This window comes from Segatella copri (genome assembly GCF_026015625.1).
Classification (GTDB): domain Bacteria; phylum Bacteroidota; class Bacteroidia; order Bacteroidales; family Bacteroidaceae; genus Prevotella; species Prevotella copri_H.
This window is the reverse complement of record NZ_JAPDVG010000001.1, coordinates 1,730,148-1,787,818: the sequence shown is the minus strand read 5'-3', so window position 1 is coordinate 1,787,818 and position 57,671 is coordinate 1,730,148. Positions and strand designations below refer to the sequence as shown.

51 protein-coding genes (2 of these 51 cut by a window edge) are annotated in these 57,671 nt (G+C 47.0%); 23 read left to right on the top strand and 28 right to left on the bottom strand.

The window, feature by feature from the left end:
- Positions 1 to 296 carry the final stretch of a tRNA 2-thiouridine(34) synthase MnmA gene (gene mnmA, locus ONT19_RS07930; RefSeq protein ID WP_040552972.1) on the top strand. It extends 784 nt beyond the left edge of the window, so 296 of the gene's 1,080 nt are visible here — the last part of the coding sequence; its start codon lies off the left edge, out of view; it ends in the stop codon at positions 294 to 296.
- Between the two features lie 76 nt (positions 297 to 372).
- Here the strand turns inward: mnmA and ONT19_RS07925 are convergent, their stop codons facing one another.
- Positions 373 to 861 carry a low molecular weight protein-tyrosine-phosphatase gene (locus ONT19_RS07925; RefSeq protein ID WP_022121675.1) on the bottom strand — a complete coding sequence of 163 codons (489 nt, stop codon included), beginning with the start codon at positions 859 to 861 and terminating at the stop codon, positions 373 to 375.
- A 128-nt stretch (positions 862 to 989) separates the two neighbouring features.
- Between ONT19_RS07925 and ONT19_RS07920 the strand changes: the two genes are divergently transcribed.
- The gene (locus tag ONT19_RS07920; protein WP_264952778.1) at positions 990 to 2,852 is read left to right on the top strand and encodes an SLC13 family permease; all 1,863 of its coding nucleotides are present in this window, start codon (positions 990 to 992) and stop codon (positions 2,850 to 2,852) included.
- A gap of 1,141 nt (positions 2,853 to 3,993) precedes the next feature.
- Complete coding sequence (locus tag ONT19_RS07915; RefSeq protein WP_264952779.1) at positions 3,994 to 4,809, top strand: MBL fold metallo-hydrolase; 816 nt, start codon at positions 3,994 to 3,996, stop codon at positions 4,807 to 4,809.
- Positions 4,810 to 4,989: 180 nt separating this feature from the next.
- Here the strand turns inward: ONT19_RS07915 and cydB are convergent, their stop codons facing one another.
- The 3 genes from cydB to ONT19_RS07900 all read right to left on the bottom strand — a co-directional run bounded on the left by cydB (position 4,990) and on the right by ONT19_RS07900 (position 8,008).
- Complete coding sequence (gene cydB / locus ONT19_RS07910; protein ID WP_264952780.1) at positions 4,990 to 6,126, bottom strand: cytochrome d ubiquinol oxidase subunit II; 1,137 nt, start codon at positions 6,124 to 6,126, stop codon at positions 4,990 to 4,992.
- A gap of 53 nt (positions 6,127 to 6,179) precedes the next feature.
- Positions 6,180 to 7,715 (bottom strand): cytochrome ubiquinol oxidase subunit I, encoded by a 1,536-nt coding sequence (locus ONT19_RS07905; protein WP_117691762.1) that lies wholly within the window; start codon positions 7,713 to 7,715, stop codon positions 6,180 to 6,182.
- An 80-nt stretch (positions 7,716 to 7,795) separates the two neighbouring features.
- Complete coding sequence (locus ONT19_RS07900) at positions 7,796 to 8,008, bottom strand: DUF4492 domain-containing protein (protein ID WP_437183481.1); 213 nt, start codon at positions 8,006 to 8,008, stop codon at positions 7,796 to 7,798.
- Between the two features lie 376 nt (positions 8,009 to 8,384).
- Between ONT19_RS07900 and ONT19_RS07895 the strand changes: the two genes are divergently transcribed.
- The 3 genes from ONT19_RS07895 to ONT19_RS07885 all read left to right on the top strand — a co-directional run bounded on the left by ONT19_RS07895 (position 8,385) and on the right by ONT19_RS07885 (position 10,016).
- Positions 8,385 to 9,023, top strand: a complete 639-nt coding sequence (locus ONT19_RS07895) for a CatA-like O-acetyltransferase, family 2 (protein WP_117691651.1) — start codon at positions 8,385 to 8,387, stop codon at positions 9,021 to 9,023.
- 234 nt (positions 9,024 to 9,257) lie between these two features.
- A complete protein-coding gene (locus ONT19_RS07890) occupies positions 9,258 to 9,503 on the top strand; it encodes a hypothetical protein (protein ID WP_118140222.1) in 246 nt (81 codons plus the stop codon).
- A 141-nt stretch (positions 9,504 to 9,644) separates the two neighbouring features.
- Positions 9,645 to 10,016, top strand: coding sequence for an MmcQ/YjbR family DNA-binding protein (locus tag ONT19_RS07885; RefSeq protein WP_264952782.1), 372 nt, complete (start codon positions 9,645 to 9,647; stop codon positions 10,014 to 10,016).
- Between the two features lie 298 nt (positions 10,017 to 10,314).
- On the opposite strand, the gene ONT19_RS07880 is transcribed toward ONT19_RS07885, so the two are convergent.
- The 5 genes from ONT19_RS07880 to ONT19_RS07860 all read right to left on the bottom strand — a co-directional run bounded on the left by ONT19_RS07880 (position 10,315) and on the right by ONT19_RS07860 (position 13,297).
- On the bottom strand, positions 10,315 to 11,196 hold the full coding sequence (locus ONT19_RS07880) for a radical SAM mobile pair protein B (protein ID WP_264952783.1): 882 nt from the start codon (positions 11,194 to 11,196) through the stop codon (positions 10,315 to 10,317).
- The gene (locus ONT19_RS07875; protein ID WP_264953091.1) at positions 11,181 to 11,549 is read right to left on the bottom strand and encodes a DUF5131 family protein; all 369 of its coding nucleotides are present in this window, start codon (positions 11,547 to 11,549) and stop codon (positions 11,181 to 11,183) included. The genes ONT19_RS07880 and ONT19_RS07875 overlap by 16 nt, the downstream gene beginning before the upstream one ends.
- 13 nt (positions 11,550 to 11,562) lie before the next feature.
- Entirely contained in the window at positions 11,563 to 12,342 is a 780-nt protein-coding gene (locus tag ONT19_RS07870) for an MBL fold metallo-hydrolase (protein WP_118078705.1), read from the bottom strand.
- Between the two features lie 194 nt (positions 12,343 to 12,536).
- Entirely contained in the window at positions 12,537 to 12,854 is a 318-nt protein-coding gene (locus ONT19_RS07865; protein WP_118078704.1) for a hypothetical protein, read from the bottom strand.
- Positions 12,848 to 13,297, bottom strand: a complete 450-nt coding sequence (locus ONT19_RS07860) for a cupin domain-containing protein (RefSeq protein WP_264952784.1) — start codon at positions 13,295 to 13,297, stop codon at positions 12,848 to 12,850. The genes ONT19_RS07865 and ONT19_RS07860 overlap by 7 nt, the downstream gene beginning before the upstream one ends.
- A 331-nt stretch (positions 13,298 to 13,628) precedes the next feature.
- Here ONT19_RS07860 and ONT19_RS07855 point away from each other — a divergent pair, with 331 nt between their 5' ends.
- Both ONT19_RS07855 and ONT19_RS07850 read left to right on the top strand, forming a co-directional pair.
- A complete protein-coding gene (locus tag ONT19_RS07855; protein ID WP_264952785.1) occupies positions 13,629 to 13,997 on the top strand; it encodes a winged helix-turn-helix transcriptional regulator in 369 nt (122 codons plus the stop codon).
- Between the two features lie 184 nt (positions 13,998 to 14,181).
- Complete coding sequence (locus ONT19_RS07850; RefSeq protein WP_264952786.1) at positions 14,182 to 15,972, top strand: 1-deoxy-D-xylulose-5-phosphate synthase; 1,791 nt, start codon at positions 14,182 to 14,184, stop codon at positions 15,970 to 15,972.
- A 134-nt stretch (positions 15,973 to 16,106) separates the two neighbouring features.
- On the opposite strand, the gene ONT19_RS07845 is transcribed toward ONT19_RS07850, so the two are convergent.
- Positions 16,107 to 16,661, bottom strand: coding sequence for a hypothetical protein (locus ONT19_RS07845; RefSeq protein ID WP_264952787.1), 555 nt, complete (start codon positions 16,659 to 16,661; stop codon positions 16,107 to 16,109).
- 287 nt (positions 16,662 to 16,948) lie between these two features.
- On the opposite strand from ONT19_RS07845, the gene ONT19_RS07840 reads away from it, so the two are divergent.
- The 3 genes from ONT19_RS07840 to ONT19_RS07830 are packed head-to-tail and all read left to right on the top strand — an operon-like array spanning position 16,949 to position 22,346.
- The gene (locus ONT19_RS07840) at positions 16,949 to 18,022 is read left to right on the top strand and encodes a metallophosphoesterase (protein ID WP_264952788.1); all 1,074 of its coding nucleotides are present in this window, start codon (positions 16,949 to 16,951) and stop codon (positions 18,020 to 18,022) included.
- Between the two features lie 59 nt (positions 18,023 to 18,081).
- Positions 18,082 to 20,904: a TonB-dependent receptor gene (locus ONT19_RS07835; protein WP_264952789.1), complete on the top strand. Its 2,823-nt coding sequence runs from the start codon at positions 18,082 to 18,084 to the stop codon at positions 20,902 to 20,904.
- A gap of 26 nt (positions 20,905 to 20,930) precedes the next feature.
- Positions 20,931 to 22,346 (top strand): hypothetical protein, encoded by a 1,416-nt coding sequence (locus tag ONT19_RS07830; RefSeq protein WP_264952790.1) that lies wholly within the window; start codon positions 20,931 to 20,933, stop codon positions 22,344 to 22,346.
- A gap of 298 nt (positions 22,347 to 22,644) precedes the next feature.
- On the opposite strand, the gene ONT19_RS07825 is transcribed toward ONT19_RS07830, so the two are convergent.
- The 7 genes from ONT19_RS07825 to lysS form a co-directional block, all read right to left on the bottom strand.
- On the bottom strand, positions 22,645 to 23,847 hold the full coding sequence (locus tag ONT19_RS07825) for a uracil-xanthine permease family protein (protein WP_117691623.1): 1,203 nt from the start codon (positions 23,845 to 23,847) through the stop codon (positions 22,645 to 22,647).
- Positions 23,848 to 23,862: 15 nt separating this feature from the next.
- Positions 23,863 to 25,068 (bottom strand): GDP-L-fucose synthase family protein, encoded by a 1,206-nt coding sequence (locus ONT19_RS07820; RefSeq protein WP_118065348.1) that lies wholly within the window; start codon positions 25,066 to 25,068, stop codon positions 23,863 to 23,865.
- Between the two features lie 5 nt (positions 25,069 to 25,073).
- On the bottom strand, positions 25,074 to 26,183 hold the full coding sequence (gene gmd, locus ONT19_RS07815; RefSeq protein ID WP_022121697.1) for a GDP-mannose 4,6-dehydratase: 1,110 nt from the start codon (positions 26,181 to 26,183) through the stop codon (positions 25,074 to 25,076).
- A gap of 65 nt (positions 26,184 to 26,248) precedes the next feature.
- Positions 26,249 to 26,974 carry an HAD family hydrolase gene (locus ONT19_RS07810; RefSeq protein WP_117691754.1) on the bottom strand — a complete coding sequence of 242 codons (726 nt, stop codon included), beginning with the start codon at positions 26,972 to 26,974 and terminating at the stop codon, positions 26,249 to 26,251.
- A gap of 3 nt (positions 26,975 to 26,977) precedes the next feature.
- Complete coding sequence (locus tag ONT19_RS07805; protein ID WP_264908931.1) at positions 26,978 to 28,333, bottom strand: glucose-6-phosphate isomerase; 1,356 nt, start codon at positions 28,331 to 28,333, stop codon at positions 26,978 to 26,980.
- An 84-nt stretch (positions 28,334 to 28,417) separates the two neighbouring features.
- Positions 28,418 to 29,416 carry an NAD(P)H-dependent glycerol-3-phosphate dehydrogenase gene (locus ONT19_RS07800; protein ID WP_117691619.1) on the bottom strand — a complete coding sequence of 333 codons (999 nt, stop codon included), beginning with the start codon at positions 29,414 to 29,416 and terminating at the stop codon, positions 28,418 to 28,420.
- Positions 29,417 to 29,554: 138 nt separating this feature from the next.
- Positions 29,555 to 31,285, bottom strand: coding sequence for a lysine--tRNA ligase (gene lysS, locus ONT19_RS07795; protein WP_264952791.1), 1,731 nt, complete (start codon positions 31,283 to 31,285; stop codon positions 29,555 to 29,557).
- A gap of 272 nt (positions 31,286 to 31,557) precedes the next feature.
- On the opposite strand from lysS, the gene ONT19_RS07790 reads away from it, so the two are divergent.
- From ONT19_RS07790 to menB, 4 genes are all read left to right on the top strand, one after another.
- Positions 31,558 to 32,004 carry a PaaI family thioesterase gene (locus ONT19_RS07790; RefSeq protein WP_119238091.1) on the top strand — a complete coding sequence of 149 codons (447 nt, stop codon included), beginning with the start codon at positions 31,558 to 31,560 and terminating at the stop codon, positions 32,002 to 32,004.
- Positions 32,001 to 33,179, top strand: a complete 1,179-nt coding sequence (locus ONT19_RS07785; protein WP_264952792.1) for a chorismate-binding protein — start codon at positions 32,001 to 32,003, stop codon at positions 33,177 to 33,179. The genes ONT19_RS07790 and ONT19_RS07785 overlap by 4 nt, the downstream gene beginning before the upstream one ends.
- 107 nt (positions 33,180 to 33,286) lie before the next feature.
- Positions 33,287 to 35,095, top strand: coding sequence for a 2-succinyl-5-enolpyruvyl-6-hydroxy-3-cyclohexene-1-carboxylic-acid synthase (gene menD / locus ONT19_RS07780; protein WP_264952793.1), 1,809 nt, complete (start codon positions 33,287 to 33,289; stop codon positions 35,093 to 35,095).
- A 93-nt stretch (positions 35,096 to 35,188) separates the two neighbouring features.
- Positions 35,189 to 36,010 carry a 1,4-dihydroxy-2-naphthoyl-CoA synthase gene (menB, locus tag ONT19_RS07775; RefSeq protein ID WP_022121706.1) on the top strand — a complete coding sequence of 274 codons (822 nt, stop codon included), beginning with the start codon at positions 35,189 to 35,191 and terminating at the stop codon, positions 36,008 to 36,010.
- Between the two features lie 71 nt (positions 36,011 to 36,081).
- Here the strand turns inward: menB and queF are convergent, their stop codons facing one another.
- The 3 genes from queF to ONT19_RS07760 all read right to left on the bottom strand — a co-directional run bounded on the left by queF (position 36,082) and on the right by ONT19_RS07760 (position 39,856).
- Positions 36,082 to 36,537, bottom strand: coding sequence for a preQ(1) synthase (queF, locus tag ONT19_RS07770; protein WP_006847219.1), 456 nt, complete (start codon positions 36,535 to 36,537; stop codon positions 36,082 to 36,084).
- Between the two features lie 40 nt (positions 36,538 to 36,577).
- Entirely contained in the window at positions 36,578 to 37,270 is a 693-nt protein-coding gene (locus ONT19_RS07765) for a queuosine precursor transporter (protein WP_264900711.1), read from the bottom strand.
- A gap of 339 nt (positions 37,271 to 37,609) precedes the next feature.
- Positions 37,610 to 39,856 carry an inorganic phosphate transporter gene (locus ONT19_RS07760; RefSeq protein WP_200758365.1) on the bottom strand — a complete coding sequence of 749 codons (2,247 nt, stop codon included), beginning with the start codon at positions 39,854 to 39,856 and terminating at the stop codon, positions 37,610 to 37,612.
- Positions 39,857 to 40,101: 245 nt separating this feature from the next.
- On the opposite strand from ONT19_RS07760, the gene ONT19_RS07755 reads away from it, so the two are divergent.
- Entirely contained in the window at positions 40,102 to 40,800 is a 699-nt protein-coding gene (locus tag ONT19_RS07755) for an HAD family hydrolase (protein ID WP_264952794.1), read from the top strand.
- A 54-nt stretch (positions 40,801 to 40,854) separates the two neighbouring features.
- Here the strand turns inward: ONT19_RS07755 and ONT19_RS07750 are convergent, their stop codons facing one another.
- Positions 40,855 to 40,995, bottom strand: a complete 141-nt coding sequence (locus ONT19_RS07750) for a hypothetical protein (RefSeq protein ID WP_264952795.1) — start codon at positions 40,993 to 40,995, stop codon at positions 40,855 to 40,857.
- 571 nt (positions 40,996 to 41,566) lie between these two features.
- On the opposite strand from ONT19_RS07750, the gene ONT19_RS07745 reads away from it, so the two are divergent.
- The 7 genes from ONT19_RS07745 to ONT19_RS07715 all read left to right on the top strand — a co-directional run bounded on the left by ONT19_RS07745 (position 41,567) and on the right by ONT19_RS07715 (position 51,037).
- Positions 41,567 to 41,731: a hypothetical protein gene (locus tag ONT19_RS07745; protein WP_264952796.1), complete on the top strand. Its 165-nt coding sequence runs from the start codon at positions 41,567 to 41,569 to the stop codon at positions 41,729 to 41,731.
- Between the two features lie 484 nt (positions 41,732 to 42,215).
- Complete coding sequence (locus ONT19_RS07740; RefSeq protein ID WP_264952797.1) at positions 42,216 to 43,664, top strand: sigma-54-dependent transcriptional regulator; 1,449 nt, start codon at positions 42,216 to 42,218, stop codon at positions 43,662 to 43,664.
- 25 nt (positions 43,665 to 43,689) lie between these two features.
- Positions 43,690 to 44,916 (top strand): sensor histidine kinase, encoded by a 1,227-nt coding sequence (locus ONT19_RS07735; RefSeq protein WP_264952798.1) that lies wholly within the window; start codon positions 43,690 to 43,692, stop codon positions 44,914 to 44,916.
- Between the two features lie 168 nt (positions 44,917 to 45,084).
- The gene (locus tag ONT19_RS07730; RefSeq protein WP_264952799.1) at positions 45,085 to 46,545 is read left to right on the top strand and encodes a TolC family protein; all 1,461 of its coding nucleotides are present in this window, start codon (positions 45,085 to 45,087) and stop codon (positions 46,543 to 46,545) included.
- A 23-nt stretch (positions 46,546 to 46,568) separates the two neighbouring features.
- Positions 46,569 to 47,819, top strand: coding sequence for an efflux RND transporter periplasmic adaptor subunit (locus tag ONT19_RS07725; protein ID WP_264952800.1), 1,251 nt, complete (start codon positions 46,569 to 46,571; stop codon positions 47,817 to 47,819).
- Positions 47,820 to 47,908: 89 nt separating this feature from the next.
- Positions 47,909 to 50,305, top strand: coding sequence for an ABC transporter permease (locus ONT19_RS07720; protein ID WP_264952801.1), 2,397 nt, complete (start codon positions 47,909 to 47,911; stop codon positions 50,303 to 50,305).
- 57 nt (positions 50,306 to 50,362) lie between these two features.
- Positions 50,363 to 51,037: an ABC transporter ATP-binding protein gene (locus ONT19_RS07715; RefSeq protein WP_264952802.1), complete on the top strand. Its 675-nt coding sequence runs from the start codon at positions 50,363 to 50,365 to the stop codon at positions 51,035 to 51,037.
- A gap of 61 nt (positions 51,038 to 51,098) precedes the next feature.
- Here the strand turns inward: ONT19_RS07715 and miaA are convergent, their stop codons facing one another.
- The 7 genes from miaA to ONT19_RS07680 all read right to left on the bottom strand — a co-directional run.
- Positions 51,099 to 51,998, bottom strand: a complete 900-nt coding sequence (gene miaA, locus ONT19_RS07710) for a tRNA (adenosine(37)-N6)-dimethylallyltransferase MiaA (RefSeq protein ID WP_264952803.1) — start codon at positions 51,996 to 51,998, stop codon at positions 51,099 to 51,101.
- Positions 51,999 to 52,088: 90 nt separating this feature from the next.
- Positions 52,089 to 52,859, bottom strand: a complete 771-nt coding sequence (lpxA, locus tag ONT19_RS07705) for an acyl-ACP--UDP-N-acetylglucosamine O-acyltransferase (protein ID WP_022120462.1) — start codon at positions 52,857 to 52,859, stop codon at positions 52,089 to 52,091.
- Positions 52,860 to 52,874: 15 nt separating this feature from the next.
- Positions 52,875 to 54,257, bottom strand: coding sequence for a bifunctional UDP-3-O-[3-hydroxymyristoyl] N-acetylglucosamine deacetylase/3-hydroxyacyl-ACP dehydratase (locus tag ONT19_RS07700; RefSeq protein WP_238406082.1), 1,383 nt, complete (start codon positions 54,255 to 54,257; stop codon positions 52,875 to 52,877).
- A gap of 93 nt (positions 54,258 to 54,350) precedes the next feature.
- Positions 54,351 to 55,382 (bottom strand): UDP-3-O-(3-hydroxymyristoyl)glucosamine N-acyltransferase, encoded by a 1,032-nt coding sequence (lpxD, locus tag ONT19_RS07695; protein WP_117587652.1) that lies wholly within the window; start codon positions 55,380 to 55,382, stop codon positions 54,351 to 54,353.
- A gap of 202 nt (positions 55,383 to 55,584) precedes the next feature.
- Positions 55,585 to 56,427: an orotidine-5'-phosphate decarboxylase gene (gene pyrF / locus ONT19_RS07690; RefSeq protein ID WP_006847232.1), complete on the bottom strand. Its 843-nt coding sequence runs from the start codon at positions 56,425 to 56,427 to the stop codon at positions 55,585 to 55,587.
- A gap of 55 nt (positions 56,428 to 56,482) precedes the next feature.
- On the bottom strand, positions 56,483 to 57,592 hold the full coding sequence (gene prfA, locus ONT19_RS07685) for a peptide chain release factor 1 (protein ID WP_006847233.1): 1,110 nt from the start codon (positions 57,590 to 57,592) through the stop codon (positions 56,483 to 56,485).
- Positions 57,593 to 57,622: 30 nt separating this feature from the next.
- Positions 57,623 to 57,671, bottom strand: the 3' portion of a protein-coding gene (locus tag ONT19_RS07680; protein WP_264952804.1) for a GxxExxY protein. Its footprint extends 353 nt past the window's final position; the window shows 49 of its 402 coding nt (coding positions 354-402); the start codon falls outside the window, past its right edge — the gene reads right to left on this strand; its stop codon occupies positions 57,623 to 57,625.

The following is a 57,671-nucleotide window of genomic DNA, read 5'->3' as shown; positions in this document are numbered from 1 at the left end:
ATGTAGAGAACAATATCCTGTATGTGAGTCATGGTTATGATCCGCAGTCGGCATACAAGAAGGATTTTCCTCTCCACGATTTCCATTTCCTTACGCGCGAGGTAGCTATGCAGAAGGTAACTTTCAAGATTCGTCATACGCCGGAGTATCATCCTGCTACGATAGAAAAGCTGGAAGACGGCCGCTGGATGATTCATTCAGAAGAGGCGATTCATGGTGTGGCTCCCGGCCAGTTCTGTGTAGTTTATGATGAGCATCATCATCGTTGCTATGGCTCGGGCGAGATTACGGTATAAATATTTTAAATTGAAAAAAGGGATGAGTCATCAATCTGATATTTTGATGATTCATCCCTTTTTGTTTTATCTGTTTTTACCCTTCCCCGATAATGCTGTCCAGCAACTCCTGGCAGGCATCTTCGAGAAGCGTGATAACGAGCTCGAAGTCGCTATAGTCGCCATAATACGGATCGGGAACTGTGGTGTATTCACGATGATGGGTCAGAAAATCGGCCATGCGCACCACTTTCTTCCTATCAGACTCTGAAGAAGCCATGGAGGTAATGGCACGGTAGTTTTCGTTGTCCATTACCACGATGGTTTCGAAACGGGCGAAGTCTGACTTCTGAAACTGGCGGGCATGGCTGTTGAAATTGTAGCCATGCTCGGCGCCACATTTGCGCATGCGGCTGTCGGGCAACTGACCTATGTGCCAGCTCCCGATGCCCGCAGAATCGATTTCAAACTCATCCTGAAGCCCTGCTTTTTCTACAAGACTCTTCATGATTCCCTCGGCTGCCGGAGAGCGGCAGATGTTGCCCAGACAGATGAATAATACGGTATGTTTACCTTTCTTTGTCATGTTGCTAACTTTTTTTGTTTGCAAAGTTAGCATAAATCTCTGTATTATGCAAGATTTTTCTTCATTTTTCTTCCCGCAAATTCTTAATTCTCACTTTATTTCCGTATATTTGCAGCCAAAAAAAGCACATGACAACAACACTTATCATATTGGTTATTACGGTAGTCCTGTTCATCTGGGGCAGGGTGAGGGCCGACATCGTGGCGCTTACCGCCCTGGCTGCACTCCTGGTTCTGGGTATCCTGACACCTGCCGAGGCGCTGGCGGGCTTCTCTTCGCCCATCGTCATCATGATGATAGGACTCTTCGTGGTGGGTGGAGCTATCATGCAGACCGGACTTGCCAAGCTTACGGGCAATAAGCTCATGGCGCTCTCGCGCGGCAACGAAACCATCACCTTCCTGCTCGTAATGCTTGTTACCTCCTTTATCGGCGCCTTCGTGAGCAATACCGGAACGGTGGCCCTCATGATGCCTATCATCATGAGTATAGCTGCGGGCTCGGGCATGCAGTCGTCGCGTTTCCTCATGCCGCTCGCCTTTGCCGGAAGTCTGGGCGGAATGCTCACCCTCATCGGTACGCCGCCCAACCTGGTTATCGATGAAGTATTGACCGAGGGCGGTTATCAGCCGCTTGCTTTCTTCAGCTTCTTCCCTGTGGGCATCATCGTCATCGCCATCGGCATCATCGTGCTCATGCCGCTCAGCAAAATCTTCCTCAGCAAAAAGCAGAGCGGTAAGAAAAAGAAGCAGGGCAAATCGCTTGATGACCTGGTAGACGAATATCAGCTGCTCGATAATCTGCATCGCTACATCGTGCCTAGCCGACGCTCTTCTGCCGCCCTCGACGAGAATGGCGAGCAGATGGATATCGTGGGCAAAACCCTGAAGGATCTGAGCATCCAGAAGAAATATGGCGTGAGTATCATCGAGATAAGAAACGAGAAGAAATCGCGACTGGGACTGGTGAAGGATGTGAGCCAGAACATGGCGAAGAGCAGCAGCACCATTCAGGTTCACGATACCTTATATATAATAGGTGAGGAGGAGAAGATGAAACGCTTTGCCAGCGATTACGGCCTCAGGAAGATGAAGGATGTGAAGATTGATTTCTACGATCTGGGACTGACCGAAATCGTGGTGATGCCTACGTCTAATTTTGCCGGTCTGCGCATAGGCGATGCCAACCTGCGCAAGCGTTTCGGCATCAACGTGCTGGGCGTAAAGCGTGGCGATGAATATATTACCGACAATCTGATAGCCACCAAGCTGCATGTGGGCGATATGCTCCTGGTGCAGGGCGAATGGACCAATCTGGCTCATCTGGCTACCGATACGAGCAACTGGGTGGTTATCGACCAGCCTGAGAAGACTGCCGACAAGGTGCTCTTGGATTATAAGGCGCCTGTGGCGGCTGCCATCATGCTGCTGATGATTGCGATGATGGTGTTCGATTTCATTCCTGTGGCTCCGGTCACGGCGGTCATCATCGCCGGACTGCTGACCGTCTTTGCCGGATGTTTTCGGAATGTGGAGGCGGCTTACAAGACCATCAACTGGGAGAGTATCGTGCTGATAGCCGCCATGATGCCGATGTCTACGGCTCTGGAGAAGACGGGTGCTTCTGCCTTGGTTTCTCAGGGGCTGGTAGAGAGTTTGGGTTCGATGGGACCTACGGCTCTCTTGGCAGGTATCTACTTCACCACTTCTCTGATGACGATGTTTATCAGCAATACAGCTACGGCTGTGCTGATGGCTCCTATTGCCCTGGTGGCGGCCCAGCAGGTAGGTGTGAGTCCTTATTCCTTCCTCTTTGCGGTTACGTTGGGCGCCAGCATGTGCTTTGCCTCTCCGTTCTCCACGCCTCCTAATGCGCTGGTGATGAAGGCGGGTGGCTATACGTTTATGGATTACGTGAAGGTAGGTTTGCCGTTGCAGATTATCATCGGCGTTGTGATGACCTTCGTTCTTCCGCTCCTTTTTCCTTACTAAGGATTTTTGATATCAAAATAAAAGCCCCTGATGTTTTTCCCGCATTGGGGGCTCTTTTTTTATCGGGTTAAATCAGGCCTTTTTATTTTCCCAATTAGGGAGATTTTTTTCTCCAACTGGGCAAGTGATTTTGCGCGCTTTCTGAATCACGATGCAAAGATACGAAATCCCGTTTTGTCAGTTGTGCGATAGCGTGCGATGCCGTGCGATAGCGGAACATTTTTCTCCAATCTCTTTTCTTCGTGTTCACGGAAGTTGGGACAGATAGTTTCAGCGATGTTGGACAGTTGTTCCTTATAATAGCCCGAATCGGCAACAAGATAGGTCTTCATACGGTATGATTTCCCCTAATTGAGGGCGGAATACTGAAAAATAGCCCCATTTATCTCCACTTCGAGTATCGGGAAGAGCATCGCAAATAAGGGTTCCTGCATGTCTTTTGATGCCTGAGAGAGCAAAAGTTGCACCTATTCGATGCCTTTTCCCGGCTTTTTCATCGTCGGAGCGGTTGAAATGGGGATATTGTACTTCAAATTCTTAGTCTCTATTTCTACATAATTTATTGATTATGAGCCTTATAGAGAGAAGTGGGGTTGGGCGGAGCGTTCCAGTTCCAGTTGTTCCAATTATTTTTTTGAGCGTTCCATTCCACCTTTTTATATATATAACTATCTATATATTAAGTAGTTATAGAGTCTCTATAAAGGGGTATTGTCCTATGAAAACCTATTTGGAACAATTGGAACAACTGGAACAACTGGAACGCTTGCCCGAAAATCATTTCTGTTTTGATCCTGTTACCAGCCTCCCCGAAGTCCCCATTTTCTCTAGAAAGCCTCGACTCCGTTTTATCAGTTTTTACCCCTGCCGCTGAATGATTTCCTATCTTTGCTGCGTGTTTGAAAAATAACCTTTTCTTATGCCTTTGCAGAGTACCCGGCAAGCATGGACCTACCTTTTATGCCGCAAAGTTAAGATTATTATTTGGAATGAGCAAAGATTTTGGGGCTTTTTCTTGGTGGTTTATCAAAAAATGAGTAGTTTTGTGCTTGAAAATCTGCTCTTTTTTTGATGGAATCATTCGGGAAAGAGAGATTGGAGTGAACGGAAAATAGATATCATAACGAAAAATAACGAAAAGATGAATAAAATAACGATGCTCGGAACGGGAAGTGCTACGGTTTCCCAGATTTATAACACCTGTTTTGTGCTCCAGACTCCCAGCACCCTGATGCTGGTGGATGCGGGCGGAGGAAACGGAATTCTTTCACAGCTGAAGAAGGTGAATGTTCAGATTTCTGACATTCATCACCTCTTCGTTACCCATGCGCATACCGACCATGTGTTGGGGGTAATCTGGGTAATCCGTATGGTGGCACAATGTAAGGGTTATGAGGGATTGCTCCATGTGTATGGAAACGATAAGGTGATGAAGGTAATCAAGACCATCATCGACATGATTCTTGCCAAGAAGCAACTGGCTAAGGTGGCTGAAAGGGTGGTGTTCCATCAGTTGGAAGATGGCGATTGTTTCGAGGTGGGGGATATGAAGCTGGAATGCTTTGATATTCAGTCTACTAAGGAAAAGCAGTTCGGAATCCGAGCTGAGTTGCCTTCTTCTTCTGATGAATCGGGTAAGCCTTTGGTCTTGGCGTGCCTGGGCGATGAGCCTTATAACGAGCAGAACCGTCGCTACATAGTAGGGGCAGACTGGATGATGTGCGAGGCGTTCTGTCTCTATGCCGACCGCGATACGTTCAAGCCTTATGAGAAATGCCACAGTACGGCGCTTGATGCCGGAAAACTGGCGGAGGAACTGGGCGTGAAGAATCTTGTCCTGTATCATACGGAGGAGAAAACGCTCGCAAATCGTAAAGAAAATTACACCCGTGAAGCTGCCGAGAACTTCAAGGGTAGAATCTTCGTTCCGGATGATTTGGAGGTGATAGAGCTGTAGTTTTTTTATCCCACAGATTTCACAGATTTACACAGATTTTTGACCTGTACGGTCGGGGATTTCACAGATTTTTTTGTTTGGATATTTGGGGAATTTTCCTCCCGATTATGACAAGAATGAATCTGTGTAAATCTGTAGTATCTGTGGGACTTTTGAAGTGGCTCACTTTTTCAGTCTTTTTTAATACGCTTCTCCCTGCTCTATTTCTTCCTGCGTAATGCGCTTGCGGTCGATGGCACGCCAGGCGAAGACGATGTAGGCGAGTACGAACGGGATGAGGAGGGAGACTATCGCCATGGTGCGGAGCGTGAACTCGCTGCTGCAACTGTTGGCGAGGGTGAGAGAACTCTGAAGGTCGATGTTGGATGGATAGTAGGCGGTATTGTTCCACCCAGCTATCAGCAGCAGAACCAGCACGGTAAGCACGGTTCCGATGCCCGTAAACCAGATTCCCATTCTATACTGCACGCTCCTCGATGACTTGAAAATGCCGAAGAGAACGAGTACTACACCTGTTAATAATATTACAATCAAGATTGGCATCTCCAGAAGATTGTGAAGATACTTCATGCTCTCTATCGTAATGCCGGAAGAAGAAGTGCTGAATCCATCTTTTATCATCAATCTGATGAGGAATGGCAGGAAGAACAATAGGAAGAGCAGGGCATTCCATGGCAACTGGCGGGTGCAGCGCTCCTGAATCTGCTGGTGATCGATGTTGTTCTTGATGTAGAGCATGCCCAGGATGCGGGCTAGCATCAGTACGGCAAGTCCCAGCACTACGTTCCATGGGTCGAGCAGGGCATCGAGACCATGACTGGCGTTTGCCCAGCGGCTGATGACGGGTTGCAGACTGTTGGTAATATTGCCCTTGTCTATCAGGAAATTGCTGCCGTTGAAGAAGGTGGCTACGGCTCCGCCAAGAAGCAGCGGACCCACGATGCCGTTGATGATGAGGCAGATCTGAAAGGTCTTCGGTCCTAGAAAATTACCTATCTTGTTCTGGAATTCATAGCTCACGGCTTGAATCACAAACGAGAAAAGGATGATCATCCACAGCCAGTAGGCTCCGCCGAAACTGGTGCTGTAGAACAACGGGAATGAGGCGAAGAAGGCTCCGCCGAAGGTGACGAGCGTGGTGAAGGTGAACTCCCACTTCCTGCCCGTGGAGTTGATGATGAGGCGACGCTCTTCTTCTGTTTTTCCCAAACAGAATATCAAGGTGTTGGCTCCCTGTACAAACATGAGAAACACCAGCAGGGCTCCTAATAATGATACGAGGAACCACCAGTATGATTGCAAAAATTCGTATGTCATAATGCTAATGTCATAAAGTTAATTCATAATCTTAAGTTTATCATCTTAAGTTTCTATTCATATTCCGGTCCTTTCTTAATCTGTTTCATCAGAATGCTGATTTCTACGGCAAGCATGGTGGTGAAGAGTGCCAGGAAGATAAAGAAGGTGGTGGCCACGCTGCCTGCCTCGATGTCGGAGATGGCGGCGCTTACTGGCAGCAGGTCTTGGATGGTCCAAGGCTGGCGACCGATTTCTGCTACTATCCAGCCCGATTCTGAGGCGATGTAAGCCAGCGGAATCATGATGATGGCGGAAATGAGGAACCATCGGTATTGGGCGATTTCCTTCTTATAGACCAGGAATAGGCTGAGGGCGAAGAAGAGGATGAGCAGGCAGCCTACTCCCACCATCAGGCGGAAGGCGTAGAAGCAGATCGGGATGCTCGGTACCAGTTCCTTGGCGTCCTTGATGTAACCATATCCGAAGTATTTCATGTTCTCCTTTAAGATAGGGAGCTGGTCTTTCGCCTTCGTTTCGCGATAGGTTTTCAGGGCAACTATCGCCTTCTTGCCCCGGGCTATCTTTTCCTGCACGGATGGTTCCCGTGTGCCATCCTCTTTAGTGTAACCCTTGATAATATCGTTCACGCCTGGCACGTAGCCATCGGCTGTGCGGGTGGCTAAGAACGAGAGCATGTTGGGGATAGCGATGCGCATGGCTGGCTCCTGTTCGTTCTCATAATCGGGCTGCTGGAAGGGGTGAACGGCTGCTATCGCCGTAAGGCTTTCGCCGTTTCCACCATTATATAATGCTTCCATCGCAGCCAGTTTCATCGGCTGCACCTGTGCCACCTGATAGGCAGAGCTGTCGCCGGTCATCGCAGCCAGCAGGGTAGCGATGAGTCCTACGCCGGCGCCCATCTTGATGCTCGCCTTGGCAAGTTGGGTTTCTCTCTTCTTCAGGAGATACCAGCAGCTTACGGCTACCACGAAGGTGGCGCCGATGATCCAGGAGGAAGTAACGGTATGGGTGAACTTGTTGATGGCGAATGGCGAGAGTGCCACATCCATAAACGAAGTCATCTCGAAGCGCATGGTGTCGGGATTGAATTCCTGCCCTACAGGATATTGCATCCAGGCGTTGGCTACGAGAATCCACCAGGCAGAAATGGTGGCGCCAAGTCCCGTGAGCCAGGTGGAGGCAAGGTGGAAGCCCCGGCTCACCTTATCCCAGCCGAAGAACATTACGGCTACGAAGGTGCTCTCCATGAAGAATGCCAGGATGCCTTCGATAGCTAGGGGAGCGCCGAACACGTCGCCCACGAACCAGGAGTAATTGCTCCAGTTGGTGCCGAATTCAAATTCCAGGATGATACCTGTGGCAACGCCCATGGCGAAGTTGACGCCAAAGAGTTTTTGCCAGAAACGGGTTACGTGCTTCCAGAACGGCTTGTTGGTGCGGTAGTAGCATGTTTCGGCGATGCCCATGATTACTGCCAGTCCCAGGGTGAGCGGCACGAACAGCCAATGGTAGATGGCCGTGAGTGCGAATTGCGCCCTCGACCAGTCGATGGTGGCTGATGTAATGTCTAACAATAGATTTGTCATCATAGTTGAATGGTTTTAAAATTGTTATTATATAATGTTTTTGTATTTTTTCCGATAATATGGGATTGAAATTCAGAGTTTTATCTGTTCAGGATTTCCTTGGATACGAAGCCAGCCTTGTCTCCATTCTTGGCATTCGTATTGATAAAATCTGGAAAGAAAAAGAGCTTGAGCACCAGGAAGATGATAGCAAGCTTGATGAGGATGACAGCCCACAACGTCTTGCCCAGGGTCATCGTCCTGAAACCATCGTAATAGAGATGGAATATTTGGGATAGAAGTCCTAGTTTCATCGGCTTCACATCCGTTTTCATCAGGTTTTTATCCTTTTTCTTCTGCATAAGCACTCCTTCTTTAAAAAATCTGCTGCAAATCTACAATAAAATTATGTAACTACCAAATATTTTGTTGAAAAAGTTACAAAAAGATTGTTTTTAGGTATCTCATAAGGGAGTTATTTTAAAGTTTTTCTTTTTAATGTTATCTGTTTATCCATCAAAAAGTAATCTATCTTCTCTAAAAACTCTTGTTTTATTCCTTTATTTTAAAAAAATTGCCTATCTTTGCAGTCGCATTACATCAAATGGGATGCAAAAAACTTATCATATAAATAGGAGAAAATGAGGATAAAGTATGATTTGAAATAAAGTTGATGAGAAGAAGAATGTTATGAAGAAAGAGATAAATGCAAGAGAAACTTCCAGGGCGGCGGCATTCGAATTATGGATGTCGTCGCCGATGCCGATGGTAACCCTGACCAAGACATTCGACGTTTCCCGAATTTTGAAGATAAGCAGGAAGAGGGGATGGAAATTCAATATGGTCTTGTGCTGGGCGATAGGTTGTGCTGCATCGAGAACCAGGGAGTTTTATCTTCTTCCGGAAAAAATATCCGGCTCATCCTGGCGATTGATGCAATACGATTCTATCGCCATTAACGTAATTGTGGAAAATAAGAAGGGAGGAATCAATTCCTGCGATATTCCTTATTCTGATGATATTCAGAAGTTTAATGAAGATTATCTCCGTCTGACTTCTGAGGCTGCTGCTGAATGCAAATCATCTTCTTTAGAGGATGCGATGGTGGTGGGAACGTCGGCGATGATAGGAACGGAGCTTGATTGTATCGTGAATCAATACACGGATTTGTTCTGCAACCCTATGCTGATGTGGGGGAGTTATCGCCGTGGTTTCTTCCGAACCACGCTCCCCATCTCCTTCCAGTTTCATCATGTTCAGATGGATGGGGGCGAGGCTGCAAGATTTATGAAGTTATTGCAAGCTATCATGAAAATAACTAAGTTGTAGAAAGTAATTCGGCATTTTAGGAATAAATGAGGCAATTACAATAAAAAAGTTCTAATAATCTTTGTACTTTAAAGAGAAAAATGTATCTTTGCATCTAGAAATTAAACGATTAAGATTATGGATGTAAAACCTTATATAAACCCATTTAAAGAAGGTTCTGGTGATAAGGTTGAAGAACCGGTAACAGTTAGTACTTCTTCTGCTCATTAGCTTGATGCTTTGCGCCGTCAGGTGATGGATGCTGTTGCTTCGTCTGATGACAAAGTAACCTTGGTGTTGTGTCTGGATATGTTGACACATCAGAGAAAACATCGTAGAATTCATCGTGCAGGAAAATCTGATACGGAACTGGCTGCTACGCTTTCTGCGACGACCGATTGGGATGATACAGACCATGCAGATCTATCTCAGATAGATTATCAGAAATATAAGCCTTATCGTTCACCTAAAGTTCAAAAAACAATAGAAAAATGGTTGTAAGTTCTGTTGAGCAAAGAGAAATTATAAGCTGCATCTCAGAAAGTTTTATGGATAAGCTGCATCTCAGCAAGTAGAATTAAAATATAATGTGAAGAAATGTAGAATTAATTTAATGTGAAGAAATAAAAAAAACAATATACAATGAATATAGAATCTGTTAGAGAGTATTGCCTCTCGCTTCCCCTCGTAACCGAGGCTTTTCCTTTTGATGAGCGGACCTTGGCGTTTCGCATCTTGGGCAAGATCTTTGCCTGTGTTGACCTGGAGCGCCCCGAGTGGGTTACGATGAAATGTAATGCCGATTACGCCCTCGAACTCCGGGAAGTGCATCCCGAAATAGAAGGCGCATGGCATTGGAATAAGAAATACTGGAATCAGGTAAACCTTTATGGCACGCTGGAAGATGATTTCATCCAGTCCCTGATTCGCCACAGCTATTCCGAAGTGGTGAAGAAGCTCAAGAAAAAGGAAAAGCTTGAGCATCCCTTAATTCCGCAACACTATAGTTTATAATATTTTTTAAGTACCTGAGCAACAAAAAGTTGCTCAGGATTTTGTTATGTCAAAGAATTCACTTATATTAGTGTTGCAAAAAAACAAGAGAATTCGATAAATGACATGGCAAAAGTACAAATAAAATCTGAGAAACTTACTCCTTTTGGAGAATAATCCCCGATAAACCACTGTCATTGTTGGCGACAATGTCAATCGGCGTGGGTTGTCCTTATCGCGGATTTTTGTTCATACCTGATGTGAGATATCATCAGGTCCAGGCTCATCTTTGACCATATCCATTATCCTTTTACGGCATTCACCCTTTGTTTTTGAGCCTGATTTTCTCATGATAGAAATAGTTCACGATGACAGGCTTACCTTTTTCGGAGCGTCCGTAAGGCAAATCGTTCACCCGATAGGGAAAGCCTTGTGTTTGTGCATACTGGGATATGTCCTGTTCCAAAGCCTGCCAGTAATCAAGTTTTTTCTTGTTGTATATCTCTTCGTACAACGGAAAGAGCTCGGGATATTTCTCACGAATATACGTCATTATTCCTCCTTTGAATTGTCCACGCAGGTTCAGATTTTCAAGCCATATCAAATCGGCATAATTTTTCACCTCTCCAATAATCGCCTTCACATCGGTTATTCCCGGAAATATGGGTGAAACGAAACATACGGTACGGATGCCTGCCTCATAGACTTGACGCATCGCTTTCAGGCGACGTTCTATGCTCACGGCATTGTCCATATCCGTGCGGAACCGCTCATCAAGCGTATTGACCGACCACGATACCGTTACTTTAGGAAAACCTTTCAATAGATCGAGGTCACGCAGGACGAGGTCGGATTTCGTACAAACCATAATCTCGGCATTACTTCCATGTAGTTCTTCGAGCAATTTACGCGTACGACGGAAAGATTCTTCATACGGATTGTAACCATCCGTCACAGAACCTATCACAATACGCTCGCCATCATATTTGTGTGGATTCTTTATCGGTTTCCAATTCTTCACGTCCAGGAATGCTCCCCACGGTTCGGTATGTCCAGTGAAACGTTTCATGAACGAGGCGTAGCAATATTTGCAGGCGTGTGGACAGCCTACATAGGGATTGACCGAATACCCGCCGACCGGCAGCGAAGATTTGGTCATGACACTCTGTACATCTATTTCTCTGATTATTTCCTTTTCCATATTTTTTCTATAAATTGTTCTGGTAGCTCTTGAATCATTCGGTCTTCTCCCATGATAGGCAAAAGGTCTTCTTTCATAAATACCGGAATGTGATTTCTTTTCGCCTGTTCTACAATATGAAGTACCCATTCAGGATTGGCATCTACTTTCCCTTTCCTTTTGCCTGTTTCCGTCCCTATAACAGTCCATTCGTAACCCTCCAAATCTATCTCACCCACATCTTCAAAGAGAGGTTCAAAAGTGGCATGATAATGTTTAGAGCGAATGTGACCTTTTAATTCCTTCAGCCGTTTCTTCTCGGAAGCCCTAGTCACAGTAACTCCCATCCATACGTTTTCATCGTTATAAGTGATTTGATACAGACGCTCATAATATTATTGTTTCTCCATCTTCAGGAATAATCAGGCGACTCATTTCTATTTCGTGATGCATGGCCTCGTTACGCAGAATTGCGCGTGTGGTCTGCCCATGATCGGTAGCTTCCATGTGGACTGCTATTAGTTTGATGTGAGCGGGAAGTTCATCAAGCATGGTCATAACTTCCTGTTCGTCGGGAATAATAGAACCTTCTGTTCGAGAAAATTCAGGGAATATTGCACCTCCACTGTTCACTATGATGTAATCGGGAGAAAACTGTTCTATGGTCTGACGGATACACTCCTCCCACTTGCAGTCACTCATTATATATACGGTAGGGAAACCAGACGCGGTAAGCACATAGCCGGATACCGGCCCCATCATTTCTCCAATCTGTCCGAAGCCATGGTGCCCTTGGATGCGATGAATGGTTAAATCTCCAATGGTTTTGTCTTTTTCAATGCTTTCTACATTGGTAAAACCATCCTGCTTAATACCCTCTTTATCCTGCGGTTGTGTCAGGAACAGGATGTTCGTCGCTAAATGCTGTTTCACTGTCGGGTCGTAATGGTCAATATGGTTGTGTGTCAGCAATACCATATCCAGACCGTTCGTAATTTCATTCATCGGCATCGTAAGGTGTACTCTTGGGGTCTTATATACACCGAGGGCCGACTGCAAAGTGCCTTTTTCGGCAAGCATGGGGTCAACAAGTATCTCTTTTCCAGCATAATGAATTCGCAAAGTTGCATTGCGAATCAGTCGAATTGTAACATTTTTTTTCTTCATAATTTGTTGTATGAGTCCACTTGAAAAAGTGGGTTCTATTAAAATTAAACAATAGCCTTGGGCTGTTATATTCTTCCCTTGGCTTTAACTAACTCTGGCGAATAGTTAGTGTTCATTAGTTGGTCAAACAACTTTAGTACGCAACTACAGCCTTAAAAATGCCTCAAAATGGGGCTATTCGCTCTTTGAACTACTTATTTTGCAATTTGGAGACTTAATTGGCAGTCAAACCAGAAAAGACGGCGCATGTTCATCCAAGCGCATCTTGCAATTGCTTGCAAGCCGTGCTTAAAGAGTGTGCGATATCTGGTCTTGTTGTTTCTTGTATGGAAGCCATACTGGAACATTGCTGCTTCTACGTTGTTGCGTTTCTTCCGTTCTTCAAACGGTATGGACTCAACTTTGCGTCTGACCTCAGCCTTGTCCACATGCTCCTTCTTGAAATACCTATATGACTTCTTGCCATCGGCGTTCTCAAGGACAATCCATGGTGGTGGAGTAGTTCCTACCACTCCACCTTATCATTCAGAATCACGCCGTCGGTTGCATCTTCGGCTGTAAAGGTTTCGCCCTTATACTGCACGCAGAGCATCACGAGTGGTTCTGTACCATTGTTGCGAACGGAGCGCTTGCCGTCTGGTGCTACTCTCACCACGCTTCCCTCCTGAACTGGGAATACCTTGCCATCCACCTGGAATTCGCCCTTGCCGCTGAGGAAGAAATACAGTTCCTCGTGGTTCTTGTGAGTATGGAGGAAACCAGTCTCTGTGCCAGGAGCAAAGTTCTGGAATGAGAACTCGCCACCAGTAGCGTTTACGCTCTGACCTCCGAATACCTTTCCGGGAATCTTAATCTCAGGACCCAACTCTAAGGTGTAATCCTTGATTTCACTCATCTTACCAAAATCTGTGGCTGTGAAGTTCTCAGCCTTTGCAATAAGCTTTGTTTCTTTCATCTTGTCTGTTATTTTTAAATGTTTATATTTCTCTTTTTTTATTTCTTATTGTGAATTTGTGAATACTTCTGCTTTCAGCTTTCATTTCTGAATTGCGCTGCAAAGATACTGCGAAAAACTGGTTCCTGCAAGAGGGCACTTGGGGGTAAGATGGTTACTGGGAGGTAACTATTGCGTGGGAATGGGAGTAAGAAAAATGAAGCGTTAACTTAGATTAACTTGGTATGTTTGGTATCTTTTCGGATATTAGTTACTTTTGTAGCCTATTGCAGAATATTGTAGAGTTTTGCAGAATATTATAGATTATTGTAGAATATAAAAAAGATAGATTATGGCAAGAATGATAAAAGAAATGGTAGTGCAGGACTGTCCCATCCGTAACGTTCTGGCGCGCGTTTGCGACAAGTGGTCGCTACTTGTAATCTACACCCTGAAAAATCATCAGGATGGTCCCCTCCGGTTTAATGCTCTGCGTAAGCTGATTCCGGATATTTCGCAGAAAATGCTTACCAGCACGTTAAAATCGTTGGAGGTTGATGGCTACGTTACCCGCAAGGCTTATGCCGAAGTGCCGCCAAGAGTGGAGTATTCTCTCACACCCCGTGCTGAAACCCTTATTCCTATTATGGATCACCTGATAGAATGGGCGCTGGATAACATGGCTGTGATTCTGAAGGATAGGGATAAGGCTGTAGGCTGAATTCCAAGATGAGATTTCCGAAAAATATTCCCAGATGATATTTCTGAAAAATATTCCAAGATGAGTTTTCCGGAAAATTATTCATTTTTTCTGTAGTTGGGGTAATGCGTGTTTTCGGGAATCTTCGTATCTTTGCACTCGGAAATCATAATCATAATAGAATCATAACTATAAGTATAAAAATATGTATATTGAGAAAATAAAGTCGCCAGCCGACTTGAAGAAGCTGGATTTGAAGGAGCTGCAGGTAGTGGCTGATGAAACCAGACAGGCTGTGCTGAACCGTGTAAGTAAGCATGGCGGTCATGTGGGACCGAACCTGGGATTCGTGGAGGCTACCGTGGCGCTTCACTACGTTTTTGATGCGCCAAAGGATAAACTCGTGTTTGACGTAAGCCACCAATGCTATCCGCATAAGGTGCTCACCGGACGAGCTGCGGGATTCCTCGGCGATGTGGATGACATGAATGCCATTTCGGGCTATTCTTCTCCTGCCGAATGTCCGGAGTATGATAACTTTGAGGTGGGGCATACTTCTACTTCCGTGAGTCTTGCCACCGGTTTGCAGAAGGCGCGCGACATCAAGGGAACTGATGAGAACATCATCGCCATTATCGGCGACGGCTCCCTTTCGGGCGGCGAGGCTTTCGAGGGACTGGATGAGGCTTCGGAACTCGGTACGGGCATCATTATCGTGGTGAACGACAACGAAATGTCTATCGCCGAAAATCATGGCGGAATCTACAAGAACTTGCGTGCCCTGCGCCAGAGCAACGGCACCTGCGAGCACAACTGGTTCAAGGCGTGGGGCTTTGAATACAAGTACCTGGAAGAGGGTAACGACATCGAAAAACTCATCCAGGTTTTCGAGAGCGTGAAGGATACGGATAAGCCTACCGTGGTTCACATTCACACAGAGAAAGGTCATGGTTTTGCGCCAGCCGTAGCCAACAAGGAGGCATGGCATTGGGGAATGCCTTTCAATCTGGAAGATGGTTCGCGACCAAGAAGGAATGCCGATGGAACCCTCCCGGAGGTTGCTCCAACAGAGGATTACGGTACATTATTCTCCGACTGGATGCTCAGCGAGATGAAGCAGGATAAGACCCTCATCGCCGTAACCGCCGGTACTCCTACCGCAGGTGGTTTTACTGCCGATAAGCGCCAACTGGCTGGCAAGCAGCACATCGATATGGGAATCGCCGAAGAGCAGGCAGTAGCGATGATTTCGGGAATGGCGAAGGGTGGATTGCATCCGGTTTGGACGGTTTACAGCACCTTCATCCAACGCACCTACGACCAGATAGCGCAAGACCTCTGCATCAATTCCAATCCAGCCGTAATCAACGTGGTAGGAGGCGGAGTGAACTCGATGAACGACATCACCCACATCTGCCTTTTCGATATTCCGATGCTCTGCAGCATTCCGGGGCTCATCTATCTGGCTCCAACCACCTGCGAGGAGTATTTCGCCATGCTCCGCTGGAGCATTCTACAGGATAAGAAACCTATCGCCATCCGTGTGCCAAGCAATGGCGTGGTTCATACGTCAGAAGCCGTTGATGCTGAGTATGGCTACGAGGCAAAGTACAAGGTGATGCACCAGGGCGAGAAGGTGGCAGTCATCGCCGCCGGTTCGTTCTATCAGAAGGGCGAGAATGTAGTCCGCCTGTTGGCTGATAAGGGCATCGATGCTACGCTCATCAATCCCCGTTATCTGAATGAGGTGGATGCCGAGACGCTGGATAGCCTGAAGGCAAACCATCAGTTGGTGGTAACCCTGGAGGATGGCTCTAAGGATGGCGGTTTCGGCGAGCGCATCGCCTCTTACTATGGCACTTCAGAAATGAAGGTGATGGTGGGCGGCATCAGAAAGGGTCTCTACGATAGATATGATGTGCAGCAGTTGCTTTCGGATAATCGCCTGCTCGATGAGCAGATTGTGGAAGACATCTTGTTAGTGATTAATGATTAATTATTAATGATTAATTCTTAGTTAGTCGGCATAGTTAGTTTTTATTTAACGAGAAATCCAAGCCGGAGAATGATCTCTAGCTTGGATTTCTTTTGTTTTATCATCGAATGTTTGGCTTAATCCCAGTCATTAACTCAATCATCATCATCGTCATCATCATCCCAATCTCTATCGTGCTTCCACTTCTTCTTGTCATGCTTCCACTTCTTGTCGTGCTTGTGATGCTTGTCCGGCTTTCCTGGTCCATAAGTTACATGGGTTCCGCCTGGCCATCCCGGTCTTCCGTAGCTGCACTCAGGGCGAGGGCGGCGCTTGTCGTGTCCCCAGTTATGCTTTGGATACTTGGTATATATATGGTGAACATACACATGATTCTGCCAGCCGATAGGGCGATAGAAATAGTAAGAGTCCTTGAATCTTTTCCATTGTCTGGCGGTCATCATGCGCTTGAGCTGCTTGTTGCGGTAATGCCAGCCGTAGGCATCAATGTCGCGATAGCTGCGGATGCCATTGAGATAATTGAGATTGATGTTCAGAATGCTGTTGCGCTGAACGCTGCTCAATCCCAGTTCCACCACCATCTTATCTGTGATAAAACGGGCTTCTGCCTGAATATTTGTCAGTCTCTGAGCATTCATAGATGTAATCATCATCCATACTGCTACCAATGTCATAATCATTCTTTTCATAACTATCTTCTCTTTAAAGGGTTATTACTGCATTTATTTATTTCTGGTGCAAAGATAGGGAGAATAGCTGAAAACAACAAGGGGAAAACCATAATCTGATGTATGATTTTCCCTAAAAGCATCGGGGAAAACTCCCGTAATAAGATTGTAGTATCTTTTATCTGCTAATTAAAATCCTTGTAACCTCATTGACACATAATACCCCTACCTTTGCACCCGAAATTTAACAGGAATTACCCCGAAAGGGGAAATCTTTAATAAAGGTATTTATAGTCAGATAAAGAAAAATGGAAAAGAAAGTATCGGGTAAGCATAGCAGCATGAATGGCTTTGCTATGATGAAAGGTAGAGTAGCAACTGTAGTTTTGGCTTCGGCTTTATTATTGGGCGGAGGCTTGACTGCACAGGCTCAAAACACAGCATTAACAACCTGCTCTCAGAGTGCAGCAACCGCCATTCCGCAGAATCCAAACTGGAAGGCGAATGCTGCCGAATGGCAGAAACTGAAGGGCGAAATCACCCTCTACATGACCAATGATATGGGACGCAACGGCTACTATGACCAGAAGTCTATCGCCGAACTGATGGGCGAGATGGCGGGCACAGTAGATCCTGAATGCGTACTTGCCGTGGGCGACATCCACCATTTCAATGGCGTGACTTCTACCCAGGATCCTCTGTGGCTTACCAATTACGAATATGTTTATTCTCATCCCGACCTGATGCTCAACTGGTTCCCGGTTTGCGGCAACCATGAGTATCGTGGTAATACACAGGCTTTTATGGACTACGGCAAGGTGAGCCGCCGCTGGATGATGCCAGCCAAATATTACACCAAGGTGTTCGACCACAAGGGAACCACCGTGCGTGTCATCTTCCTCGACACCACACCCCTCATCGATTCCTATCGCAAGAATGCGGAAATCTATCCTGATGCCTGCAAGCAGGATGCTGAGGCTCAGCTCTCCTGGCTCGACGAAACTCTGAAGAATGCCAAGGAAGACTGGGTCATCGTGGTAGGTCATCATCCTATCTATGCCTACACCACGAAGAAGGAGAATGAGCGCCTCGACATGCAGAAGCGCCTCCTGCCTATCCTCCATAAATATAATAATGTGGCGATTTATGCCTGCGGTCACATCCACAACTTCCAGCACATCCGGAAGAAGGGCGATAACATCGACTATGTAGTCAATTCCTCTTCATCTCTGGCTCGCTCTGTGAAGCCTATCGATGGCACCGTGTTCTGCAGTCCTGCCGATGGCTTCTCTGTATTTACAGCAGATAAGAAGCAGCTGAGAATGTCGATGATCGACAAGGATGGAAAAATCATTCACACGGTTTTAAAGGTAAAAAAGTAAAAAGGTAAAAGAAGCTTTTTTGCGAAAAGAAACGAATGAAGAATTCAATAGCGATATAGATGAAAAGATTTTTACTGAGTGCGGCGCTTCTTGCCGCAGCGACTACCGCCATCCAGGCACATACGCTGGATGGTATAGTCAAGGATAACAAAACGGGCGAACCCCTCATCGGAACCGTAATCCGAGTAAAGGAGCTGCCCAACGTGAGTACCACTACCGGACTTGATGGTACTTTCACCCTGCATGAATTGCCTGATAAGGGCAAGGTGACCATCATCGTTTCCTACATGTCTTACAAGACCAGGGAGATGGTAGTGGATGTGGCTAAAGACTTCTCCAAAGAGGGAAAGGATGGACAGTTGACTATTCCGATGGATGAAGACCTGAAGCAGTTGGGCGAAGTGGTGATTACCGGTCATCGTGAATACCGCAGCGACCGCAGCGCCATAGAAACCGTGAAGAATGCCGGCAACGTGCTCAACGTGATGAGCCAGCAGAGCATCCAGCTTTCGCCTGATGTCAACGTGGCGAGCGTTCTGCAGCGAGTATCGGGTGTAACCATGGAGCGTGATGCATCGGGCGAGGCTTCCTACGCCATCCTCCGAGGCATGGACAAGCGCTACAACTACACCCTGGTAAACGGCGTGAAGATTCCTAGTCCGGATGATAAAAACCGTTACATCCCATTGAATATCTTCCCTTCTGATCTGATGGACCGCCTCGTGGTTTCCAAGTCTCTTACTGCTGATATGGAAGGCGATGCTGCCGGCGGCGTGGTGGATATGGTGATGAAGGATGCCCCATCCCGCTTCCAGATTCAGGCGAATGCAGCCATCGGAGCAAGCGATTATTTCTGGAAGGATGGCAGAGATTTTCTTACCAGCAACCGCTCTGATTATACAAAGAAATCTCCTTACGAGGCTTTCGGAAAAGACTACAAGGCGCAGATGAGCGATTTCAAGAACGGTCCTGTTCAGTTGAAGAGTCATTCTCTTCCTGCTCCTAACTTCATAGGAGGTCTGAGCATCGGCAACCGCTTCTGGAACGACCGCCTGGGCGTGATGCTTGCCGGAAGCGTGCAGAATGTTTTCCGTGGCACCGAGCGCACCTACAATTCCGTAAAGATGGCTTCGGGCGAACAGGCCATGTACATTTACTCCCTGCAGCATCGCTATTATAGCATCCACGACCTTACTGCGGGTGCTCATGCCAAGTTCGATTTAACCCTGCCTGGCCATAAGCTGGAGTGGTACAACATGTATGTGCGCACTAATTCCAAAGGCACCAGATATAACAATAGCGTCAACACCGAATACATCGGAGCCGACAGCTACACCCAGGATGATGAGGTGCGTTCTCTCTCAACCACCCAGAGCATCTTTGCCACCAATCTGAAGGGTACGCATCATCTTACCAAGGATTTTACCATAGATTGGTCGGGCGTATTCTCGCAGGCTAAGGAGGAAGATCCGGATAGAACTTACGTTACCCTGACCAACACCATAAGCAGAACTGCCGAGAATGGCGGCGATGCCGTTTCGGGTTCCATCTGGGAAGGCGACAAGAACATCATCAAGACCCTGCCTAAGAGTGCCGAACGCCGATTCCAGCACAACAAGGATACCGACTGGGCGGGTTACATCAACCTCTCTTACGATACCCGTTTCGCCAACTCTGTGGAGGCTCTCTGGAAGGCGGGTGCACAGTATCGCAGAAAGGAACGCAGCAACAGATATTATTCTTACATCTTCAATCCTGCCGACATTTCGCACCGATTGGATGGCAACGGAATAGACCAGTATGCCAACATCGATTGGGTTTGCAAGACTCCTTATTCTCAGGCTTCCCAGCTCAACTACGATTCCAAGGAGCACATCGGCGGAGCCTACGCCATGGTAACCCTGAAGAGCGAGGTGGGCGAACTGAATGCCGGTTTCCGTGCCGAGCACACCAACCAGATTTACACCATGCTCCAGCATTTCCGCAACATGGGACAGGTGGGCGAGCAGAGCTACTGGGATTATCTGCCATCGGCATCCATCAAGTGGACGCCAACCAGGAAGATGAACGTGCGTCTCTCTTACTATCGCTCCATCAACCGTCCGGGCTTCTACGAGATAGTGCCTTATCAGATTCAGGGCGAGGAGTATCAGGAAAAAGGTAATCCAAACCTGAAGCGTGCCCGCATCGACAACATCGACCTGCGCTGGGAGTGGTTCCCAAGCAAGACCGAGCAGATTCTTGCCGGCGTATTCTATAAGTATCTGAAAGACCCTATAGAGCAGGTGTTCGTAACATCGGATGGCAAGATTGGCGCCGGAACCGATGCCTACTACATGCCTGATAACCTGGGTAATGCCAAGAACATGGGCTTCGAAATCGACGTAATCAAGTACATCCGCCACTTCGGAGTAAAGGCGAATTATACTTACACCCATTCTGAAATCACCACCTCGAAGCGTGAGTACCAGGAGGGTAGTGCCGAGTATAAGACGGGTGTAACCCAGACCCGTCCGCTGGTTAACCAGGCTCCTCATACCGCCAACATCTCCTTATTATATAAGGATACGGAGCATGGCTGGAATGCGCAGCTGGCCTCTTCCTTCACGGGCACCAAGCTTGCCCTGGTTTCTCCTTTCAAGGATGCCGACCAGTGGGACAAGGCGATGTTCGGTCTCGATCTGAGTGCCGAGAAGCAATTCAAGAACGGCATCTCCATCTTCTTCAAGGCAAACAATCTGCTCGATGCCAAGCGCGAGAGATACTTGAAGACCGTGAACAAGAGCAACCTGGAGTATGAGGGTCAGAAGAGCGATAAGACCATCGTGGGCACTTATCAGTATGGCAGAACCTTCCTGCTGGGAGTAAGATACAAACTTTAAAAGGTAAAAAAGTAAAAAGGTAAAAAATGAAAAAGATAAATACTTTTACTGCTTTGCTTATGATGGCAGCAGCTGCAATGTTCTCCACATCTTGCGAGAACGATAATATCAATCCATACGATTACGTGAATAATGGCGGTAATGGAAGTAATGAGAACCAGGGTTCTGAAAAAACCTTTACAACGAAGGTGGCAGAATATCCTCCAGGTTCTGTGGTTTGGACCAAGGATACTACTCTGAGCCAGAGCGTAGAGATTCCTGTAGGAGCATCGCTCTACATTGAGCCGGGCGTAACCGTTACCTGCAAGTCAGAGGTTCAGGTGCCGGTAGAAATCGTGGTATTGGGCAATCTCTATTGTCTGGGAACCGCCGAAAAACCGGTAGTCTTTACTTCTGATACCAGGAAGCCTGCTGATTGGGGCGGCATCATCTGCGGATATAATTCTGAGGAGGTGGTGCTCAACCACGTGGATGTGGCCTATGCTGGTGCTACTCCTACCGAGAGTTCAGCTTCTTTCCAGAACAAGCTTTTCAAGACCACCATCGATGGCGGTGTGCCAGCCTTCCACTTCTGTAATGTGAACGGCAAGTTTGTGATGGCAAACAGTTTCTTCCATGACAACTACAACGACCAGACTTACTTTACCGGTGGTAACGGCGTGATTATCAATAATATCTTTGCCGATAGCGGAAATGCAGCCGATGGCGGTGAGGCCATCAACGTGAAAGCGGGTTGCAAGCTCGATGTAGCCAACAATATCATCTACAACGCCTGCACCAACGCCTTCAAGCTTTCGAATGCCGGAAATAGCGAGGTGATTCCTCTCTCTGAGATGACCGCCTATAACAACACCATCATCAACTGCGGCTGGCGCCGTTCCAAGAACAAGAAGGGTGGTTCTGTCTGGGTAGAGAAGGCAGCTAAGCCAATCTTCGTGAACAACCTCATCTACGATTCCCGTTTCGGTCTGAAGCAGCCAAAGAAGGATGGTGTAGATATGGAGCACAGCCGTCTTACTCCAAACTACTACTTTGCATCTACAGAGCCTGGCGTAGCACAGATGGCGAAGGGTGCAGAGCTCGGCATCTGGTTTGATACCGACATCAAGAGTAGCGTGGCTGGTCAGCTCAACCCTCTCTTCAAGAGTTTCAAGCAGAGCGAGAAGATGAATATCAACTGCGAGATTGATAAAGTGGAGAATGGTGCTCCATTAGCATTCGACAAGAGTTGGAATTTCGATTATCAGGCAGGCAGTCCTGCTCTTTCTGGTGGTGTAACTGATTTTACTCCGCTCTTCCCAGAGGGTCTGCCATTCTTCGGTATGAAGCAGGTGAATTTCCTGGATAAGAATAACGACCAGAACTATTACTTTGCCGCCCCATTGCCAAGTGCAAGATTCGGACTCTCCTCTTATCTCCTTTCTTCCTTCTTCCTGTATTAATAATGTGTTAATCTCGGGAAAAGTCTTGGTTGATTATAGGATAAAATGTTCTTTAACCCTATTGAAATCTCCGTTCATAGACGTTGAACCGCGGTTCAGCGTCTATGAACGGCGGTTCAACGTCTTTGAACGGACATTCAACGTCTATGAACGGAGATTTTATCTAGTTATAAATGCTTTTATTCTTAGTTGAAAGAACTGTTTTAGTAGGTTAAAATCCTTGTTTTACCCCTCTTTTTGTTCTAATAAAAAAGAAAAAGCTTTGAAAACAATCTCGTTTTCAAAGCTTTTTCCTTATTTATGCCTCTTTCTTCTTCGTCTTAGGAAGAACGAGGTTGAGAACTACGCCGATGACGGCGGAGAGACCGATGCCGGAAATGGCGAAGGAACCGGATGAGAGAACGGCGCCACCCAAGCCCATCGTCAGCATCACAGAGATGATGATGACATTGCGGGTTTCATTCATGTCTACCTTGTTCTGCATCAGATTCTGAACGCCCACACTTGCGATGGTTCCAAAAAGCAGCAGCATGATGCCACCTAAAACCGCCTGAGGAATGCTCTGCAACAAAGCACTCAACTTGCCCACGATAGAGAAACAGATGGCGGTGGCTGCGGATATGCGAATCACGGCAGGACTCGTTACCTTGGTGATAGACATCGCACCTGTTACCTCTGAATAAGTGGTCTCAGGAGGTCCGCCCAGAAAGGCTGAACAGAGACATGCCAGTCCATCGCCCAACATCGTGCGATGCAATCCCGGATCTGCCACGAAATCCTTCTTGGCTACGGCACTCACTACATATACATCGCCGATATGCTCCAGCACCGGAGCTATCGCCACGGGCAACATATAGAGGAATGGAGCCCAGGAGAAATGGGTGATGGTATCGAAGGATACAGGACAGGAGAACCATGATGCCGCTGCCACGCCCGAGAAATCTACCTCGCCCATGCAGATGGCGATGACATAGCCCACGATAACCCCAGAAATGATAGGAACCAGCTTCATCAAGCCCTTGCAGAAGGTAAGCACCAGGATAGCGGTGATGAGCGATGCAAAGGCGAGAATCCAGTTGGTCTTTGCCATATCCACAGCGCTGCCCGAAAGGGAGAGACCGATGAGGATGATGGCGGGACCTATGACTACCGGAGGAAAAATCCTGTCCAACAGTTTCTTGCCCTGCCATTTCACCAGGGCGCTCATGACGAAATACACCAGAGAAACGCTGGTTAGTCCGGCGATTGTTCCCGGCAGTCCCCATTGTTTGGTTGCAGCGATGATAGGGGCGATAAAGGCGAAGGAACTGCCCAGGAAAATAGGCACCTTACCCTTGGTGATGAAGTGAAAAAGAAAGGTTCCTACACCAGCGGTGAAGAGAGCCGTTGCCGGATCGATGCCTATCAGAAGAGGCACCAGAACCGTTGCACCGAAAGCCACAAACAGGAACTGTACTCCCACAAGGGTTTTCTTGGTCATAGAAAGTTGTTCTGTATCCATAGTCGATATTCTTTATTAGTCTTTCAGACTCTCCTGATACCAGTCGAAGAGTTTCTTCACACCATCCTCAATCTCTACCTTATGCGTCCAGCCGAGGCTGTGGAGCTTATCTACAGAGATGAGCTTGCGCATGGTTCCATCTGGCTTGCTGGCGTCAAACTCTACCTCGCCTTCGAAACCTACTGCCTTTACTACAAGTTCAGAAAGTTCACGGATGGTGAGCTCCTTGCCGGTACCCACGTTGATGTGGCAGTTGCGAATCTCACCGAGAGAAGGGATAGCGCCACCACGGCCCTCAGAGTTGTTTCTATCCACAGCACCATCTACCTTGGCACCATAGAATACAGAACTGTACTTCTCGATACCGATGATGTCCTTGAAATCTACATTCAGAAGCACGTGAACGCTGGCATCTGCCATATCCTCGCTCCAGAGGAATTCACGCAATGGTTTGCCTGTTCCCCAAAGTACTACCTTGTTGTCATAGATGCCATAGAACTCCAGCGCCTTCAGAATGCGCTCGTGAGAGTTGCTGCCGTCTACGTTACCCTCGCCGATGATTTCGCGGAGCTTATCAGTAGGGTTGATAGGGCGCTTGTTCATATCCACCTCGATGCTGTGCCAGTCGCCATCGTGGATGAGTTTGGCAAGATAAATCTTGCGCATCATCGCAGGCATTACGTGGCTGTTCTCCAGATGGAAGTTATCGTTAGGACCATAGAGGTTGGTTGGCATCACAGCGATATAGTTGGTACCATACTGAAGGTTGTAGCTCTCGCACATCTTCAGTCCGGCAATCTTGGCGATGGCATATTCCTCGTTGGTATATTCCAGCGGAGAAGTAAGGAGCACATCTTCGCTCATAGGCTGCGGTGCATTCTTAGGATAGATGCAGGTAGAGCCCAGGAAGAGGAGCTTCTTCACGCCATGAGAATAAGCGTTGCTGATTACGTTGCATTGCATCTTCATGTTCTGCATGATGAAGTCTGCACGATACAATGAATTCGCCATGATACCGCCCACGAAGGCAGCAGCCAATACTACTGCATCAGGCTTTTCCTCGTCAAAGAACTTCTCTACTGCATACTGGTCGGTCAAGTCGAGTTCTTTGTGAGAACGACCTACCAGGTTGTTATAACCTCTCTTCTTGAGGTTATTCCAGATAGCAGAACCCACGAGTCCGTGGTGTCCTGCAATATAAATCTTTGAATTCTTATCCAACATAATTACTTAACAATTCCCTTTTCCAAATATTCTGCAAGATTGCAGCGAACCTTCTGACCGGCATCCTCGGCAGCAACCTTCGCCATATCGCTCTCTACCATAATCTTTACGAGATCCTCGAAAGAGGTGGTGTTAGGATTCCAGTTGAGCTTAGCCTTAGCCTTTGTTGGGTCACCCCAGAGGTTTACCACGTCGGTAGGACGGTAGAAATCAGGAGAAACCTCAACGAGTGTCTTGCCGATGAGTTCCTCAGGACCCTCAACGCAGATACCCTTCTCGTTCTCATCCTTGCCTTCCCATTTCAGTTCGATTCCTACATAGTGGAACGCCAGCTGGGCGAACTCACGGACAGAGTGCTGCTTACCTGTTGCAATCACGAAGTCCTCTGGTTTCTCAGCCTGGAGAATCAGCCACATACACTCTACATAATCCTTGGCATAACCCCAGTCGCGGAGCGAATCCAGGTTACCGAGATAGAGCTTGTCTTGCTTGCCCTGCTTGATGCGGGCTGCAGCCAAAGTAATCTTGCGGGTTACGAAAGTCTCACCACGGCGCTCACTTTCATGATTGAAGAGGATACCAGAGCAGCAGAACATATCATAAGCCTCACGATACTCCTTGACAATCCAGAAACCATACTGCTTGGCAACAGCGTATGGAGAATAAGGGTGGAATGGAGTGTTCTCGTTCTGAGGGACCTCTTCTACCTTACCGTAGAGCTCAGATGTTGAAGCCTGATACATGCGGCAGGTCTTCTCCAGACCGCATTGGCGGATAGCCTCCAGGATACGGAGCACACCGGTAGCATCTACATCTGCTGTAAACTCAGGGGAGTCGAAGCTCACCTGTACGTGGCTCTGTGCTGCCAGATTATATACCTCAGTAGGTTTCACCTTGTTCATTACCTGAATGATACTCATAGAGTCACCGAGGTCAGCATAGTGAAGATGGAAATTAGGTGTACCCTCCAAATGGGCAATTCTTTCGCGGTAGTCGGTAGATGATCGGCGGATAGTTCCGTGAACATCATACCCTTTTTCCAACAATAATTCAGCCAAGTATGAACCATCCTGGCCTGTAATACCTGTAATTAAAGCTACTTTTCTATTCATGTCATTATATGTTTTTAATGATGTCTTTTTATTGAATAAGTCAGAATATCTGTGGGTGAACCGGATTAAGCCTTAGCAATCAGGTTTTCAAAGTCATCACAGAATTCAGTCATCTGGTGATAGAGTAGATTGCAACCCTTATTGGATAATTCTTCATCTGGTAGCGGACCGCTGTTAATTGCTACCGTAAAAATGTTGGCTGCCACGCCGGCACGGACGCCCAAAGGAGCATTCTCTACCACGATGCCTTCCCAGGGTTTCAGGTTTCCTGCCTTCTGCAATCCCATGAGATATGGGTCAGGATTTGGTTTGCCGCGCTTTACATCATAGGCGGTTACGATATGTGCTTCATCCAGAAAATCGCCGAAGTCGTTGAGCAGTCGCATGATGAGCGGGCGCTGTCCGCTTCCTGTTACCACTCCTACCTGCATGCCGGCATCTTTAATCTTCTGCATGATTTCCTTTACGCCAGGAAATATTTCGGCAGTAGGCATCGAGTGGAATATTTCGGTCTTCACATCATACATTTTCTGTGCTTCGTCCAGCGTGATGTCGATGCCCTTCTGCTTCTTCACCATCATCTGGATTGTGTCAATGCCTCGGGCTCCTTCGGTGGCATAAGCATCGGCTGCTGTCATGTGGATATCAAACTGTTTCATCGATTCCTGCCATGCCACAGCATGATTTGGCATACTGTTATACAGCACGCCGTCCATATCAAAAAGCACGGCTTTAGGGTTGAATTCCCCAAAGCCGTGTTCTTTCATATATTTAAAAATAATTTCCTTCATCAATTATTCATTCTTCAAGCGCTCCTGGATAGCTTTGCTCTCTGCCTCATAACCTGGCTTGTTGAGCAATGCGAACATATTCTTCTTGTATGCCTCAACACCAGGCTGGTTGAATGGGTTCACCTCTTCCAAGAGACCGCTGATACCGCAAGCCTTCTCGAAGAAGTAGATCAGCTGACCGAGGTAGTAAGCGTTCAACTCTGGTACGTTAACCAGGATGTTAGGAACACCACCGTCAACGTGAGCCAGACGTGTACCAAGCTCTGCCATCTTGTTCACCTCGTCAACACGCTTGCCCTCGAGGAAGTTCAAACCGTCGAGGTTCTCATCATCGTGAGGGAAGAGCAACTTCTCGTTAGGAGTCTCTACGCTGATAACAGTCTCGAAGATAGAGCGCTCGCCCTGCTGAATCCACTGGCCCATAGAGTGAAGGTCGGTAGTGAAGTCGCAAGCTGCTGGGAAGATACCCTTCTGGTCCTTACCCTCGCTCTCACCATAGAGCTGCTTCCACCACTCAGCGAAGTAGTGAAGTTTAGGCTGGAAGTTGCATACAATCTCAATCTTCTTGCCAGCCTGAGTATAGAGAGCCTGACGTGTAGCTGCATAGATAGCTGCAGGATTCTCCTCGAAAGCTACGTCCTTGCCGCAAGCCTTCTCCATGTCAGCCGCACCAGCTACGAGCTGCTTTACATCGAAACCTGCTACTGCGATAGGCAACAAACCTACTGGGGTCAAAACAGAGAAGCGGCCACCTACATTATCAGGGATGATGAAGCTCTTGTAACCTTCCTTGTCAGCACAAGTACGTGCAGCACCCTTCTTGGCGTCGGTTACAGCTACGATAACATCCTTAGCCTCTTCCTTACCGCGCTGTTCCTCGCATTGCTTCTTCAAAAGACGGAAAGCGAGAGCTGTCTCAGTAGTGGTACCAGACTTAGAGATATTGATGACACCAAACTTCTTGTTCTTCAAGAAAGAAGTTAACTCGAAGAGGTAGTCCTCACCGATATTGTTACCTGCGAAGAGGATAGTAGGGTTCTTCTTGTCGTTTACGAGCCAAGCGAAAGAGTTGCCGAGGCCTTCGATAACGGCGCGTGCACCGAGGTAGCTACCACCGATACCTGCTACAACAACCACCTCACACTTTTCGCGCAAAGTATTGGCAACAGCCTGAATCTCATTGAGGAACTCAGGAGTGATAGAAGATGGCAAATGCAACCATCCCAAGAAATCGTTACCTTCACAAGTGCCGTTCTCAAGAGCTTCCTGAGCGGCCTTAACCTTAGGCTCGTAAGCCTTTACTGCACCTTCTGCAAGGAATGATGCAGCCTTTGTAATGTTTAAGCTGATACTTTTCATTTTTTCTTTTAATATCTAAATGAATGTGTTAATGTTACTACTTGAAGACAAACTCTTCTGCCGAAACCGACGGATAGGATGTGCCTATCTGAACGAGTCGGTCAAGAGTTTGATTTCGATTTGCGGACTGATGCGCTCGTACAATATATTATATACAGCATCGAGAATCGGCATGTTGACGTGCATGTGGCGATTGATTTCCTTCATACACTTGGTGCCGAAATATCCTTCTGCAATCATCTCCATCTCTATCTGCGCACTCTTCACGCTGTAGCCCTTGCCTATCATGGTTCCGAAGGTGCGGTTGCGGGAAAAATTGCTGTAACCTGTTACGAGCAAGTCGCCCAGATAAACTGAGTCGTACATGCTTCGGTCGATAGGGTGGACGGCTGTCAGGAAGCGGTGCATCTCCTGAACAGCATTTGACATGAGTACCGCCTGGAAGTTGTCACCATACTTCAGACCGCCACAGATACCTGCTGCGATGGCGTATACGTTCTTCAGAACCGAAGAGTATTCGATACCGATGACGTCGCTCGAAGTCTTGGTCTTGATGAATTCACTCGCCAGACAATCGTTGGCGAAGGCACGCGCCTTTTCGGTATCGCTACAGCCCACGGTGAGATAGCTCAGTCGCTCCAGTGCCACCTCCTCGGCATGAGAAGGACCTCCGATGCAGGCGAGGTTCTCGTAAGGCACATCGTAAACCTGATGGAAATACTCTGAGCAAACGAGGTTTTCATCAGGCACAATACCTTTGATGGCTGTGATGATGAACTTATCGCTGATTCGCGTCTTGAGCTTCTTGAGATGATTCTTCAGATAAGGCGACGGGGTGACGAACACGAGTGTATCGTAGTTCTGCACTATCTTGTTGATGTCGGAAGAGAAGAAAATCTCATCTACATTGAATCGTGCTGACATCAGATAGGCAGGGTTGTGCCCCATGCGCTTGAAGTCCTCGATGCGGTCATCGCGACGCATATACCAGCCTATATGATGAGTATGACCCACCACAATCTTGGCTATTGCCGTAGCCCAGCTACCGCCGCCAATTATCGCTATTTTACCGCAGTTGAACACTTCGAATGAATTTATAATTAATAATTAATAATTAATAATGTATAATGAGGCTTTCGCCTTTGTTTGTAGATATAATGTATAACCAATAAAAAGCCGGAACTCTTTATTAATTATACATTATTAATTATGCATTATCAATTAAGCATTTGCTGCATTAATCCAGCCCTGGATGTCGTCAACAGAAGGCTTCTCGTAGCCGAGCTTGTACTTCTTGTTGATTTCTCCAATCTTCTGCTGCAAGCCTTGTGCTTTTTCTTCACGGATATCAGAGATGAGGTTGAAGCCTGCCTTGCGGAGCACGTATGCCCAATCCTCTGGCACGCCAATCTCTTCCCATTCCTTGATGGTGCTCTGTGGCATCTTCTTCTCTGGCTTCATCTGTGGGAAGAACAATACCTCCTGGATGAAGGTCTTGCCGGTCATCAGCATTACCAGGCGGTCGATACCGATACCGATACCTGATGTTGGAGGCATACCATACTGGAGGGCACGGAGGAAGTCCTGATCGATGATCATCGCCTCGTCATCACCCTTGTCAGCAAGCTTCATCTGGTCGATGAAACGCTCTTCCTGGTCAATTGGGTCGTTGAGCTCAGAGTATGCATTGGCAAGCTCCTTACCGTTTACCATCAACTCGAAACGCTCGGTCAAGCCTGGCTTAGAACGGTGCATCTTGGTCAATGGAGACATCTCTACAGGATAGTCGGTGATGAAGGTTGGCTGGAGGAAGGTTCCCTCGCAGAACTCGCCGAAGAGTTCGTCAATCAACTTACCCTTACCCATGGTCTCATCTACGTCCATGCCCTTCTCCTTGCAGAATGCGCGGATCTCTTCCTCGGTCTTGCCGTCGCAGTCGAAACCGGTCTTTTCCTTGATGGCATCGAGGATAGGCAGACGGCGATATGGAGCCTTGAAGCTGATGATGTTGCCATCAATCTCGCGCTCTGGCTTGCCGTTTACGGCGATACAGATCGTTTCGAGCAACTTCTCTGTGAAAGCCATCATCCAGTTGTAGTCCTTGTACTGAACATAAAGCTCCATACAGGTGAACTCAGGGTTGTGGTTACGGTCCATACCCTCGTTGCGGAAGTTCTTGCCGATTTCATAAACACCCTCGAAACCACCTACGATGAGGCGCTTCAGGTAGAGCTCGGTAGCGATACGCATGTACATATCCTGGTCGAGCGCATTGAAGTGGGTGATGAATGGGCGGGCAGAAGCACCACCGGCAATGCTCTGAAGGGTAGGAGTCTCTACCTCAGTATAACCTGCGTTGTCGAGTACGCTGCGGAGTGTGCGGAGTACGGTAGCACGCTGCAGGAAAGTATCCTTTACACCATCATTAACGATGAGGTCAACGTAGCGCTGGCGGTAACGCAACTCAGGATCGTCGAACTTGTCGTAAGCCACGCCATCCTTGTACTTCACGATAGGGAGTGGCTTCAAGCTCTTAGAGAGCAGGCACAGTTCCTTGGCGTGAACAGAAATCTCGCCAGTCTGTGTGCGGAATACGAAACCCTTTACACCGATGAAGTCACCGATATCGAGGAGTTTCTTGAATACAGTATTATAAAGGTCCTTGTTCTCGTCTGGACAAATCTCGTCGCGGGCGATATAGACCTGGATTCTTCCCTTTGAGTCCTGCAACTCAGCGAAGCTAGCTTTACCCATTACGCGGCGACCCATCATACGTCCGGCGATAACTACCTGGCGTGGCTCGTCCTCGTCCTTGAATTCAGCTTTGATATCTGTGCTGAATGCATTGGTTGGAAACTCTGCTGCTGGATATGGGTCGATGCCCATCTCGCGCAATGTCTGAAGACTCTGTCTGCGAACGATTTCCTGTTCGCTTAGCTCTAAAATGTTCATATTCTATTCAGATATATCTTTTATTTTCTTATTTTTGGTGCAAAAATACAAAATAAATCTGAACTATATGCCGTTTTTTATGTTTTTTATTATTAAAGAAAGGAAAAGGTATGTAAAGTTTGCCCTTCATCAAATAAAAAGTGCGATAAATTTTGTTTTCTCTAAAGAAAGTCTTACCTTTGCGTTGAGTTTATCAGAAACATACTTTGGAGCGAAGAGAAAACGAATAGCTCTGAATCAATAACAAAATACGAAAAATAGGAGATAATAAGATGAACATAGATGAATTAGTAAAAAGAATCAGCAAGACTGATGGATTATCCAAGACCCTTGGAATGCATTTCATTTCTACCCCTGAGCCTGATACGCTTCAGGCAACGATGATGGTAGATGAGCGTAATCGCCAACCTTTCGGCTTCTTGAGTGGAGGTGCTTCTCTGGCTCTTGCCGAGAATGTGGCGGGTATCGGTTCCCTGGCGCTCTGTCCGGGACAGATTGCCGTGGGTATCAACGTGAACGGTACTCACGTTCAGGCGGTCAGCGAGGGCGATACGGTTACTGCCTTTGCCAAGATTGTGCACAAGGGCAGAACCTTGCATACCTGGCAGGTGGATATCAAGAATACGGCTGGTGAGGTAATCTGTACCGTACAGGTAACCAACTATGTGTTCACTCCAAAGAAAGACAATCAGAAAAAGGGGGCAGAAACTAAGGTATGATAGCTTTTGCGTATTATCGTCTGCCTTATCTGCACCATGCTACCTATGTGGCTCAGCATGAGGGAGAACCTGAGGTACTCTCTTCTGTGGCAGAACTGAATGGCAAGGAAGGTTTCGTGATAGCTCCTTTCGCACCATCCAGCGAATGTCCCGTGGTGTTAATGCATCCGGATGAAAGCAAACTTCTCTCTGCCGAGGGGGCTGAAAATGCATCGCGATGCGGCACTTCCTACGTCGTGACGCAGCAGAATTTACGTCGTGACGCAGCAGAATTTACGTCGGGACGTAATTTTGAAGCCTATGCAAGGGAGTTTGAATGCTTTCACCGGCAGCTCTCTGAAGGTAAATTCAGCAAGATTGTTCTGGCAAGAAAACTGCGTATTCAGAGTCATCGGCAGCCTTTAGAATCAGTCCAGACTTCAGCAGTGCAAGATGTCGGCAAGACTTCAGCTGTGCAGAATACTGTCAATACTTCAGTTGTGCAGGATGCAGACTCTTTAAAGGCTCTGTTTCTGAAGACCTGCCGGATGTATCCCCGTCTTTTTGTAGCCTTGGTTTATACACCCCAATCGGGTATATGGCTGATGGCTACACCTGAAATTCTGCTCAAAGGTGAACAGAATCAGATGGCAACCATGTCGCTGGCAGGCACCCAAAAGGCTGAACCTTCCAAGACCGTAGCCGATTATCCGGTAGAAGGGATAGAATGGTCGGAGAAAAACAGAGAGGAACAGCAGTATGTAACCGATTATATCGAGGATTGCATCAAGGTCTTTTCGGATGAATATCAGAAGAAGGGACCTTATACCACGATGGCTGCCAATCTCTATCATCTCCGTACCGACATCGCTTTCCGTCTGCATGATACGGGGCGTTTGGGCGATGTGCTCGATGCCTTATATCCTACGCCTGCCGTCTGTGGAATACCGAAGGATGAAGCTCGCCGGTTTATCCTGCAGCATGAACATCAGTCGCGCAAATACTATAGTGGTTTTGTGGGACCGATTTCGCCGAAAGGTAAGACGCATCTCTATGTTTCCCTGCGCTGCATGAACATCCTGGATGACGGCTCCTGCGAACTCTATGCCGGAGGCGGATTGCTGAAGGAAAGCGAGATGGAGAAGGAGTGGAAGGAAACTGAAGCTAAGATGCAGACCATCCTGTCGGTCCTGTAAAGGTCTTGCAGAGAAATGATAGGGATTCATTCTGATTTTATAATGCTAAAAGACAAAGGCTCTTCAAGAATCTGAAAACATAAAAACAACCTAAAAAATAAGGTGAAATGTATAGCAATAAAGAAAACGTCAATATTTTGACAAGTTTACTGGTAGCGCATGGTGTTCGCCATGCAGTGGTGTGTCCGGGCAGCAGAAATGCAGCCATAGTTCACAATCTCAACGAGTGTGAAAACATCACTTGCTATCCTGTAACCGACGAACGTAGCGCCGGCTTCCAAGCTCTTGGACTTTCTATGGCTGAAGGTTATCAGCCTGTCGTAGTTTGTGTGACTTCGGGTTCTGCATTGCTCAATCTTTATCCGGCAGTAGCTGAGGCTTATTATCAGCAAATCCCACTCATAGTGATTTCTGCCGACAGACCGGCACAGTGGATCAACCAGCTGGATGGTCAGACGCTTCCTCAGCCTGATGCTTTGGGGCAGATGGTAAGAAAAGCAGTATCTCTGCCAGAAGTGTTCGCAGGTGAGCAGCAGGAAGAGATGCATTGGTATTGCAACCGGCTGGTCAACGAAGCGCTGTTGGAAAGCATGGGGCGGGTAAAGGGTCCTGTACACATCAATGTACCTATCTCTGAGCCTTTCTATTCGTTTACGAAAGAAGCTTTGCCCGTTGAGCGCAAGATAGAGGTTGCTTACTGCAGGGCAAATATTGACACATTTGATGGGACCCCTTTTGAATGTGTGTTAAAAGCCAAACGTCCATTGTTGGTAATAGGACAGTTGGACAATACCGAAAAATATGTAGACTTGTTGGCTTATATTGACCGGATGCCTATATTATGGGAATCTCTGGCAATGCCACCTTATCTATATAAGGTTCAGGAAGAACTGGGAGAAGATTGGAATAAAACCACCCTGTATGGCGCTTTCGAGAATTTGCTGGATGAAATAAAGGACGATGAAAGATTCCGTCCTGACCTGGTGGTTTATATAGGTGGACATATTGTAAGCAAGAAGCTGAAATCTTATCTGCGTTCGCTTAAAGGAGTTGAGCAGATAAGAATCTCGCAAGAGGCTGATATCGAAGATACGTTCATGCATCTTACTAAAGTGATGGATTTGCCAAACAGTGATGCCATGTCATGGTTGGGTAATTTTGGCTGGCACAACCACTGGGAGGATTATCGCAAATTGTGGATGGATGCGTTGGCTAAAAGCTATGAACGCAAAGAGAACTTCAAGCCTGAGTTCAGCAGTCTGGCTACCGTAAAGGAATTCTTCAGCCAGCTTCAGAAGGTTGAGCCTCAGGATTTCAAAGCGTTCACCTTAGGCGATAAAGATGCTCAGGACGATGGTATCTATGACCGCGAATTCGATACTTTCCTTCCTGGTCTGATGAGCAGCGTCATCTCCGGTAACAGTTCTGCCATCCGGTTGATGAATCAGTATGCCGACCGCCATGTTTACTGCAATCGTGGTGTGAACGGCATAGAAGGTTCTCTTTCTACGGCTGTAGGTTTCTCGATGTGCAAGAACAAGTCTGATAAGCATGTATACTGCGTTCTCGGCGACCTGAGTTTCTTCTATGACCAGAATGCGCTCTGGAATAGAAATCTGAACGGCAAGCTCCGTATCATCGTGCTCAATAATGGTGGCGGTGCCATCTTTGGCAAGTTCCAGGGATTAAAGGAGAGTCAGGCTCGCGAAGAAATAATAATGGCAAAGCATCATGCAACGGCTGAAGGAATCTGTAGTCAGAATGAGGTAAAATATCTCGCAGCTCATACGATGGAAGAGATGGAACAGGGCATCAGCCAATTGATTCATGCCGAGAGCGAGCGCCCGATGCTCCTGGAGGTTTTCACAGATATGGATGTAGATAATGAGATGCTGGAAGCCGTTCAGAAGTGCTGATAGAGGACCTGTAAGGAACTATAACTGATAGTTCTGTCAAAAAAATAAGATAGTAAGTAATCATAAAGTTCAAAATTCAAAGTTCAAAGTAAAATGAGAGAATGGAAGAAGATAGAAGGTTTTGATTTCAAGGAAATCATCTTCGAGGAGTATAATCATATCGCTAAGATTACCATCAACCGTGAGCGCTACCGTAATGCCTTCACACCGTTGACCACTTGGGAGATGGCGCAGGCATTCAACTATTGCCGCGACTGTCTGGATATCCGTGTGGTCATCCTGACGGGTGCCGGCGATAAGGCGTTCTGTGCAGGAGGTGACATGCATGTGAAGGGCCGAGGCGGTTATGTGGGTAACGATGGTGTGCCTCGCCTGAATGTGCTCGATGTACAGATGCAGATTCGCCGTCTGCCAAAGCCGGTCATCGCTATGGTGAATGGTTATGCCATCGGTGGCGGTCATGTGCTTCATGTGATGTGCGACCTGACCATCGCTTCAGAGAATGCCATCTTTGGTCAGACTGGTCCTAAGGTAGGAAGCTTCGATGCCGGTTTCGGTTCTTCTTATCTGGCACGAATGGTGGGACAAAAGAAGGCACGCGAAATTTGGTTCCTCTGCAAGCAGTATTCTGCCAAGGAGGCTGAAGAGATGGGAATGGTGAACAAGGTGGTGCCTCTCGAAAAGTTGGAAGATACCTGTGTAGAGTGGGCTGAAATCATGATGGAACGTTCACCTCTGGCACTCCGTATGATCAAGGCTGGCTTGAATGCCGAACTGGATGGTCAGGCTGGTATTCAGGAGTTGGCTGGCGATGCCACGATGCTCTATTATACGATGGATGAGGCTCAGGAGGGTGGCAAGGCGTTCCTTGAGAAGCGCAAGCCTCGCTTCGAGGATTATCCTCAGTTCCCATAAATTCATCATCTATAAACAATAAAAACCTCGGAAGAAAAGCAATCTGCCAATCTTCTGAGGTTTCTTGTTTCTTATTCGTGAGTAGCGAATCTCTGTTCTGCCAGTTTCTCGTATTTGGTGCCTGGCTTGCCATAGTTGGCATACGGCCAGATGCTGATGCCGCCACGAGGAGTAAAGATGCCTGTTACCTCTATATATTTAGGGTCCATCAGTTTGATGAGATCCTTCATGATGATGTTCACGCAGTCTTCATGGAAGTCGCCATGATTGCGGAAACTGAAGAGATAAAGTTTCAGACTCTTGCTCTCTACCATCTTTACGTCAGGAATATAGCTGATGCGAATCTCTGCGAAATCTGGCTGACCCGTAATAGGGCAGAGCGATGTAAACTCAGGGCAGTTGAAACGTACCCAGTAATCATTGCCAGGATGCTTGTTCACGAAAGTTTCGAGCACCTCTGGCGCATAATCCATTCTATATGTAGTCTTGGCACCTAATGCCTGAAGACCGTCTTCTTTTCTATCCACGCTTGGTAATGTTTTAATGTTTGATATTTACTGATGTCTTTTAGCCGAGGCTGAAGATCTTGAATACATTGTAGGAGATGTTATTGTCGTATGCATCTTCACCTTCATGCTTCTTCACGTATTTCACTACACGGATGGTCAGAGGCAATACCACAATCTCGTAGGCTGTCTTCAGTATCACCTGCCAGAGCATGAGCCAAGGCAATTCTGATGTAGGCACCACACCGCCCAGGGCAAGTGGGAAGAAGATAAGACTGTCGCAACTCTCACCTGCAATGGTACTGAGGATGGCACGGGCAGAGAAATGCTTGCCACCATCGCGGATTTTCATCACGCTCATCACATAGGCATTGGCAAATGAACCGATGATGAAGGCTACGAAAGAGGCTGCTGCAATGCGGGGTGCCAGACCGAAGATGGCATGAAAACCGGCATCGTTGGTCCAATAAGGCGCTGCTGGAATCACATCGCAGATAGCACCCAGCGCCACGAAGAAGAAGTTCATCGCAAAGCCGGTCCAGATCAACAGACGCGCTTTCTGATAGCCCCATACTTCGCATACCACATCATTGATGATGTAGCTTACAGGGAATACGATAAGTCCACCGGTAAGGGAAACTGGCCCGAAGGCGATTTGCTTTGTTTCGAGTACGTTTGCTGCAATCAGGCAAACGCAGAAGAGGATGCTGAAAAGCATAAACAGCACGCTCACTTGAGTTTTTTTCTTGTCCATTTTCTTGTTTTTTACGAGGTTTACCAAGCACTCGGGTTATTGAATATGATGATTCTTTTCAGAAATCGGCTGCAAAATTACAACATTTCTTCTTAATAGCCAAATATTTGGGCAAAAAAAATGGCTCCAAATACTAATCACTAGCACTTGGAGCCCTTATCTAACTAAAAACCTAAAACTTTTTTCTAAAAACTAAACCTAACAATCTTAACCTATGAGAAACTAACCTTTTCAGATTATATTGTGATAGCGAAATAACACTCTTGTTATCCGCTGTCATCTGTAATCAAGCAACTGATATACCAAAAAGTAGTTTCATGACAAGATGTCAGAGAAAATTTACTTTTCCATAAACTTCTTTGCAGCTCTTAACTGATGCCTCATCACACTCAGGAATTCCTGACTCTCCTGCAGTACGTTGAGATAAACCAGAGAAATCTGCATCAGCGTATTGTCTGTCATGTGCTGGATGCGGTCGATATGCTTTTTGCGGAGAACAGAGAGTTCGTCTTTGCAGGCATCTGCCTCGGCAAGAATCTCGCGATAGCTGTCATATCTGCCGGTCTCTATCAGTTCGCAGCTCATGCGCATCAGGTCGTTGATCTTCTGGCGTACAGGAGTAAACTCCTTGATGTATTCAGCAGGAAGCGGATTGAAGTTGTTGTCAACATGTTCCTTGATTGGGTCGAGCATACGGCGCAGAGAGTAGATAAACTGCTGGTTGCTGTTGGCACCCAGATGGAACCAGGTGTTGCGCTCGATGGCAATCTCGATAGGCGATTTCTTCAAACCGAGCATCTCCTGACGGCGGAACTTCTTCAGCATATCCTGTTCCTTCTTCAGATCCTTGTTGGCATGACGAAGGTCGCGGGTATTCTCGTTGGCAAGACCATCCATAATCTGGTTGAACTCGTTCAGGGCGAAGTGGCAGACGTAAGACTGGGTGCGTGAAACCTGACGGCGAAGCAAATCCCATACAATCTCCGGGTCGCGGGAACGCATCATCAGCTGGAAGGTACTGCTCTTGCCCTCTTCCTTAGCCTTCTTGTTATACTGGATGTTGCTGCGGATGAGCAGGTAGATAACCAAACCCATGAAGCAAGCCTGGATGCCCACACCACCAAAGTGCATGATGATACAAACAATGGCACAGGCTGCGAAAGCTACACCGGCTGTGATGAACCAACCACCGATTACACTCAATACACCTGTTACACGGAATACGGCACTCTCGCGGCTCCATGCTCTATCAGCAAGTGAAGAACCCATAGCTACCATGAAGGTAACGTAGGTGGTAGAGAGAGGCAACTTGAGGTTGGTACCGATGGTGATCAGCATGGAAGCAAGTACCAGGTTAACGGCTGCACGAACCACGTCGAAAGCAGCACTCTCCTCGAGTTCAACATCATTCTTGTCAAAACGGCTGTTGATCCAGTTCATCAGCGCCTTTGGCATAAACTGCTTCAACCATGAATCTGTAGCCTGGCAGTTGCGTACAATCACGCGGGCTGCAGAAGAACTGCCGAACATCTCATCGCCCTCGTCCTGACGGCTCAAGTCAACAGAAGTCTTGATTACGTTCTGTGCTTTCTTGGATGTCGCCATGGCGATAATCATCACGGCACCGGCAGCAAGCAGGAAGCCTGGAGTTGTCTTGGCACTCTCCATCAATGAAGTCATCATAAACTGGTCTGGCGCTGCACCGTTGGCATTTGCCATATAGTCCTGATAAGAAGAGAGACCAGCCAGAGGCACACCGATGAAGTTTACCAGGTCGTTACCAGCGAAAGCCATAGCCAGGGCGAAAGTACCCATCAGCACCGTAAACTTGAAGATGTTGACACGGCAGAGGTGCAGGAATTCCATTACTACAGCAGACACCACGAAGGTGATGCAGATGAGAAAACCGAGATTCTGGTCGATGTAATCGCGCACCTCAGCAGGCAGGTAAGGACTCTTGCCCAAACCCTTCATGAAGATGAAGTAAGAGAGGGCTGTAAAGGCGATACCGCCGAAGATAGCGATACTGTAGCGGCTGTGCTTGCGGTAGTTGAAGGTGAAAATGATACGGGAAAGCCACATTACAAAGGCTCCAAACACGAAGGCGATGATGACAGATGAGAAGATACCCATGATTACCTCCAACGCCTTGTTGCTATTGAGCAATACGCCATAGTTGAGGCTATCGTCGCCGTACATCTTCAGGGTAGCGAGGATGAAAGCACCACCCAGTAACTCGAATACCAGAGAGACAGTAGTTGAGGTTGGCATACCTAAGGTGTTGAACACATCCAGGATGATGACATCAGTCACCATGACCGCCAGGAAGAGCGTCATTACCTCTTCGAATGTAAAGTGGTCAGGACTCATGATACCATGGCGGGCGATATCCATCATTCCCGATGACATGATGGCTCCGAGAACCACACCGCAAGATGCGATAATCAGCACCGTGCGAAACTTAGCCACCTTAGCTCCGATGGCAGATTGCAGGAAGTTGACAGCATCGTTGCTGACTCCTACGAAGAGATCGAACACTGCTAAACAGAGCAGGAAGATCACAATACATAAATAAATTGTACCCATTATTATCTTAATGTTTATTGTTATTGTTTACTTTGTGGGGGACATTTCTTCCCCTTATTTGCGGGAGTTATCCATTTCCTCCTTCTTTTCGGCTGCAAAAGTACGTAGGAAATGTTACAGGCTATTTAAACAGATGTTACATTCTTGTTAAAAACGATTTTTCTTCTGTTTTTCTGAAAGAAAGTAGTATCTTTGCAGTCAGAACGCCTATATATAATAAGGTGTAAAACATAACAAACATGAAAATGGATAGATTTAAAGATATCAGGGCGATAGCCTTCGATGCCGATGATACGCTCTGGGCATTACAAAACTATTTCGAGGACGTGGAGCATGAGTATTGCGAGCTGCTTGCGGAATATGGAAAGGAAAAGGATATTTCTGCTGCTCTCTTCGAGACGGAGAGTAAAAATATGGCTGATTTGGGTTATGGTTGCAAGGCTTTCACCATATCCCTGGTAGAGAATGCGGTGAAGGTGAGTCATGGTAAGGTGGAGGCGAATGTCATCGCCCAAATTGTGGACTTGGGTAAGAGTCTCCTGCATCTTGATGCCAAGCCTTTGGAAGGGGTAGAGAAAACCTTGGCTTGTTTCCGTGAGATGAAGAAATATAAGCTGGCAGTCTTCACCAAGGGTGAGTTGATGGATCAGGAGAATAAGTTGTGGCGTTCGGGTCTGCAGCGGTATTTTGATGTGGTGACTATCGTGAGCGACAAGACGCCCAAGGCTTATCATCGTCTCAGCAGGGAACTGGATGTAACTCCCGACGAGCTGGTGATGGTGGGTAACAGTTTCAAGAGTGATATTGCTCCGGCATTAAAAATCGGAGCTTCGGCTGTCCATATCCCTTTTCATACCACATGGGCGCATGAAAAGACAGAGGAATTTGAACATCCCAAGCTCCGTCGTATTTCAAGATTCGAGGAACTTCTCGATATCTTATAACTCGATATTTTATAAGGGTCTTAAAACCCCTTATAAAATACTCATATAATACTTTTATTCTTCTCCTTCTTCATCTTTCAGTGATACCAAAGTCTCAACGAATGGACTGTGGAAGGTGCTTAAGAGATGCAGAATCTCCTTGCGCTGCTCCTCTTCCTCATCCCAGAGGCTGATGAAATTAAAATTTCTCCCCAAAAAATTGCAGGTTTCGAAAAATCTTCGTACCTTTGCAGCACCAGTACCCGCCAAGCCTCTCAACGATGCTCAAATGTGCGGGTCGTTTTATTTTTATACATTTCCCTTGCTGAGATTCTCGTATTTTCAAACGATTCTTATTTCTTTGTGAATATTGAAAATATGGAAGAAAATGGTAATATGCTAATAATCAAGGAATTATGGATTTGTTGGTTAATAGCGCTAAAATAGGAATTCTATAGTCGTACGACTACAACTTTATAGTTGTACAACTATAGGGTATTCGCTTAATTAGAAACAAAAAATAGAGAATTCGGATGCCCAAAACTCCCTATTTTCGTTGCTAGATTCCAAGTTTACCAGTATGCAAAATTTGGTTATAAATATTGACAGAAATACCCATTTTGGCAGGGGAAGATTACTTCTGCTCTAAATGAAATAGGCTTCAATGGCGAATGAAGCCTATTTCAATCGCACATGAAGCCTGTTTCGATCGCACATGAAGCTTATTTCATTTTTACCTCCAATTATTTAGAATTCTGCATCAAACAAGACGCTGATTTTATAAGGTATGAAGAAAATCATCAAAGAACACGAGCATTTTGAAAAGTTCATGGGCTATAAAGCACCAGAATTCAAATCTGATTCCGGAGAATTCCATGTAATATTATGGAATCTCAACTATATTTCTAACAACAAAAATGAATTCGCTAACTCAGAAGTGAGTCCACTTTAAAAAGTCACAAATCATATTTTTACCTTTGTAACTTATTGACAATCAATAGCACGTTTTCGTAAATATGACTTTTTCAAGTGGGCTCAATAGTTAATTATTAGATATTCTATTGAGATGTCGTAAAAGAAGCTAATCTACTGTACTTCGATTAAGCAGCGAGAGCGTAGTTATTTTCGCCAATTAATTTTTTGTTCACTAGGATTTAGGAGGTAGCCAACGAGCCTCCGCATGCTTACGTACCATTTCATCTCGCCGTCAAATCCAGTCAACCCCGAGATTTCTTTGATAACTAGGATGCAACGATAAAGCGAATTTTTGAAATCACCAAATATTTTCGGAAAATTCTTCGCTTTTTCTTTAAAATATCGGGATAATGCGGTTGAAAGTTGCTTTGTATTAAGAATTTTTGAAGAAATGATGCTGTTTTTGGAGTTATCTCGTTTTTTTGCAGTAACTTTGTGGGCAAAATAATTAAAAATCAAAAATGATGGCAGTGGAGAAAAAAGGAAAGATACTGATAGTGGATGACAATGAGGATGTTCTCTTGTCGCTCAATATGCTTTTGAAACCATACGTGGAGGGTATCAGAGTTATCAATACGCCTGAGCGAATCATCGGAATGATGGATTCGTTTATGCCTGATGTTATCATGCTCGATATGAACTTCCATCGGGATGCCATCAGTGGCGAAGAGGGGTATGAATGGCTGGAGAAGATTCTGGCGCATAACCCCAAGAGCGTGGTGCTGTTTATCACGGCATACGTGGATACGGAGAAGGCGGTGAGGGCTATCAAGGCGGGAGCCATCGATTTTATTCCGAAACCATGGGATAGGAATAAGCTGCTCGATACGGTGAAGAGTGCCGTGGAACTGAGCAGGGAAAGGAATCTGGATTCTTCGGATTTGCACGAAAAGGTGTCAGAGCAGAATCTGAATATGAATCAAAGTTCTGATTCCAAGTCTATTGCATCTTCTGAAGATGTGTTTTCGAGAATGATTGGCGAATGCCCTGCCATGAAGGAACTGAAAGCGCAGATGATGCGTGTGGCGGCTACAGATGCCAACGTATTGATTACTGGAGAGAATGGTACGGGAAAGGATGTGGTGGCGCATGCCTTGCATCAGCTTTCTGACAGGGCAAGGAAGCCTTTTGTGAATATCGACCTGGGTTGTATCCCTGAGAATCTTTTCGAGAGCGAACTTTTCGGATACGAGAAGGGGGCGTTTACGGATGCCAGGAATGCGAAGGAAGGACGAATTGAGACGGCGGATGGCGGAACTCTCTTTCTGGATGAGATTGGAAATCTGAACCTGCCGATGCAGCAGAAACTCCTGACGGTGATTGAGAAGCGGGAGACTCAGCGCATTGGTTCCAATAAGGTGAGCCGGGTAGATGTGAGGATTCTGGCGGCTACGAATGTCCCTCTGCGTGAGAAGGTGGGAGAAGGAACATTCCGGCAGGATCTCTTTTATCGCTTGAATACCATCGAGCTTCATCTTCCACCGCTGCGTGATCGTGGAGAGGATATCGTTCTGCTGGCAGAATATTTCCTGAAGATTTATTCGGGAAAATACAGTGTGGGCGATGTGAGGCTGGGGGCATCTGCCAAGCAGAAGCTGTTGAAACATACCTGGCCGGGGAATGTAAGAGAGTTGCAGCATTGTATAGAGAGGGCGATTGTGTTGGGGGATAAGACGGAACTGGCTGCAGAGGATATCAGATTGGAGGATTCGGTGGTGGTTTCGGCGGCTTCTTCATCAGATTCTTCATCAAGTTCTGTTAATATAGATTCGCTCAATCTTCAGTCCTTGGAGCGTGAAGCCATCAAGCGCGCCATTTCCTTGAGTAATGGAAATCTTACACAGGCCGCAGAATTGCTGGGTATCACCCGTTTCGCCCTTTACAGGAAAATCGACAAACTCGGGGTTTAATAAGGCTTCGGAAATTTTAGAAACAATGTCAATCGTCAATAACTTATTCAATCATAAGAGCAATGAGCGGATGCGTCAACTGATTGAGGCTATCCGCACCCGTGACTTCTCGCTTCAGTATTCGTTGGATCATCTGAGGGGAGAAGAGCGGAATCTTGCAGAGCAGATTAACGAAGTGGTGAATGAATTTCGGGAAACCACTTTGCTGCAGGAAGCGAAATACCAGTATTTCGGAACGATGCTCGATACCATCAATGCCTTTCTCATTGTGGCGGATGAACAGGGGAAGGTGCATTGGATGAATCGGGCTGCCGTGGAGGGACTCTGCGGTTTTTCGATTCAGCACTTGCAGGATTTGCAGGTGCTGGATGGGGCGCTTCCGGAAATGATGATGCAGCTGAAGCCGGGATTGCAGAAACTGATGCAATTGGAGACCAAGACCAATGAGGCTGCTGCTGGCAAGAAGGCTTTGGATGCCGGAAATCAGAATGCGGGGAAGGCTGACTTTGTATTGAGCGTGGTCAACTTCTTTAATAAAGGCTTTGCCTATCGCCTTTATACCTTGCAGAATGTGCAACCGGTGATTCAGAAGAATGAGACGGATGCGCAGCAGCTGCTGGTGAGGGTATTGACCCACGAAATCATGAACTCGCTGACTCCTATCATCTCTTTGGCTGATACGCTATGTGAAGGGGTGGAACAGGATACGCTGGAGCATGATGATTTGCTGATGGCATTGCAGGCTATCAACCGGAGAAGCAATGGCTTGCTGCAGTTTGTAGAGAACTATCGAAAGTTGCAACGCATATCGAAACCTCTGTTTGAGGATGTGAGAATTGGCGACCTGGTAGCAGATTTGCAGCATCTTTATCCGGATTCGATATTCCATTATGAGATAGAAAATGAAGACCAGATTGTGCAGATAGATCGTTCGCAGATTGAGCAGGTACTGATTAATCTGCTGAAGAATGCGCAGGAAGCTGTGGAGAAGGAAGAGGCTCCTTTCGTCTGTCTTACAACCCATCTTTCCAGCAATAAGCGAGATTTCATCATTTCCATTACCGATAATGGTAAGGGAATTCTACCAGAGGTGATGGAGCGCATTTTTGTGCCGTTCTTTACTACCAAGACGAGTGGTTCGGGCATCGGGTTGAGTATCTGCAAGCAGATAGTAACCCTGCATGGTGGCACCATCACCGCCTCATCAAAACCTGATGATAAAACCACCTTTAGCGTGGTGCTTCCTGTCTGAAAGAGACAGATATCTATCATATTGAGGATGTGCGCACCGTGCGAAATCGCACACGTTTCGTGCGGTTTCGCACGCTTTTCAATATTCTAAAATTTCTTATCATCTTGATAATCACGTTTTTATCTTTATGGCATGGCTTTTGTGTTAGTTTTTGCAAAAGTAATCATCATGAAGATAAAGAATTATATATTCATAGCATCGGCGCTTGCAGCCATGAATGTTCAAGCCGACACTTTGCAGCTCGACTTGGCGGCTACCATTGCGATGGCGCAGCGGCAGTCGCCATCGGTGCAGAGTGCCCGCAATACCTTTTTGTCTGCTTACTGGGCTTATCGGTATCATCAGGCCAACTATCTGCCTTCGCTTTCCCTTTCGTCTTCACCTTATATTAATAAGGAGGTGAATAAGATTACCCAGTCGGATGGTACGGCTCTCTTCCTGAAGCAAGACCAGTTGGGTGCCGATCTTACTCTGAAAATCAACCAGAATATCTCCCTGACGGGTGGTAGCCTTTTTGTGAAGAGTTCGCTCAACCGGTTGGATGAGTTGCACAACAAGATAACCGCCTATAGCAGTCAGCCCTTTGTCGTGGGCTACGAGCAGAGTCTTTTTGGCTATAACTCCTTGAAGTGGAATCGCCGGATAGAACCAATCCGGTTCCGGGAATCCAAGAAGCGATATGCCGAAACGCTGGAGATCGTATCGGCAAAAGCTTGTGAACATTTCTTCGGTCTGGCTTCGGCGCAGGCTGAATGGGAGATGGCAAAGCAGAACTTTGCTTCTGCCGATACGCTTTATCAGATGGCGAAGGGGCGATATGAGAACGGAACGATTTCGGAAAACGAGATGCTGCAGCTGGAAATCAACCGACTGAACGAGGAGACCAACGTGATGGATGCGCAGGTGGCTTTGCGGGAGAAGATGCAGACCATCCGCTCGTTTCTGGGATTGGAACAATCGCAGGACATCTGTCTGGTGATGCCGGAAGAGGTGCCTGCCTTTGAGGTTCCTTTGCAGCGGGCGATAGATTGGGCTTTGCTGAACAGTCCGGATCCCGATTATTACCGTCGCATCCGGAAGGAGAGCGAAAGCCGGTTGGCGCAAGCTCGTGCCAATGCAGGATTGAAGGCGGATCTCTATATGCAGTTCGGGCTCTCGCAGACGGGAGCCGACATCGGTGCCGCCTATCGCAGTCCGATGAGCCAGCAATCGGCAAGCATCACCATCGCCCTTCCGATATTGGATTGGGGACGAGGAAAGGGTAGGGTGAGAGAAGCCAAATCACAGTTGGCGCTTACTCAGACGCAGGTGGAGCAAGGCATGCGGGATTTCTACCAGAACGTAGAAAAACTGGTGTTGCAGTTTAATATGCAATCCCGAAAGGTGCATGTGGCATCGCTTACCGACCAGCGTGCCGAGAAGCGATATGTGGTGGCGCGCCGACTCTACATCATGGGGCGCAACTCGATACTCGACCTGAATGCAGCCATCAGCGAGAAAGATGCTGCCCGGCGTAATTACATCTCGACGATGCAGACCTATTGGAGTCTTTACTATACACTCCGAAGCATGACGGGTTTTGATTTCGAGCACAATAAAGAATTAAAGGAAGAACTTCCTATAGAATAAAAAATGAATAATAACAGAACAATATGGATATAAAGAAACAACCGAAACCGTGGTATGTCCGCTACCGCTATCCTATCCTGTCGGGTGCAGCAGGCATCGCCATCCTGGTCTATGCCCTTTTCCTGATCGTTACTTCGGGAACCCGAAGGGTGGATCCGGATAGCGTGGTGATAGCCGAAGTAAAGAAGGCTCCTTTCTGGGAGTATGTGGATGTAGAAGGACTGGTGCAACCCTTCAAGACTATCCAGGTGAATGCGATGGAGAATGGATTCGTGGAACGGGTGGTGGCTGAAGAAGGAGCTATGCTGCAGCAGGGCGATACCATCCTGGTGCTTCAGAATCCGGAACTCTATCATTCTATTGATGATGAGCAGGATGCATGGAGCAGCAAGCTTCGTAACTGTAAGGAACAGGAGATAGAGATGACGCAGAAGACCATCAACCTGCGCCAGCAAGCCTTGGATGCCCAGCATCAGATGGCGAGCTTGAAGAAATCGCTCAAGCAGAGCCGGGAGGAATATCGCATGGGCATCAAGAGCAAGGCAGAACTGGAGGTGGCTGAGGAAGATTACGAATATCAGCGGCAGAAGGTGCTCTTGCAGATGCAAAACCTAAAGCATGATTCCGTATCTACCCGATTGAAGCGCGAGATGATTGCTGCCAACAGGATGGAAGCCAACAAGAAATTATTGAGAATGAAGGGCCGCACCCAGCAGTTGGTGGTTCGGGCTCCCGTAAGCGGACAACTGAGTTATTTGGGGGTAACCCAAGGTCAGCAGGTTTCGTCTGGGGCGAGCATCGGACAGATTAAGGTGATGAGCCAGTTTAAACTGCAGGTTTCTCTGGCAGAATATTACATCGACCGCGTTATCGCCGGACTTCCTGCCCATATTGAGTATGGCGGTCATCAGTTTCCGCTTCGCGTATCGCGGGTGATTCCTGAGGTAAAAGACCATCAGTTTGTCTGCGAATTAACTTTTAGTGGCAAGACTCCCGCCAATATCCGTTTGGGTAAGAGTTATCGGGTGCTGTTGGAATTGGGCAAGCCGGAACAAGCCTTGGTGATTCCGAATGGTGATTTCTTCCAAACGACCAACGGATATTGGATATTCCGGGTATCTGACGATGGCAAGAAAGCGCAGCGGGTGAATATCAATGTTGGCAGACAGAATCCGCAGCAATTCGAAATCACTTCCGGCTTGAAGCCGGGCGACAAGATTATCGTAAGCGGATATACCCACATCGCCAGCGAAAAAGAGATAGACTTGAGATAGACTTTTATCTTGGATCATCAAAAATCATCATCCATCATAGATAATAAAAATCAATCTTTCACGTAAATAAATTATAAAGACTAAAAAATATGAACATGTTATTACACAACCTGAAGGTTGCCCTGCGCAACATTCTCAAGTACAAGGTGCAGACTCTGGGCAGCATCCTGTCGCTTGCCATCGGTATGGTGACGCTTGCCACGGTGCATTCGTTTCTGCAGAATTTCCGCATGGCTTCCATTAACCATGAACCTTATTATGACAGGGTTTATAATCTCCGATTCGATTCCATCCAAAAACGTCAATCGGATAATTCAATTCGTATCAATGGTGATATCGTAAGGGCGGTGAAGGCGAATGGGGGACCTCGTTGCATAGAGCAGGGACCTTATGCTCCTAATGGTATGCTTACAGACGGCTGGGCTGAGTTTACCCTAAACGGCAAGACAAGACGCAAGATGCAGTTGGATGCAGTTCCTCTTGATCGAAATTATCCCAACTTTGTAGGTATCCGTTCTGCCATTACAGAAGAAAAGATAAAGGTGCTGGGTCCTCATGATGCCATTATCAACGAAAAGCAGGCAAAGCAAATCTTTGGTGACAAGAATCCTGTGGGTGCAAGCATTCATTTGAGTAAGGGCTGTGGAAATTATCAGTTGAGATTGGTGGATGTCTATCAAGCCTTATCATTGACTGAGCTAGACATGAGCTTTTCTGCTCTCTTTTACTCGCCATGTGAGTTGGAAGATATGGATTTAAATCAATTTTATGCTGTGAATTTGTATGTGGTGTTGAAAGAGGGGTGTACGCCACAACAGTTGAAAGCAGAGGTGAACAGCAGATTGAAACCATTGGGTCTGAAGGTAAAAACAGAAAAGCTGAAAGATCGGTTGAGCGAAGAGTATTCAACCGTAGCGATAGCTTGTTCCATCACTTATCTGATTGGTTCGTTGATTCTGCTGGCTGCCATCATCGGTTTTCTGAGAATGCAGACGCAACTGTTCTGGATGCGCAGACGTGAAATCTCGCTCCGAATTACCAATGGTGCCACACGCCTCCAACTCTTCTCCATGTTTGCTACCGAGGTGGTGGTGATCGTGCTGGTGGCTTATTTTGTAGCAGTATTGATGGGATCCTGGATTTGTGATTATCTGGCAAGGCCTCAGTTTGCAGAAATTACCTCCGAGTTAGGAACCATCAGTCATCTGTATCTCTATAGTCTGGTGATTGGTCTGGTAGTGATGATGTTGTGTCTCGCCATTATCTGGATTGTGCTGAGTCGAATTTGTAAGCATACGCAAGCACTCGAATCAGGAATGAGAAGAAGCCATAACCGTTGGTTCCGCAATACGATGCTGGGGGTGCAGGTGATGATCAGTATGTTCTTCCTGGGTGTTACTTTCTGTCTCTTGTGCTGGGTGGGCAAGATGGCTGATTTCAATCATATACCTGATGACGAGCGTGCATACAAGCAGAGTCTGTTTCTGCAGACAAATGCGGCAGAAAATGGTCAGCGCCTTAGAGACAAGCTCATCCATTTGCCGCAGGTAGAACGATGGATTCCTTATAGCTGTGGATTTTGGAAAGTTAACGAACTGGCAGAGAACGAGGAGTTCAGCAAGGCTGTTTGGAAAGATGATCTTTTTGTTAGCTATAGTAATGTGACGAATTATAAAATTCAGATGACATCAGATACCTCCTATCTCGATTTCTTCAAGATCAAGGTGAATTGGAAGCCGAAGGCAAACCGGAAGAAATGTATCCTGGTGAATGAGGAGTTGTATAAGCATATGCGACAATATCATGTTGCTCCTAATGATATATTGACCGTAGATGATATGGATTCCTATCAGATAGCCGGAACGTTCCAGTCGATTCCTTATGAGGGGAGTATGAAAACTGATATATACTCATTCATAGTCATTGACCCTAAAGAGGTTTATGGTGCCACACATTATATTCTTGTGGCAAAGCCGGGTGAATATAAGGAGATGCAGGTTGCCGTAGATAGAATGATACAGAAATTGGAGCCTGCTGTGGTAAAACCGATGTCATCCAATCTTCGTGACTATATGGCGATGGAAATGTTAGCAATGGAAATACTGCAAAATATTGCGTGGATCCTGGCTATCGTGAGTCTGGCTATCTGTCTGATAAGCATCTTCAGTACGGTGATGCTGGATACGCAGACCCGCAAGAAGGAAGTGGCTATCCGCAAGGTGAATGGGGCCCTGACAAAGGATATTACCAAACTCTTCGGAAGAACCTATCTGGTGATTACGCTCATCGCCATGGTGTTTGCGGTGGTAGCCATGTTGCTGTTCCATATCGTTTTGGGTCAGATGTTCGAAATGGTAGAAATCAATCCTGCCTTCCCTATTAGTTTGAGTGTTGTGATAGTCATTGGCTTCATTGCAGCTATCATCGCCTGTCAGGTACGTAAAATCATGAAGGTGGATCCTTCGGAGATTCTGGCTAAGGAATAAAATGTGTAATTTGAAAGTATAAAAATATAATATGAATTTAAAGAAAAGATAATGATTATGATTCAATTAGATAATATCAAGAAAGTATTTCAGACAGAGGAAGTGGAGACCTGGGCTTTGCGTAATATCAGTCTGGAGGTGAAGGAAGGCGAATTTGTTGCCATCATGGGACCTTCGGGATGTGGCAAATCCACATTACTTAATATAATAGGTTTGCTGAATAATCCTACAAGCGGCAGCTATCTGCTCGACGGCAAGGATGTGAGCACGCTGAAGGAGAGCGAGCGTACCCTGATAAGAAGGGGTATGATAGGTTTTGTGTTCCAGAGTTTCAACCTGATAGATGAGTTGGATGTGGTGGAGAACATCGAGTTGCCGCTCTTGTATATGGGTGTATCGGGCAAGGAGCGTCGTAAGCGTGCCGAGGATGTGATGGAGCGCGTGGCGATATCCCATCGTGCCAAGCATTTCCCATCGCAGCTTTCGGGCGGTCAGCAGCAGCGCACCGCCATCGCCCGTGCCATCCTGCCGCATCCTAAGCTGATTCTTGCCGACGAGCCTACGGGAAATTTGGATTCCAAGAACGGCAAGGAGGTGATGGAACTGCTTTCTGAGTTGCATAAGGAAGGCACCACCATCGTAATGGTAACCCACTCGCTGCACGATGCCAATTATGCCGATAGAATCATCAATATGTTTGATGGTGAGATTGTGAATCAGGTAGAGATGTAGGAATTTATGATATGAAAATCGCCCGATAGCATATTCTTTGATGCTATCGGGCGATTTACGTTTATATCTCTTCATCAATAAATCGGATGATTTCATCCTGCTGGTCGGGATGATACCAGTGAATTTCTGCATCCCGCTTAAACCAGGTAAGCTGCTTGCGCATGTATTCACGGCTGTGCGATTGGATTTGTCTGATAGCTTCATCGCGGTCTATTTCGCCGTCAAAGTAGGAGAACATTTCTTTGTAGCCTACGGTTCTCAACGAGGTGAGTCCCTTCTGTGGGTATACGCTGCGTGCTTCTGCCTCCAGACCTTCGTCCATCATCATCAGTACACGCTGGTTGATGCGGTCGTAGAGTTCAGTTCTGTCGCGGTTCAGACCTATCTTGATGATGCGGAAAGGGCGCTGCTTCTTTTCGGCTGTGCGGAAAGAAGTATAAGTCTTGCCAGTCTGGTGGCAGATTTCCAGGGCATGCACCACGCGGCGAGGATTCTTCCTGTCTACTATCGCCCAATGCTCCGGGTCCATCTTGTGAAGTTCTTCTACCAGCGCTTCCAAGCCTTCTTCTTTCAGGCGCTGTTTCATCCAAGTGCGGATGTCGTCACGAACTGTAGGGATGTCGTCGATTCCCTTGCATACAGCATCGATATACATCATGCTGCCGCCTGTAAGCAGCGCCACATCATGATTTTTGAAGATGTCTTCCTGCAGGAGATTCATCACATCAGCCTCGTATTGGGCAGCGCTGTAATAATCTTCGATGTGGTGGTTTCCTACGAAATAATGCTTTACCCGCTGCTGCTGTTCGGCAGTAGGGGCTGCGGTTCCGATAGGGAGTTCGGCGAAAATCTGGCGGGAGTCGGCATTGATGATAGGTATAGCGAGATGCTCTGCCAGTGAAAGGCAAAGCTCCGTTTTACCTACACCGGTAGGACCTAAGACCACAATCAATGTTTTCATATATCATTCTTTATATTCAAGAAAAAGCATCCTTGCTCGTTTCATAAACCTATGCAAGGATGCTCTTTTTACTTTTTTACCCTTTTACTTTTATCGGATAATGCCTCGCTGAGAACTCTCAACGAAGTCGATAATATACTGAATCTCCTTGGTAACCTCAAGATTCTTCTTGATTTCCTCAATACCTTCCTTCAATATACCCTTGCTGTAGAGCAGGCGGTAAGCCTCGTGGATGTTCTGGATGGTCTCATTGCTGAAACCGCGACGGCGCAGACCGATGAGGTTGATGCTGCAGTAGCGGGTTGGCTCCTTGCCGGCAATGATATAAGGAGGAATATCCTGAGAGAAACGGCAACCACCCTGGATCATCACGTAGCCTGCGATATGGCAGAACTGGTGAACGAGAACGTTGGCGCTGACGATGGCGTTGTCATCTACTACCACCTCACCGGCAAACTTGGTAGAGTTGCCGATAATCAAGCCGCTGCCGAGCACGCAGTCGTGAGCCACGTGAACAGTCTCCATCAGGAGGTTGTTGCTGCCTACTACGGTCTTGCCCTTAGAGGCTGTACCACGAGAGATAGTAACGTTCTCACGGATGCTGTTGTTATCGCCCACCTCGCAGGTTGTCTGCTCGCCCTTGAACTTCAAGTCCTGAGGCTTGGTAGAGATGCTGGCGCCTGGGAAAAATTCATTATTGTTGCCGATGCGAGCGCCCACGTGGATGGTAACGCTGTTCTGCAATACGTTGTTATCGCCCAAAACGGTGTCCTTGTCGATATAGCAGAAAGGACCGATAATGTTGTTGTCACCGAGTTTTGCCTCTGGATGAACAAACGCTAATGGACTAATCTGATTCATATTTCTATTTTATTATTACTTGTTCTTAACAATCTGTGCAGTGAAAGTAGCCTCTGCCACCACCTGGTCGCCTACGAACATATAGCCCTTCATAGAGCTGATACCATGACGTACAGGTGCGAGGAGTTCTACACGGAAGAGGAGGGTATCGCCCGGAACCACCTTCTTGCGGAACTTCACATCATCGAGCTTCATGAAGTAAGTACTCCAGCGCTCAGGCTCCTCCAACTGGTTGAGGACGAGCAGACCGCCACACTGTGCCATAGCCTCTACCTGGAGAACACCCGGCATAACCGGTTCCTCAGGGAAGTGACCGGTGAAGAAAGGCTCGTTGCTGGTTACATTCTTTACGCCCACGATGCTGCTAGGCCCCATAGCGATGACCTTATCGACCAGCTGCATAGGGTAGCGGTGAGGCAGGAGCTGACGGATGCGGATATTATCCATGATTGGCTCCTCGTTAGGATCGTAGATAGGAGCCTGAATCTCGTGCTTGCGAATCTCCTTGCGCATGAGGCGGGCGAACTTGTTGTTTACGGTATGGCCTGGACGCGTAGCGATGATGCGGCCCTTGATAGGCTTGCCGATGAGTGCCATATCGCCGATGATATCGAGCAGTTTATGACGTGTACATTCGTTCTCCCACTGCAATGGACGGTGCTGGATGTAACCCAACTTGTTGGCATCCATGTGAGGCACCTTGAGATGGTCGGCGAGCTGGTCGAGCTGAGCCTGTTCTACCTGGCGCTCGTAAATAACGATGGCATTGTCCAGGTCACCACCCTTGATGAGGTTAGCCTGGAGCAGAGGCATGATATCGCGTACGAAAACGAAGGTACGGGCAGAAGCAATCTCCTCTGCGTATGTCTCCATCTTTTCGAGGGTAGCAAACTGGCTGTTGATGAATTTACTCTCGAAAGAACACATGGCTGTGATGCTGAAGTCCTCGTCTGGAAGAATGGTGATAACAGACCCGTTATTATCTTTCACCTCAATCTTATGGCGGATGATGTAGTAATCTTTCTCTGCATTCTGTTCCTGGATGCCTACGCTCTGAATCTTCTCTACATAAGGAGCAGCAGAACCGTCGAGGATAGGGAACTCAGGACCATTTACCTGGATGAGACAGTTGTCGATGCCGAGGGCATAGAGTGCTGACATACCATGCTCGATGGTAGAAACGCGGATATCGCCCTTACCGAGTACGGTACCGCGCTGTGTTTCAACAACGTTCTCAGCTACAGCCTGGATAACAGGCTCGCCTTCGAGGTCGATGCGCTGTATTTTATAACCGGTGTTCTCTGGTGCTGGATTGAATGTTACGGTGAGGCTCAAGCCTGTATGCAAACCCTTTCCGCAAAGAGAGAAACTACCTTTCAGTGTCTTCTGTTTTGACATAACGATTTATTTTAATGTTAGGTGTTAAATGTTAAGTGTTAACTTGTTGGGGCATTCGCTCATTTAACACTTTACATTTAACATTGAAAAAAATTACTTTTTCTTTAATTCTTCAATCTGCTTCTTCAGGTCGTTGAGTTCCTTGTACATGTCAGGCAAACGACGGAAGATAGCCTGAGACTTGAAGTAAGCGCGCTGCTCCATAGGAGGAGTTCCGATGAGCTGCTGGCCGCTCTTGAGGCTGCCCGGAACACCGCTCTGGGCACCGAGGAACACCTTGTCGCCGATAGTGATGTGGCCGGCAATACCCACCTGTCCGCCAAACATACACCATTCGCCTACCTTCGTACTGCCTGCTACACCTACCTGAGAAGACATCACTGTGTTGGCGCCGATGTCGGTATTGTGGGCAATCTGTACGAGGTTGTCGAGTTTCACGCCCTTGCGTACGTAGGTAGAACCCATTGTAGAACGGTCTACACAAGTGTTGGCACCAATCTCTACATCGTCTTCGATGGTAACGATACCAATCTGAGGAATCTTGTCGTAACCTTCAGGACCTGGAGCGAATCCGAATCCGTCGGCACCGATTACACAACCGGCATGAAGCGTAACGTTGTTGCCTAATTTACAGCCGTGATATACGGTAACGTTCGGATAGATGAGTGCATTCTTACCAATCTTCACACCCTCTCCGATGTAGGCATGAGGATAAATCTGGCTACCTTCGCCTACCTCTGCACCATCGCTGATATATGCGAAAGCACCTACATATACGCCTTCAGCCACCTTAGCCTTTGGAGATACGAAAGCCAGCGGATCGATGCCGGTCTTCTTAGGCTTCATAGATTCGTACATCTGCAGGAGCTTAGCCACACACTCGTATGCATTCTTCACACGGATGAGGGTTGTGCTGACAGGGTGTTCCAATTCTACGTTCTCATCAATGAGTACGATGCTTGACTTGGTTTCGTAAACATAATGAGTGTATTTAGGGTTAGAAAGGAACGAGATAGCGCCTTCCTTACCTTCTTCGATTTTTGCGAAGGTGTTGACTGTTGCGTTCTCATCACCTTCCACACGGCCCTGAACGAACTGGGCTATTTGTTGAGCGGTAAATTCCATAATTTATCTGACTTCTAGTTTGTTTTATTTAGGTTCCCAAGGCATCATTACCTTTAGGTAACCGCAATTTGTTTGCAAAAATAGCAAAAAAGATTTAGATTCTCGACTTTATTTTGTAATATTTTGCTTTTTCGCCCCATAAAAGGGTATTTTTTAGGCGCAAAGCCTCTTTTTCAAGATACTTTGCGCCTAAATTGAGTTTTTATAACTTAGCAAGTTCTGCTGCCATTTCAGCCTGCAACTCCTTAGCTTTCTGACCTGCTACCTCTGCAAAGTCATCGCCGTTGCTGGCATAGATGATGCCACGGGAAGAGTTGACGAGCAAGCCGCAGTCCTTGATGATGCCATACTTGCAAACCTCCTGCAGGCTGCCGCCCTGTGCACCTACGCCCGGTACGAGCAGGAAGTGGTTAGGAGCCACCTTGCGGATGTCTTCGAACATCTTGCCCTGTGTAGCGCCTACTACATACATCATGTTCTCATCGTTGCCCCATTCCTGGCTCTTCTTGAGAACCTTCTCGAAGAGGCGCTCGCCCTCCTTATCCTCGGTGAGCTGGAAGTCGTGGCTACCCTTGTTGCTGGTCAGTGCCAGGAGGATAACCCACTTGCCGTCATACTCGAGGAATGGCTTGACTGAATCCTCACCCATATAAGGTGCTACGGTTACAGAGTCGATATTGTACTCCTCGAAGAATGTCTGGGCATACATCTTGCTGGTGTTGCCGATATCGCCGCGCTTGGCATCTGCGATGATGAAGTGGTTTGGATAGTGGCTGTGGAGATACTTGATGGTGTTTTCGAAGGCAATCATGCCATCGATGCCGCGGCTCTCATAAAAAGCCAGGTTTGGCTTGTAAGCCACACAGTATGGGGCTGTTGCGTCGATGATAGCCTTGTTGAATCTGAATATCATTTCGGCTTCTGCGCCCTGGATGTCTTCACTCTCGGTGATGCACTTAGGCAACTTGTTGATATCTGTGTCAAGACCTACGCACAAGAAACTCTTCTTGGCGAAAATCTGCTCTACGAGTTCTTTTCTGTTCATAATGGATTGATATGATGATTCATCGCCCCGAAGTACGGAACGATGAATCGGGGTTTTACAATTCTGTTTCTTTCAGTTTCTCTGCGTTCTCAGCTACGGTCAGGGCATCAATCATGTCCTGAATATCACCTGCCAGGAAACCGTTGAGATCGTGAGTGGTGTAACCGATACGGTGGTCGGTAACACGGCCCTGAGGGAAGTTGTAGGTACGGATCTTCGCACTGCGGTCGCCGGTAGAAACGAGGCTCTTGCGGCGGCTGGCGATATCGTCAACATACTTCTGGTGCTCACGGTCGTGGATGAATGTATAGAGGCGGCTCAAAGCACGCTCCTTGTTCTTTGGCTGGTCACGGGTTTCGGTACACTCGATGAGGATTTCCTCTACCTCGCCTGTGTTAGGGTTTTTCCAAGGGTAGCGGAGACGTACACCAGACTCCACCTTGTTCACGTTCTGACCACCGGCACCTGAACTTCGGAAGGTATCCCACTTGATGTCACCTTCGTTGATGTTCACCTCAAACTTGTCTGCCTCTGGCAATACAGCCACGGTAGCAGCTGAGGTGTGCATACGGCCCTGTGTTTCAGTAGCAGGCACACGCTGAACACGGTGAACACCTGATTCATACTTCAATGTACCGTAAACGTCAGTACCGCTTACAGCAAAGTCGATTTCCTTGTATCCACCTACTGCGCCTTCAGAAACAGAAGTCACGCTGACGGTCCATCCCTTCGATTCGCAGTATTTCTTATACATATTAAATAGGTCGCCTGCAAAGAGGGCAGCCTCGTCGCCTCCGGCACCGCCTCGGATTTCCATCTGTACGTTCTTGGCGTCTTCCGGGTCCTTAGGTACCAGCGCAATCTTGATTTCTTCTTCGAGTTTAGGCTGCAGCGCCTCGTTCTCGTTGAGTTCTTCGCGAGCCATCTCCTTCATTTCCGGATCGCTCTCGTTGGCAAGGATGTCCTTTGCCTCCTTGATGCTATTCAGACAGTTGATGTATCGCTTGCGTGCGTCCATGATGTCACCCAGGTCTTTCCATTCCTTGGTGAGCTTCACGTAGCGTGGCTGGTCGGCGATGACATCTGGGTCGGTAATGAGGGTGCTTACTTCCTCGTATCGGCTCTCTAAGCCTTCTAGCTTCTGTAATATGTTGTTATTATCCATCGAATTATTTTTTGGCACGGATTACACGGATTACACGGATTTTTCCTTGTGTTGTGTTCCCTTGCGCTCGTTTGTAAAT

Excerpts from the sequence above, each read along its gene's own strand:
- ONT19_RS07925 (WP_022121675.1), bottom strand. The coding sequence starts at position 861 with ATGACAAAGAAAGGTAAACATACCGTATTATTCATCTGTCTGGGCAAC.
- ONT19_RS07920 (WP_264952778.1), top strand. The coding sequence starts at position 990 with ATGACAACAACACTTATCATATTGGTTATTACGGTAGTCCTGTTCATC.
- ONT19_RS07915 (WP_264952779.1), top strand. The coding sequence starts at position 3,994 with ATGAATAAAATAACGATGCTCGGAACGGGAAGTGCTACGGTTTCCCAG.
- cydB (WP_264952780.1), bottom strand. The coding sequence starts at position 6,126 with ATGACATACGAATTTTTGCAATCATACTGGTGGTTCCTCGTATCATTA.
- ONT19_RS07905 (WP_117691762.1), bottom strand. The coding sequence starts at position 7,715 with ATGACAAATCTATTGTTAGACATTACATCAGCCACCATCGACTGGTCG.
- ONT19_RS07900 (WP_437183481.1), bottom strand. The coding sequence starts at position 8,008 with ATGAAACTAGGACTTCTATCCCAAATATTCCATCTCTATTACGATGGT.
- ONT19_RS07895 (WP_117691651.1), top strand. The coding sequence starts at position 8,385 with ATGAAGAAAGAGATAAATGCAAGAGAAACTTCCAGGGCGGCGGCATTC.
- ONT19_RS07890 (WP_118140222.1), top strand. The coding sequence starts at position 9,258 with ATGGATGCTGTTGCTTCGTCTGATGACAAAGTAACCTTGGTGTTGTGT.
- ONT19_RS07885 (WP_264952782.1), top strand. The coding sequence starts at position 9,645 with ATGAATATAGAATCTGTTAGAGAGTATTGCCTCTCGCTTCCCCTCGTA.
- ONT19_RS07880 (WP_264952783.1), bottom strand. The coding sequence starts at position 11,196 with ATGGAAAAGGAAATAATCAGAGAAATAGATGTACAGAGTGTCATGACC.
- ONT19_RS07870 (WP_118078705.1), bottom strand. The coding sequence starts at position 12,342 with ATGAAGAAAAAAAATGTTACAATTCGACTGATTCGCAATGCAACTTTG.
- ONT19_RS07860 (WP_264952784.1), bottom strand. The coding sequence starts at position 13,297 with ATGAAAGAAACAAAGCTTATTGCAAAGGCTGAGAACTTCACAGCCACA.
- ONT19_RS07855 (WP_264952785.1), top strand. The coding sequence starts at position 13,629 with ATGGCAAGAATGATAAAAGAAATGGTAGTGCAGGACTGTCCCATCCGT.
- ONT19_RS07850 (WP_264952786.1), top strand. The coding sequence starts at position 14,182 with ATGTATATTGAGAAAATAAAGTCGCCAGCCGACTTGAAGAAGCTGGAT.
- ONT19_RS07845 (WP_264952787.1), bottom strand. The coding sequence starts at position 16,661 with ATGAAAAGAATGATTATGACATTGGTAGCAGTATGGATGATGATTACA.
- ONT19_RS07840 (WP_264952788.1), top strand. The coding sequence starts at position 16,949 with ATGGAAAAGAAAGTATCGGGTAAGCATAGCAGCATGAATGGCTTTGCT.
- ONT19_RS07835 (WP_264952789.1), top strand. The coding sequence starts at position 18,082 with ATGAAAAGATTTTTACTGAGTGCGGCGCTTCTTGCCGCAGCGACTACC.
- ONT19_RS07830 (WP_264952790.1), top strand. The coding sequence starts at position 20,931 with ATGAAAAAGATAAATACTTTTACTGCTTTGCTTATGATGGCAGCAGCT.
- ONT19_RS07825 (WP_117691623.1), bottom strand. The coding sequence starts at position 23,847 with ATGGATACAGAACAACTTTCTATGACCAAGAAAACCCTTGTGGGAGTA.
- gmd (WP_022121697.1), bottom strand. The coding sequence starts at position 26,183 with ATGAATAGAAAAGTAGCTTTAATTACAGGTATTACAGGCCAGGATGGT.
- ONT19_RS07810 (WP_117691754.1), bottom strand. The coding sequence starts at position 26,974 with ATGAAGGAAATTATTTTTAAATATATGAAAGAACACGGCTTTGGGGAA.
- ONT19_RS07805 (WP_264908931.1), bottom strand. The coding sequence starts at position 28,333 with ATGAAAAGTATCAGCTTAAACATTACAAAGGCTGCATCATTCCTTGCA.
- lysS (WP_264952791.1), bottom strand. The coding sequence starts at position 31,285 with ATGAACATTTTAGAGCTAAGCGAACAGGAAATCGTTCGCAGACAGAGT.
- ONT19_RS07790 (WP_119238091.1), top strand. The coding sequence starts at position 31,558 with ATGAACATAGATGAATTAGTAAAAAGAATCAGCAAGACTGATGGATTA.
- ONT19_RS07785 (WP_264952792.1), top strand. The coding sequence starts at position 32,001 with ATGATAGCTTTTGCGTATTATCGTCTGCCTTATCTGCACCATGCTACC.
- menD (WP_264952793.1), top strand. The coding sequence starts at position 33,287 with ATGTATAGCAATAAAGAAAACGTCAATATTTTGACAAGTTTACTGGTA.
- menB (WP_022121706.1), top strand. The coding sequence starts at position 35,189 with ATGAGAGAATGGAAGAAGATAGAAGGTTTTGATTTCAAGGAAATCATC.
- ONT19_RS07765 (WP_264900711.1), bottom strand. The coding sequence starts at position 37,270 with ATGGACAAGAAAAAAACTCAAGTGAGCGTGCTGTTTATGCTTTTCAGC.
- ONT19_RS07760 (WP_200758365.1), bottom strand. The coding sequence starts at position 39,856 with ATGGGTACAATTTATTTATGTATTGTGATCTTCCTGCTCTGTTTAGCA.
- ONT19_RS07755 (WP_264952794.1), top strand. The coding sequence starts at position 40,102 with ATGGATAGATTTAAAGATATCAGGGCGATAGCCTTCGATGCCGATGAT.
- ONT19_RS07745 (WP_264952796.1), top strand. The coding sequence starts at position 41,567 with ATGAAGAAAATCATCAAAGAACACGAGCATTTTGAAAAGTTCATGGGC.
- ONT19_RS07740 (WP_264952797.1), top strand. The coding sequence starts at position 42,216 with ATGATGGCAGTGGAGAAAAAAGGAAAGATACTGATAGTGGATGACAAT.
- ONT19_RS07735 (WP_264952798.1), top strand. The coding sequence starts at position 43,690 with ATGTCAATCGTCAATAACTTATTCAATCATAAGAGCAATGAGCGGATG.
- ONT19_RS07730 (WP_264952799.1), top strand. The coding sequence starts at position 45,085 with ATGAAGATAAAGAATTATATATTCATAGCATCGGCGCTTGCAGCCATG.
- ONT19_RS07725 (WP_264952800.1), top strand. The coding sequence starts at position 46,569 with ATGGATATAAAGAAACAACCGAAACCGTGGTATGTCCGCTACCGCTAT.
- ONT19_RS07720 (WP_264952801.1), top strand. The coding sequence starts at position 47,909 with ATGAACATGTTATTACACAACCTGAAGGTTGCCCTGCGCAACATTCTC.
- ONT19_RS07715 (WP_264952802.1), top strand. The coding sequence starts at position 50,363 with ATGATTCAATTAGATAATATCAAGAAAGTATTTCAGACAGAGGAAGTG.
- miaA (WP_264952803.1), bottom strand. The coding sequence starts at position 51,998 with ATGAAAACATTGATTGTGGTCTTAGGTCCTACCGGTGTAGGTAAAACG.
- lpxA (WP_022120462.1), bottom strand. The coding sequence starts at position 52,859 with ATGAATCAGATTAGTCCATTAGCGTTTGTTCATCCAGAGGCAAAACTC.
- ONT19_RS07700 (WP_238406082.1), bottom strand. The coding sequence starts at position 54,257 with ATGTCAAAACAGAAGACACTGAAAGGTAGTTTCTCTCTTTGCGGAAAG.
- lpxD (WP_117587652.1), bottom strand. The coding sequence starts at position 55,382 with ATGGAATTTACCGCTCAACAAATAGCCCAGTTCGTTCAGGGCCGTGTG.
- pyrF (WP_006847232.1), bottom strand. The coding sequence starts at position 56,427 with ATGAACAGAAAAGAACTCGTAGAGCAGATTTTCGCCAAGAAGAGTTTC.
- prfA (WP_006847233.1), bottom strand. The coding sequence starts at position 57,592 with ATGGATAATAACAACATATTACAGAAGCTAGAAGGCTTAGAGAGCCGA.